The following is a 54870-nucleotide window of genomic DNA, read 5'->3' as shown; positions in this document are numbered from 1 at the left end:
TTTGCAATGCTTTCAAGAAACCAGGATTTCTAATCTGGTAGTCAAAATGGGGTTTGGCCTCAGGACTCTCTTCTCAGCTTGCTTAACCCTTACCTCTTAATCCTTAATCCTATCTTTATTTATTTCATTAATTCAGAAATAAATATTCTGGATAGTGATGCGATTAAATTATGATTGAACTTATTTTCCATGGACATGAGTTGATCAATAGTCTCTTTTATTGACTTTCGGGGATTAGACTTGATTAGTAATTCGTTAAAGGTATGTGCTAAAGAAGTGATACCTCCTTGGAGGCTGATTTCAGAACCTGATAGTTTACGGGGGTAACCGCTACCATCAATAAACTCATGATGTTCAAGGAGGCATTGAAGGGTCGCCGACTGGGTTACATCCAGCTTTCGAAGGATCTTGGCCCCGTTAATCGGATGATTATGGATTTTACTCTGTTCATCAGGGGTCAGGTTCTCCTTTTTGTCTAGAATGAATTTGGGGATGCGCGCCAGTCCTAGATCATATGTGAAAAGACCCAAACCAATTTGAGCTAGATGTTTTTTAGCTAGGTTATTGCCCTGGGTTTCGATAAAAAGTGCCAGACCGGTTATTCCTGTATTATATGCCATATTTGGTAGCGAATAATTATGATGCAAGTTTTTGAGGAAGCTTTTTATCTGGAACTGATCCTTCCAGAGGTATTCTACGAGGATTAAGAGATCAGATTGCAGCTTCTCTAATGTTGGCTTTACCGGTTGGTCATAAAACTCAGCAACTCTATTGGTTAAGGCTTGTTTGAAGACTTCTACAATCTCATTGGGTTTTAGATTTTTATCAACTAAAACCAAGTCCAGCTGTTTGCTGATGTGCTTAGCATAAATGGGATGATCAGTGCGGGATACAAAAATATAGCCTTCATTACTCAGTTCAAACAATTCTTCCTGTTTCCTCTTATCCAATCTTTCCATTGCTCTATAATAAGGTACAAGTTGAGCAATATCTTCTTTAAAGATGTAGAGATTTAGGGGCAGTCTAAATTTGGGAAAACTGGACAATATTTCTGATGATATTTGATAAAATTCTTCGTTTAGTTCTTCAGAAATTAAATTTTTATTTTTCATTTGCAATAAATCTTAAGAAGGTTTGTTGGTGAGTTTTCTTGACCTGGTTTAGGGTGTCCTGCAGTGATAACTATTTTATCGCCTGGGTTGAAACTTGACGATTCTTCAACAAATTTTTGAGTTCGTTGAAGATGATCATGGGGTTCATCACCTATTTTAATAGGATTTACCCCCCAAGAGAAATTCATATACTTTAAAACATTGGAGGAAGGAGTAAGGCCAAAAATAGGTTGGGATGGCCTGCCGGCGCTGATTAGTCTTGCAGTGGCTCCAGAATTTGTGTGGGCCACTAAGGCCTTGGCAGAAATTTTTTCTGCCAGTTGACAGGCAACATAAGCGAGGAAGTTTTCTGCACCTTTTTGTTTAGGCTCTATAGAGCCTGTTCTTTGTTCAAAGAAAAGCTTTTCCGCTTCAAGTGCAATCTCACGCATATACTCGACAGCCTCGACAGGGTACCTTCCAATTGCTGTTTCTTCTGACAGCATGAGACAATCAGCTCCATCCAAAATGGCATTGGCAATATCTGTTGTTTCTGCTCTCGTTGGCATGGGGTTAGTAACCATAGACAAAAGCATTTGCGTGGCCACAATAACAGGCTTAGCCGCTTGATTGCATGCCTTGATAATTTTCTTTTGTAGTGTTGGTAAAGAGGACAAAGGGCATTCTAAGCCAAGATCACCTCTGGCGACCATGATGCCATCTGCAATATTTAATATTTCTGGAAGACGCTCTACTGCAACCTGTCTTTCGAGTTTGGCTATAACCGGAACCCATCTGCCCTGTTTATCTATAACGGCCTTGGCGCTGGCGATGTCTTCAGGACCTTGAACAAAAGAGAGGGCAACTGCATCTATGCCCAGTTTAAGGCCATTAATTAGATCTTGTCGGTCCTTTTCCGTAAGTGCCGTGACGCTGGTTTTTTTACCTGGAAAACTTACACCTTTACGCGATGAAACCAGGCCAGCGTTAAAAGCTTTTAATTTAACAAGCTCTCCTTGTCTATTAATCACTTCAAATTTTAGCCCACCATCGCTTAGGCGGACAATGTCTCCTGGAGATAGGGATTTCAGTATTTCTTTATTTTCAAATGGTAAAAAATTTTCTTGCTCTTTTGTGTTTAGTTCACTTGGCCCCATAAGTATCTCCTGACCGATACTTATGGTTAAGGGCGATTTTTTAAGAATACCGGTACGGATTTTGGGCCCTGAGAGATCCTGTAAGATGGTGATGTGTATTTGTAGCTCCTGTTCCAAGGTCCTTAGTTTACTAACTAAAGGCAAGAAATCAGAAGCACTTCCGTGCGAGAAGTTGAGACGGAAAATTCTTACTCCGTTTGTAATTAAGCCCTTCAGAATCCGGACATCTTCGCTGGCCGGCCCTAAAGTGGCAATGATTTTAGTGCGCATTTTGACCTCTCAAAAATTAAAAGTTTAGGAAAGCGACTATATTTAACGCATAAACTAAGCGAAAACGGAAAAGTTTTAAAGATTTTTTTTTAGTCCTTGACTTTTTCTTGCTTCATAGGGGATAGAGTGGTAACAGGTGGTAAAAAGTGGTGGGCATTAAATAATGTTTCGTGGGCATACGCATAGAAATCTGGATAGTAAAGGCAGGGTAATGCTGCCTCCGGACTTTAGGGAGATGGTAATCAAAATGTCTCCCGAAGGGAAATTAATGCTCACAAATTTTGATGATTGCGTGGTTGGTTACCCCTTGCCTGAGTGGGAGTTGATTGAAAAAAGTTTCAATCAACTTAATATGACCAATAGAACGTTTAGGGATTTTCATCGTTTTTTTATCTCAGGTGCTACTGAGGTTACCCTGGATAAACAAGGACGGATTTTGGTTCCACCTTATCTGCGTGCTTATGCCGGATTGAATAAAGATGTGGTCTTGGCTGGTGTGGGTCGTAAGTTTGAGATTTGGGATATGGAACGCTTTGAGGCAGGGCGCAAGAAGATGGAAGAAAATTTTGATGGAGTTATGGACGCCCTGGCTCAAAATGGATTTGAACTTAGGTTTTAGAGTATAAATATTATGATCGAACATCAGCCGGTGTTACGTGAAGAAGTCATAAAATGGCTTGAACCCGGAAGGAAAAAAAGGCTTCTGGATGGCACTCTTGGTTTGGGGGGACACACTTTAGCTCTTTTGCGCCATGGGGCCAATGTTCAGGTTCTGGGAATTGATCAGGATGAACAGGCCCTTAAGGTTGCAGAACAAAGACTTGCTGGATATGCTGGCCGGTTTTTTTTAGCTCTTTCTTCTTATAAAGATTTTGACCGGGCCTTGAAAGAAATAGGGTGGGATAAGCTAGATGGGGCATTGTTGGATCTGGGAGTGTCGTCTATGCAGCTTGAAACTCCGGAGAGGGGGTTCAGCTTCCTGCACGATGGCCCTTTAGATATGCGTATGTCAAAAGAAGAGGGTTTTATCCCTGCCAAAAATATAGTCAATAATTACTCAGTGCAAATGCTTAAGGAAATAATTGCCAAGTATGGTCAGGATCCCTTGGCTGGCAGGATTGCAAGGGCCATAGTCACGGCACGCGCAAAACAAAAGATAGAAACCACCCTTCAATTGGCTGAAATTGTGAAAAATGCTTACCCGCCGAAAATGCGGCTTAAGGCCAGAAATCATCCAGCTACCAGAACTTTTCAGGCTTTAAGAATTGTAGTCAACCAAGAGCTGGATACGCTTAAGGAATTTCTGGACAAGATAGTTCACTATTTAACCCCGGGGGGAAGGCTGGCTATCATCTCTTTCCACTCTTTGGAAGACAGAATCGTCAAACTTTTTTTTAAAAAAGAGTCTGCTGAATGTATTTGTCCTCCACAAAAGATGATTTGTGATTGTAACCATCAAAAAACACTACATATCTTGACCAAAAAGCCTATTACCCCGGATGAAGAGGAAATTGAGCGAAATCCAAGAAGCAGGAGTGCAAAATTAAGGGTGGCTGAGCGAGTCGGTTGATTATGTTGGGTTTAACAAAAAGAAAAGTATTGGGCTTGTTAGTGTTTTTTTTAATAACCATATTCATGAGCCTCATCAAGGTATGGGTAAGTATTGAAAAGGTAGATTTGGCATATGATTTAAAAAAGTTGCAAAAAGAATATGCGGCCAACTTGGAACTTAAATCCAAGCTTTTGGTGGAAAAAAATAATCTCCTCTCTCCATATAGATTGAAGAGATTAGCTGAAGAGTTGGGATTTTCTCCCCCTGGTGCAGACAGGGTGAGAAGGTTGGATCATGAGTAGAAAGCGGGGGCTGAAGACAAAAGACTGGTCCAGGTTCAAGATTATTTTCATGGGCCTGGTTTTTATCGGCTTATGGATGGGTCTATGGGCCAGGGCCTACTGGGTGCAGATAGTTGAAGGTCCTAAGCTGGCCCGGCTGGCAGAAAACCAATACTGGTGTCGAGAAAAGATTCAGGGCAAAAGGGGAGAGATTTTTGACCGTAATGGCCTGGTTTTGGCCCAGAGTGTATTAAGTAAATCTGTATATGCTAATCCATTGGAAATAAATGACTATAAGCTGGCTTCCAAAAAATTAAGTAAGATTTTAAATATAAAGAGAACAAAACTTGTTCGGATTTTGCGTCAGAAAAAGAGTTTTGTTTGGCTGACTCGGAAAATCAGTGATCGTAAAGCTAAGTTAATTCGCCGGGCTAATTTAAAGGGTATTTACTTAGTCAATGAGTATAAGCGCGTTTATCCTCAGGGCCATTTGTTAGGCCAGGTATTGGGCTTTGTAGGTACTGACGGACATGGCCTGGAAGGGTTGGAAAGATTTTTCGACGGGTATTTAGGAGGAACTGAAAAGAAAATTGTTCTTTTAAAGGATGCTGCGGGCAGGAGAATGGCTCCGGGTAGCGCCAGCGCGACTCTGCAAACTTTAAGTGGTCATGACCTTTACCTGACAATAGATGCCCGCGTTCAACTGGCAGCTGAAGATGCATTAGCTGAGGCGGTACAAAGGTTTTCAGGTCGCAGTGGGGTCTGCGTAGTGGTCCATGTGCCTTCAGGAGAGATTTTAGCACTAGCTTCATATCCTTTTTTTAATCCTAATAATTTTCGAAATTCAAGTCCAAGTATCTGGCGCAATAGAGCTATTTTAGATCTCCTTGAACCCGGATCAACCATCAAGCCATTTTTAGTGGCAGCAGCGCTAACCGAGGGAGTTTGTACGAAGAAATCCATTTATTTTTGTGAAAATGGCCGTTGGCGTATTGGTAATAGTGAAATAAATGACACTCATAAATACGGGTGGCTCTCTGTAAACAGGATTATCAGGTATTCCAGTAATATTGGTGCAGCCAAGATTGGTCTGGATCTGGGGGAGGAGACGTATTTTAACTATTTGCAGAGATTAGGTTTTGGCCGGGCTGTTGAACTTCCTTTTCCCGGGCGTAGCAAAGGACTGATTCGTCCTTACCATAAATGGAATAAAATCGATCTGGCAGCGGCTTCTTTCGGACAGGGGCTGGCCATAACCCCTTTGCACTTGGCCCAGGCTTATCTCTGTCTGGCCAAAGAGGGAGTATTTGAGCCACTTAAATTAGTCAGTAGACCCAAGCAGGAGAAATTATCCGGCTATAGAGTGTTTCCAAAGAAAGTGGCTCGGTTGGTTCTTTCTATGCTTCGGGAAGTGGTGGAAGAAGACGGGACAGGTAAACAGGGTCGTATATCGGGGATCGAAGTCGGTGGGAAAACAGGAACCGCCCAAAAGGCCATGAAAACAGGAGGTTATGGTGATAAATATGTGGCTTCATTTGTAAGCCTGTTCCCGGCTTTAAACCCAAAATATTTGGTTTTGGTAATTGTCGATGAGCCCCATCCCCAACACTATGGAGGAGTGGTGGCTGCACCAGCAGCAAAAAAGGTTGGTATGGAACTTTTGTCTTTATATAATGATTATCCGAAGGTGCAGCCTGTGGAACGTGATAAACAACGCCACGAGTTAGTCAGGGTCAAGGTAAAATCAGAAGGTAATGTCATCAAAACGGCTGGCGCTGTTGATGCAGCTAATGTTCCGGATTTTCAGGGCGTATCCTTGCGCAAGGCCTTACAAACTTTACTGGAACTGGGGATTGTTCCAGAACTGATTGGGCAGGGAATGGTGGTCAAAAAACAGAAGCCCCGGCCCGGGAGTAAATGGCCAGCAGACAAAAGTATTAAATTATGGCTCACAGAGCCAGAGTTAAGTAGTTGAGAAGATGATGACTTGGGAAAATAGAAAAATATCTAATGCTGCCGGAGATACGGGATTATGGGCAAAACTTCTTAACCTGGCCAGAACCGGGACTCCTGTATGCACCCATTCAGGAAAAGTTGAGCACGGTGATATTTTTGTGGCCTTGCCCGGCACCAGAGTGGATGGGGCAGAGTATATTCCCCAGGCATTGGAAAGAGGGGCAGCTTATGTTGTTACCAGACATGTGCCTCAGGGGTTGTTAGATGTTCGGGAAAAAATAGTTATCCATCCTAATCCGGCACAAGCTCTGGGGGTGCTGGCCGGAGCTTATTTTGGCACTGAAGCGCTTCGGGCGAGGGTTATCGGCATCACCGGGACCAACGGCAAGACAACAACTACTTATCTACTAGAACATTTACTGACCGGAAATGGATTCAAAGTTGGGGTGATAGGTACTGTAAACTATAGGTGGGGGGGGAAAGAGTATCCGGCCGATATGACCACTCCTGATTGCCTGCGCCTCCATCACCTTTTGGCCCAAATGGATAAAGATGGTGTGGACTGGATATGTATGGAGGTTTCGTCTCATGCCCTGGACCAGGACAGGGTGGCTGGGATTTGCTTTGATTATGCTGTTTTTACCAATTTAACTCAGGATCATCTGGATTACCATCTAAACCTGGAAAATTATTTTCAGGCCAAAGCAAAATTGTTCACTCCCAAACAAAACAGGAAACCAAAGGCCATTATTAATGGTGATGACAAGTTCGGACAAAGATTAAAAAAAACAGCGTTGGATCCTCTCTGTTATGGTCTGGGAGAAGACAATGATCTCATTGCTGCGTCCGTTATAGAAAGTCGGCAGGGCTTAAGGCTTGAATGCAAGTTTCACAACAAACAGTGGTCCATGTCATCTTCTCTCGTTGGCCGGTTTAACGCCTTCAACCTACTGGCTGCGTTAGGCGTCGGTTTAAAGCTGGGCATGGGGGAGATGGAATTAAAGGTCCTTGAGGACTTTCAAGGTGTTCCGGGCCGTTTGCAGCGGGTAGGTAATAAAAAAGGACTCAATATCTTTGTAGATTATGCCCACACCCCGGATGCCTTGGAAAATGTGTGCAAGACTTTGAAAAACATAGATTTTGATCGGTTTATAGTACTTTTCGGCTGCGGTGGAAACAGGGACAAGGCTAAAAGACCGCTTATGGGTCAGGCAGTAGCCAGGTATGCGGATCTAGCTATAATTACTTCAGACAATCCCAGGAATGAAGAACCAGAGGCAATAATCAAGGATATTTTGCCGGGAATAAAGGGAAGAGTAGAGATAGAAATTGAGCCAGACCGGAAAAAGGCCATAAAATTGGCCATTTCTAGAATGGAAAAGGGCGACGTTTTGCTTATAGCTGGCAAAGGGCATGAAGACTATCAGGAAATAAAGGGTAAAAAAATTCCTTTTCACGATGTGCGTGTGGTGGAGGAGATAATTGATGCATTTGACTATTGAGCAAATTGCCCTGGCGACTTCAAGTTATGGGGACTTTGACGGCCTTGAAAAGGTGCCAATAACAAAGGTGCAGACTGATAGTCGCTTGGTTCAGGAGGGTGATCTCTTTGTATGTATAGCCGGGCAAAGATACGATGGTCATAATTTTGCTCAGGAGGCAGTGAAAAAGGGAGCAAGAGCTATTTTGGCCCATACTCCTTTACTAGATATAGAAGAGGTACCGGTTCTTCTGGTGGAAGATACAGTCAAGGCCCTGGGCCGGCTGGCTCTTTATGTAAGACAGAGAACGAGGGCTAGGGTCATCGGTATCACTGGTTCAGCAGGAAAAACAACAACCAAAGAGTTTCTTTTCTCTGTTTTAAGCCAGAAAGCCAAGGTTGGAAAGAATTATAAAAATTGGAACAATCAGCTCGGCCTGCCTTTGTCGATTTTGAAGTTTGATGGTCAGGAAGACTATTGGGTTTTAGAACTGGGCATTAGTGAACCCGAAGATATGGATGAATTGGGAAGTATTTTGCGTCCAGATATTGTGGTTATAACCAATATCGGCCCCTGTCATCTGGAGGGCTTAGGCAGTGTATCCGATGTGGCCAGGTATAAGACTAAAATTCTTGATTATTTGGAAAACGAATCCTGGGCAGTTTTAAATAAAGACTACCCTCCTTTGGTCAAAGAAGCCCGGAGGCGCACCCAAATCAAACCATACTTTTTTTCCTGCACTGATAAAAGACAGAGATTCTGGGGTGAGTATCGTGGCTGTGAAGGGGGCAGGGGCCACTACGAAATTGGAATCAATGGGGAAAACTACTCTCTTGCTTTGCCCTGGATAGGTGCCCATTTAACAGAGAACATTTCCGCGGTAGCTGTTTTGGCCCATTTGTTGGGTTATTCAGGCTCGGAAATCGAACAGGGGCTTTGTCAGGCCAGACTGCCAGAACAGAGGCTTTGCCTTTGGACTAAAGGGGAGTGGACAATTATTGACGATACATATAATGCCAATCCTCTTTCTATGAGGGCAGCTATTAGCACCGCTGCGGAATTGGCTAAAGATAGAGAGTTGGTTCTTGTCCTTGGAGATATGGCTGAACTGGGTGAGGCATCAGAAGAAGAACATAGGAAGCTGGGCGAGTTTATCCATAGGATAGGTTGCCATTATGTATTTTTTCACGGTCAGAATGCGTCTTTTGTAAAAGAGGGACTTAAAGGATGGTCAGGAGAATTTTATATCTGTCACAGCCCGGAAGATTTTTTTAGTTTTTTTAAAAATCTTAATTTAAGACAGGCAGTTCTTCTGTTTAAAGGTTCAAGAAGCAGTAGAATGGAAGAATATGTGAAAAAGGTTAAAAACTAAAATTTTTAATAGGCTAAGAGGTTAAAAGGTTAAGAAGCGAGATGTTATATCATTTATTATATCCCCTATCTCAAGATTACACTGTTTTTAATGTTTTCAGATATATAACATTTAGAAGCATCTATGCTCTTTTGACCGCCCTGTTGATTAGTATTGTGCTTGGGCCAAAATTTATTGAATGGTTGAGAAAGATAAAATTTGGGCAATATATTCAGGAAGACGGACCAAAGCATCAGAATAAAGCGGGCACGCCTACAATGGGTGGTTTGCTTATCGGTGCTAGTCTGTTGGGCAGTGTTTTTCTCTGGGGAGATTTGACTAATAAATTTTTGTGGCTGACTATTTTTGTCTTTTTGGGCTTTGGTCTGGTTGGTTTTGTGGATGACTACTTAAAAATTGTCAAAAAGCAGAATAAAGGCTTAAGTGCCCAGACCAAATTTTTAGGGCAGACGATCGTAGCATTGGGAGTAGTTTCAATTTTGGTTAATATGCCGGGCTACACCACAGAACTTTTAGTTCCGTTTTTTAAGGACATAAGGCCTGACTTATATTTATTTTATATCCCATTTGCCATTTTTGTCATGGTCGGAGCATCTAATGCAGTGAATTTAACAGATGGTCTGGATGGCCTTGCTATTGGGCCCGTAGTGGTTTGTGCGGCCTGTTTCGCTTTGTTTGTCTATGTCACAGGTCACTCTCAGTTGGCCAGGTATCTCCAGATAGCCTATATTCCCGGTGTTGGTGAAGTCACAGTGTTTTGTGGAGCAATGGTCGGGGCAGGCTTAGGTTTTTTATGGTTTAATGCTTATCCGGCTCAGATTTTTATGGGCGATGTTGGCAGTTTAAGCCTGGGCGGCTGTCTTGGGTTTATTGCTGTGCTCTGTAAGCAGGAATTGATTCTGGTCATTGTTGGTGGTTTGTTTGTTGTAGAAACAATCTCAGTTATTCTTCAGGTGGGTTACTTCAAGCTTAGTGGGGGGAAGCGAATTTTTCGGATGGCCCCGCTGCACCATCATTTTGAATTAAAGGGCGTGCCCGAATCCAAGATAATAGTCAGGTTCTGGATTTTATCCATTCTCCTGGCTCTGGTTGCTTTGAGTACCCTGAAATTGAGGTAGTAATGAATAAAGTGGTTAAAAGGTAAAAAGGTTTATTCTGTCTTCTTCACCTTTTTACCTTTTCATCACCATAACCTCAACTTTCTGAGTTAATTTGCGAGCGCATTTTCTTCAATGCGAACAAAAACTTGGACACATCTAAGGCTTGCTTGCGGGCTGTGCATAATGGGGTTAGTCAATAGAATATTATTTAATGCCTTTTCTGTTGTTATGATGGGTTTCGAAAGTTCGATGGAATAATCTCCCTATACACAGCGCTTCCGCAATCTTCGCCAAGATGTGTTACCCAACCCGTTTGTAATGCATTTCAGAAAATGCACTCTTCAATTGTGAAGTAATTTGAGGATGTTAATCATGTCAGAAAGTTGAGACCATAACCATTAAAATTTATGAAAGAGTTAATTCATCCAGGACAATTACGCGGCCATCAGGCTGTTGTTGTAGGCGCAGGACGATCAGGTCTGGCCGCGGCCAGGCTTTTGACCAGGCTTGGAGCAGAGGTTCGCCTTTTGGAAAAGGACGAAAGCCGGTTTTCTAAGGAGCTCAAGCAGTTAGCTGAGGAAAATGGTTGGGCCCTTAGGTTTGGTGAACATAAACCTGAAGATTTTAAAGGAGCGAACTTAATTATATTGAGTCCAGGAGTCCAGAAAAGAAATATTCAGGCTCATATACCAGCCGGTGCCCAGGTTTACTCTGAGTTGGAGTTGGCTTCCTGGTTTGTGTCCGAGCCCATAATTGCCGTTACCGGAACCAATGGAAAAACAACCACTACCTTACTCATCACTCATGTTCTGGAAAAGACAGGAAAAGTAGTGTTTACCGGTGGTAATATTGGTACTCCGCTCAGCGAGTATCTTTTGGAGGGGAGAAGAGCAGAGATTTTAGTCCTGGAGGCGAGCAGTTTTCAGTTGGAAAACTGTAGTGGATTCCATCCGCGGGTAGCTATTTTCCTTAATTTCTCTCCCAATCACCTGGATTATCATCAGGATATTCAAGAGTATTTTGAAGCCAAGTTAAAACTTTTTGCCAGGCAAAATGAACAGGATCTGGCCATTCTCCCTTTAAGTCTAAAGGGCGAACTTGAAAAGCGCTCATTTACCCGTGCCAGGAGAGTTTATTTTGTGCCCCAAGACAGATTCTCTTGTCCAAGGCTTAGGGGCGAACATAATCAAGAGAATTTGGAGGCCGCTTTTCTGGCATGTAAGTATTTTGGAGTTACTGAAAGTGAGTTTGAAAAGAATATACAGGACTTTGTCCCACCGGCCCACAGACAGGAGATATTTTTTCAGCATAAAGGGATAACTTTTGTTGATGACTCAAAGGCTACCACTGTTGACGCCGTAAAGTCGGCCTTAAAAACTTTTCCCCGCCCTATAAGACTTGTGGCCGGTGGAGTTTTTAAGGGCGGGAATCTAAAAGTAATTCGGCCAGTTGTGCAGGAAAAGGTATGTAAGGTTTATCTTTTTGGAGCTAGTAAAGAAATTTTTATCCAAGCCTTTGGCGACCTGGTGGAAATGGAGTGGTTTCCCACTTTGGAGGAAGCAGTACGTAAAATTGTCGTTGATGCAGAACCAGGAGATACTGTTCTTCTTTCTCCAGGCACGGCCAGCTTTGATCTGTTTCCGGATTACAAGGCCAGGGGAATGCAATTTCAACGTTTGGTGTTGGATTGTGTGCGTGACAAGGGAAATGGTTAGAAGCAAGCATGCCAGCGTGCCTGGCTGGACAATAGGTAACGGAAAAAATGGCCAGAAGACGAGAGGGAGATGAGAGGGGCAAGGATTAAGCGAAGTTCAGGTACGGGCATTGATTTGTGGCTTTTGGGTGCTGTCTTGGCCTTATCTGGTTTGGGATTAGTTGTGCTCTTTAGTGCCAGCAGTATTATGGCTGAAAAATTTTTTGATGATAAATTTTATTTTATCAAGAAACAGGTTGTTTTTACCTTGGCCGGATTGATTGTCTTGGCCTGCACAATCAAGATTCCAAGAATATTTTTTTATAAATTAAAATATCTTTGGCTTATTTTGGTCTTTGGACTTCTTTGTTTAACTGTCTTCAGCCCCTTGGGTTATGGCGCGGGTGGTGCTCGAAGGTGGCTTAAATTCGGGCCGCTGACAATTCAGGCCCTGGAGCTGGCCAAAGTGGCATTGGTCTTTTACCTGGCCTATTTTTTTTCGCACAAGCAGGAATTGGTCAAAACTTTCAGTGTTGGTTTTTTGCCCCCGACTATAATCACGGCCTCCTTGTGTGCATTGCTTATGCTTCAACCGGATTTTGGGGGTGCAGCCTACTTAGCCCTGATACTGTTTTTTATGAGTCTAATCGGAGGAACACGATTAGTATACCTGGTTTCTTCTGCTTTCTTGGCTGTGGCCACAGGATTTGTATTGATAGTACAATCTCCGTATCGCTTTCGGCGCTGGTTTGCCTTTTTGGATCCTTTCAAAGATGCCCAGGACAGTGGATATCAATTGGTCCAATCCCTATATGGTTTCGGTTCTGGCGGAATGTGGGGGCTGGGTTTAGGAGAGGGACGGCAGAAGCTCTTGTTTCTACCGGAAGCGCACAATGATTTTATCCTCGCTGTTTTGGGTGAGGAACTGGGCTTTGTCGGCTTTTCCTTGGTTTTTATTTTGGTTGGGGTCATTATCTGGCGGGTAATCAGGATCTCCTGTGACCAGCAGGAGATGGAGGACAGATTCGCTGCCTTTGGTCTGGGCTTAATTTTGATTTTAGGCGCTCTTTTAAATATTGCCGTGGTTCTGGGAACAGTACCCCCCAAGGGCGTGCCCATGCCTTTTGTTAGTTATGGAGGAAGTAACCTGTTAGTTTCATTTTTTTGCGCAGGCTTTTTACTGAATCTTTCAAAGAGGCAGAAGGCAAGAGGCTAATGGGTTACAGGTTGATTGGTTTATTAGTTTATTGGTTGAAGACTAATCAAGTAACCAATCAACTGTTCAACTACTTAACCATTTAGCTAATCAACCATTTAACTAAGATGCTTAAGCGAGTGGTTATAACTACAGGGGGCACGGGCGGACATATTTTCCCGGCCCTGGCTGTGGCCGAGAAAATACGAGAGCAAAATCCTGACTGTAAAATTTGCTTTTTGGGCGGTGAATCAGGGCCGGAAGCGGCTCTGGCCCGAAAAGCTGGCCTGGAATTTAAGGGATTACCGGCCAGGGGCGTACTTGGCAGGGGGATAAGGTCTTTGGCCACAGTTTTTTGGCTCAGTCAGAGCCTTATTAAGTCATTTTTATTTTTGCGTTCTTTTAAGCCAGAGGTGGTGATTGGTTTTGGCGGTTATGCTGGCTTTGTTCCGGTCCTGGTTGCCAGATGGATGGGTTTGCCTACGGCCGTTCATGAACAAAACAGTCTTCCCGGAGTGACTAATAGAATCTTGGGCAAGCGGGTAGACAGGGTGTTTTTAACTTTTCCGGACGAACATGGTTTTTTCCCGGAGGATAAAGTTATTTTAAGTGGTAACCCGATCCGGGGGGAGATCGTTTCTCTGGCAGCCAAAGAGACTTTATCCCATGCCATGGGGAAAAGGTTACTTGTCCTGGGTGGGAGCCAGGGAGCAAGAGCTATAAATCAGGCGGTTACAGACTGTCTTAGTCAACTCAAGGCCCAGGGGATAGAGATCTGGCATCAGACTGGGAAAAGGGATTTTGAAGAGGTAAACAAGGTCTATGCCCGGAAATATCCACAGGCTAAAGTGGAGCCTTTTATTGAGGATATGGCCAAGGCTTATGCTTATGCCGACCTTGTTCTTTGCCGGTCTGGAGCCACGACTCTGGCCGAACTTTGTGCTGCTGCTAAACCAGCAATTTTGGTTCCTTTCCCCTATGCCACACATAATCACCAGTTGACCAATGCTAAAGTATTGGAAAGGGCGGGAGCAGCAATGGTTCTGGTGCAGAGCTATCTGGAGGAAATTAACCTGGCGCAAGTTATCGAGGACTTGCTCTGTGCGCCTGATAAATTAGAAAAAATGGCCCGGGCAGCCAGAAGTCTGGCCAGACCCAATGCCGCTGAAATTATTGTCGAGGAATTATGCCGGTTAGTTGGTTGATTAGTTGATTGGTTAATAGCTTACAGCGTGAGAGGGATGCTGGGAGTATGAAATAAGACTTTCAAGATAAACCAATAAACTAATCAACCATTTAACCAATAACCTACTAAACTACTAAACTAATAAACAAAAGAATGCAGGGAAAAGTAAAAAAAATACATATGGTCGGGATTGGTGGCTCAGGCATGAGCGGGATTGCCGAGGTATTACTTAACCTGGGCTATGAAGTCAGCGGTTCTGATCTGAGCGAAAGTGTGCAGGTAGCCAGATTACGAGGCCTGGGAGCTAAGATATATATCGGACATGATCAGAATAATCTGCGGCAGGCCCAGGTGGTGGTTAAATCTACGGCCATCAAAGATGACAACCCAGAACTTGTAGCAGCCAGAGAAAAACAGATTCCTATTATTCCCAGGGCAGAGATGCTGGCCGAACTTATGCGTTTAAAGACCGGTATTGCTGTGGCTGGAACGCATGGCAAGACATCTACCACTTCTTTTTTGGGTACGATTTTTAAGGAAGCAGGGTTGGATCCCACTGTAATTATTGGTGGTCGTCTGAATTCTTATGGGAGTAATGCCCTGCCAGGCACTGGGGAGTTTTTTATTGCCGAGGCGGATGAGTCAGATGGTTCTTTTCTCTGTCTGTTCCCCATTATGACGATTGTCACCAATGTGGATGCGGATCATTTGGATTATTATCAGGATCTTGAAGAAATCAAGGGCGCGTTTGTCCAATTTATGAACTCGATACCATTTTATGGAGTCAATGTGGTTTGCGGAGATGATCCGGGGGTTGATTCTCTCTTGCCTCATGTCAAGAGACCGGTCCTTACCTATGGATTTGGGTCGAAAAATAATCTGCGGGCCGAAATCATAAATTGTAGCCGTGGGTCAGAGTTTGATGTGTTTATGTTCGATAACTATTGGGGCCGTGTCCGTCTGAACCAGCCAGGTCGCCACAATATTTTAAATGCCTTGGCTGCTATTGGTATTGCCATAGAAGCAGGCATTGACAAGGAGAAGATCATTAAAGGACTTGAGTTGTTTGGCGGTGTAGGACGAAGGTTTGAGCAAAAAGGAGAGCTAGACGGGGTGTTGGTGGTTGATGATTACGGACACCATCCTACTGAAATTCGTGTCACTTTAGAAACGGCTCGTAAATGTTACCCGGAGAAAAGATTGGTAGTTCTGTTTCAGCCACACAGGTTTACCCGGACCAAGGTCTTGTTTGGTGATTTTTGTCGTGTCTTTTCAGAAGTGGACTTATTACTTTTGACAGAAATTTATCCGGCTTCGGAGGATCCCATCCCTGGAGTAAATGGGCTCAGCCTGGCTCAAGGCATCAAGCAGGTCAGCGGAACTCCTGTTATATTTTTTGAAGACCTGGATGCTGTGGCCAAGGCTCTGCCAGAGATACTCAAACCGAATGATTTGTTTCTGACTCTGGGTGCAGGCAGTGTGTGGAGAGTAGGGGAAGAGTTTTTGAAGGGAAGCGGTGAAACTGAGAAGTAGGGGCCTATTGCATACGTTCATCAGGAAGTTGGGAAGCTCATGCAAATTATAGACAGACCGGAGTTAAAGAGATTTTCCACATTAAAACTCGGAGGCAGAGGGCGAAGGCTTTATCTGGCCCGTTCTTGCTCTGATCTGGATGAACTTGGTCGTGTCTGGCCGGAGATAAAAGATTCGGCTTTTGTTTTGGGGCGGGGGAGCAATGTCTTGTTTCGCGATGCAGACGTGGATTTGGTCCTGATAAAATGGGCAGGGGGAGAAACACCCCAAATTCTGGACGAAAGCGAAAACGAGGTTCTCGTAGAAGTTTCAGCGAGTTTGAGTTTACCCCGCTTCTTGGGCTGGTGCATAAAGAAAGGTCTTAGTGGTCTTGAAGGATTGGCCGGGATACCAGGAACTGTGGGTGGGGCTGTGGCCATGAATGCCGGCTCGCATGGTGTCGAAATAGGTTCGAAAATAGAGAAGGCAAAAGTCTGGGTCCCTGAGCAGGGGATATTCTGGGTGGATAGAGAGGATACGCACATAGCTTATCGACATTTTAGATTAAAAAGAACAAGTGGGTTTTATTTAATTTTAGGTGCTATTTTAAGGCTTGGAAAAGATGATCCAGGTGAGATCAAAAAGAGAATTGCCTCCTGGTATGAGCGCAAAAAAAAAACGCAACCTGTTCTTCAGGCTACAGCAGGGTGTGTGTTTAAAAATCCAATCCTGAACCCACGGGAAAGTAACTTATTGGCGAAGAAAAAAGGTTTTGACGGAGGAGTGAAGGGAGTTTCAGCCGGGTGGTTATTGGAACAAGCGGGTTTTAGAGGAAAGCGGCTGGGAGGAGTAGGTTTTTCCGCTTTACATGCTAATTTTCTGGTTAACTACGGTCACGGGACAACTAGCCAGGCCCTGGAATTAATTGAGTGTGCCAAGAATAAAGTGAGTAAGATGTGGGGAATTGCCTTGGAGATGGAGGTTAAAGTTGTCCCATGTCTCTAGAAGCCATGGCCAGAAAAAGGCCTGTTAGCAGAGTAAAAAGTTACCGACAAAATTCGAGTAACGTCAGGCAAGGCCTAGTAGAGCTTGTAAAGGCAATTTTCATATTGGGCCTGAAAATTGTGGCTGGTTTAGTTTTTATAGCGGGCATAAGCCTGGCTCTTATCTATGGTTATCGTTTGGTAACAGGTAGTAATTATTTTGCCCTGAAACAGATTGAAATAGAAGGCTGTAAGCACCTTACTTACGGAGAAATTACTTCTTCCTTGGGGCTGAACCTGGGTCAGAATATTCTGGACTTAAACATTGCAGAACTACAACATAAATTATCCAAAAAACCTTGGATTAAAGAGGTTTATGTACGTCGGGAACTACCTGACAAGATTAGGATCGCTATTGTTGAACGCCAAGCTTATTTTTGGGTCAAATATGGCCAAAAGCTTTTTTATGCTAATCGGCTGGGTGAGCGTATAGCCGAGGTGCTGCCCAAGAATTTTATTTCTCTACCTGTACTTTATGTAGATGCACAATGTACGCGGGCTAAAGAGCAATTACCAATAATAGTTTCTTTGCTGGATAAGAAGAAGTTCCCTTTTTCCTGGCAAGATTTGGCCGGGATACACTTGACCAGTTTAAACAGGATGGAAGCTTTTTTGGAAAAACCACGGCTCAAGCTCAGCCTGGATATGGATGGAATTTTAGAAAATGTGCATAAATTAAGCTTGGTCTGGAAAGATTTGCGCAATAGGGGAGAGCTAAACAAAGTAAATAAAATCCATGTTCTTAACGGACAGGTATGGGTAGGTTTTAGGTAATGGCTAAAAGATAAAAAGGTAAAATGGTGAAGAGGTGGAGAAGCCAGAATTGACCTCTTGGCCTCTAAACCTTTTAGCCTCCTAGCTTTTTAGCCTTTAAACCTTTTAACCTTTTAAAGGATAGAATCATGGCCAAATCTGATTTGATCGTAGGGCTGGATCTGGGGACTACAAAAATTTGTGCGGTTGTGGGCGAGATATCACCTGATGGGGTAGATGTGGTTGGTATAGGGACAAGTCCTTCCACTGGTCTGCGCAAGGGAGTTGTGGTCAATATCGAGCAAACTGTGCAATCCATCAAAAAGGCCCTGGAAGAGGCGGAACTCATGGCTGGATGTGAAATCAGATCGGTTTATGCAGGCATTGCCGGGAGTCACATCAAAGGGTTTAACAGTCACGGAGTAATAGCTGTTAAGGGCGGAGAAGTCAGCACCAGGGATGTTGAGCGGGTTATTGATGCGGCCAAGGCTGTAGCTATTCCCCTGGATCGCGAAGTTATCCATATTTTACCCCAGGAGTTTATTGTTGATGATCAGCGTGGCATTGCTGATCCGCTGGGGATGGCAGGTGTCAGGCTGGAGGTAAAGGTACATATTGTCACCGGAGCTGTAAGCAGTGCCCAGAATATTGTTCGATCCTGTCATCGTTCGGGGTTGGATGTGGAGGATATTGTTTTGGAATCCCTTGCCTCGGCCAAGGCCGTGCTGACAGAAGAGGAACGGGAGATAGGCGTAGCCTTGGTGGATATTGGTGGAGGAACAACAGATTTGGCCGTTTTTAATAATGATTCTATTAAGCATACTAGTGTCCTGGCCATAGGCGGGACCAATTTGACCAATGATATTGCTTTTGGTTTGAGGACTCCAATGGTGGCCGCGGAACAGATTAAAATCAAATACGGTTGCGCTCTGGCTGATCTCGTTCAACAGGATGAGGTGATCGAGGTGCCAAGTGTGGGCGGCAGGCCTCCCAGGCGTTTGTCGAGGCATGTTCTGGCCGAGATTTGCGAGCCTAGAATGGAGGAGCTTCTGGCTCTGGTTGATCAGGAACTGATTAAGTCCGGATACAAAAAAACCATTGGAGCCGGAGTAGTTTTAACCGGAGGAGCAGCATTAATCGAAGGGGTGCAGGAGCTGGCTGAACAGATTTTTAATCTGCCCACCCGTATAGGATATCCTATCCAAATTGGGGGACTAAAGGATGTTGTCAATAGCCCGATGTATGCCACTGCTGTGGGGCTTTTGAGATATGGAGCAGAAAAGGAAAGCTCTGAGCAGCGGTTTCGAATTCGGGATAAAAATATCTTTAACCGTATCCTATCCAGGATGCGTAAGTGGTTTGTGGATATTAGTTAGTTTATTTTTTGAATGCGCAAGGCAGGAGCAAATGGCTAAAAGCAAGGGGAAGGAGGAAGAGATGGAATACCTGGAAATTGAAATGGAAAGCAATGCCCAGATAAAAGTGGTCGGCGTCGGTGGCGGCGGCGGTAATGCCGTAAACAATATGATCTGTTCGTCCATGAAAGGGGTAACCTTCATCACTGCCAATACAGACGTCCAGGCCTTGAAACACTCTAAAGCCGAATTTAAACTGCAGTTGGGAGAAAAGTTGACAAAAGGTCTGGGAGCAGGAGCCAATCCAGATATTGGCCGGGAAGCCGCCATGGAAAGTACGGAGCAGATTCGTGAGGTCCTGGATGGCTGTGATATGGTCTTTGTCACTGCGGGGATGGGTGGCGGAACAGGAACCGGAGCCGCACCGGTAATTGCCCAGGTGGCCAAGGAACTAGGAGCCCTGACCGTAGCTGTGGTTACCAAGCCTTTTTATTTTGAAGGGAAAAAAAGGCTTATGCAGGCTGAAAAGGGAATCAAGGCCTTAAAAGAGGTTGTGGACAGCATCATCACCATTCCCAATGACCGCCTTTTGTCCTTGGCTTCCAAAAAAGCCACCTTTTTGGAGATGCTCAAAAAAGCCGATGAAGTACTCTATTATGCAGTTAAAGGCATTTCAGATTTGATTATGGTTCCGGGGCTGATCAACTTGGATTTTGCTGACGTAAAAGCAGTCATGTCTGAAATGGGCCTGGCCATGATGGGCACAGGCATTGCCCAGGGAGAAGGTCGCGCCAGAGAGGCAGCCATGAAAGCCATAACCAGTCCTTTATTAGAAGACGTCTCTATTGATGGAGCCAAAGGCGTGCTCATGAACGTAACCTGTGGTCCTGATTTGACCATTGATGAGGTTAGTGAAGCTGCCAATATAATCCATGAGGCAGCTCACGAAGATGCAAAGATCTATTTCGGAACAGTCTTTGATCAGAATGTGGGTGATGAAATGCGCATCACAGTCATTGCCACAGGGATTGAAGATGCAAACGAAAAAAGTATTGAAACTGAAAGTTCCAGAGTTACTTCTATTAGTAAGGCAAGAAAAGAAAAAGGGAGTATAGTCAAGAGGCCTCGCACCGTGCAGATTGATCCTGATTCGGAAGATGATTTGCGTATTCCTACGTATCTACGCCAGGGCCGCAGAGCGGTTGATAAAAATGAAGTGAAAAATAGCGCACCAAATACTCAAGGCGAGGAATTTATTTTTGATGAAGATGAGTTTGAAATACCCTCTTTTATTCGCATGCAAGCAGATTGAAGTTGGTCATTAATTTATTCGGGTGAGAAGTTGAGTGGAAAAATCAATGTATATATTAGCTAGCAGCTTGCAAATTTGCTCAACTTACTCATTTCAGAACACAAAACCAATCATGTTGTGAAAGAACTTGTATATAGAGATCGTGTAAAGCCGCAAATCCCGGAGTGGGGTGGTCGGCTACCGATTGCCCTGGTCTTTCCCGAAGAAGAGAGTTTAGCCCTGTCTACCTTGGGTTGGCAGGTTGTATATAGATTGCTCACTGAAAAGAATGATTTTTTCGTAGCAGAGCGTTTTTTTGGCACCGGAAAAGATGGTGAGGTTGCGCGCTCTATTGACTCGGGAAAACCTTTATCCCTCTTTCCCCTTATTTGTTTTAGTCTCAACTTTGAAGGCGATTATGTAAATGTTTTGAGACTTCTTAAAAATTCACGAATTCCTCTTTTAGCCCAAAAACGAAGCGATTGGCCACTAGTCATGGCTGGGGGGCCGATCGCTTTTTTAAATCCTTTCCCAATTCTTCCCAGTCTGGATTTTTTCTATGCTGGCGAAGCAGAAGAATCTTTTGTACCTCTGGTCCTAAAAATCAAGAAAATGTGGCTTGCTGGAGAAAGCAAAGAAGCCTCTTTGCAAAAAATAGCCGACCTTCCCGGGGTATTTGTGCCTAAAAAGAGTAAAAAAGTTAAAAGGCAAATAGCAGGTTTTCCTTCTTTAATGATCGGGTCCCAAGGCATTGGGCCCCTCCAACCTGCTTATTCTTGTTTTGTCCACGCTAAATCCAGGTTCAGGGATATGCTCCTGATTGAGATCAATAGGGGGTGTCCGTATGGGTGCAGGTTTTGTGCAGCCGGTTTTATCTATCGTCCACCCCGGCAAGCAGGTCTTGAAGATGTGCAGAAAATAGTGCTTGAGGTAAAACCAAGAAAGGTAGGGCTGGTCGGCACGGCTTTGACTGATTGGGAGGGTCTGTATCCGTTCTTGCGCTTCCTAAACAAACAAAAAATTAAATTTTCCTTGTCGTCTCTGAGGGCTGATGGCTTAAACAGGGAATTTTTGGAATTTTTGCGGCGTACAGGTACCAGGACCTTAACCTTGGCCGTAGAAGGCATAAGTAAAAGGCTGCGTAAAGCTATAAATAAGCGTTTTGATGACGAAAAGTTTTTTCAGGCCGTGGAACTTATTAGCGCGTTGCAGTTTAACAAGTTGAAACTCTATTTTATTTTAGGCTTCCCTGGAGAAAATGAAGCTGATTGGCAGGATTTGGCTGGATTTTTAGAGAGGTTGCAGTCAGCCAGAATAAAGGGGCAGGGTAAACGCAAGAAAGGAGTGGAACTAGTTCAAATCAGTGCTAGTTGTCTGGTGCCCAAGGCCTGGACACCTATGCAATGGGCACCTATGGCTTCAGAAAAGGAGTTAAATGATAAACTGCATCGTTTTAAAAAGATGTGTTCAGGTTTTAAAGGTGTTAGATTCTCGGGCGAGAAAGCTTTTCAGGCCAGAATCCAGGGACTTCTGGCTCGAGGCGATGAACAGGTTCACTCTTTGCTGACATTGGTAGCCGATGAGAACGGTAACTGGCGCAAGGCGTTGAAGCTCTGGCCCGGTGATATGTCTTGGTACCTGGACCGGGAGCGGGATGCAGACGAAGTTTTTGCCTGGGACAAGCTGGAAATAGGGGTGAGCAAAGATTATTTACTCAGAGAGTGGCAAAGATATAAAAAAGGTCTGTCCACACCTAAATGTTCGCAAAACGGGTGCCTTAAATGCCAGAGGTGCGGGATGGAGGCTTTTGAGTCTATGCCCAAACCCTACTCAGAGGGCAATTTTTCATAATTTTTTCAATCCTGATTTCTTTCATGCTGGTGCAAATGCCTGGACCCATCTATAGTTTGGTTGCGGGCAGAGCATAATGGGGTCTTTGGGATAAATGAATATTCTTTTTATTGTCGATAGTTATGGCAAATAGCCCCGGATATTTAGTTTTGTCACCCCGATGCTCTGCTTATCCGCAAGCTTCACCAAGATGGTTTACCCAGCCCTTTGCAATGCTTTCAAGAAACCAGGATTTCTAATCTGGTAGTCAAAATGTGGTTTGGCCACAGACTCTTTTGTGGAAGAACCTTAAGAAGAGAGGTCAACCTTTGGCTTTGCGAAGCGGAACAAAGCGGTTGTAGGCGTATTTGAGTGCCAGAACATATAGAGCAGCACAAATACCAAGACCAGCATTATAGTATGGTGGTGCTGTTAGAGATAACCTTAACATTACAGTTGCCAATGCAAATCCTGAATTTCTAAATACTACTGGAAAAGCGTGGCTATAACGTAAGGAAACAAGAACGATCAGGATGTCACTGAAAACCAGAACTGTATAGAATGTCGTAAAAAAGTCGAATGGATAGCGTGATTGAATGTATGTAATAGAAAAAAGGATACCCATAGCCGCAAAGGTTATTAGTAAGATGAGCGAGATTGTTTTTTTGGCTGAGATAAAATGGAATTCTTCCTTTTGATCGTAGGTTATTGGTTGATGGTAAAGGATTCGATAATAACATACAAGGATAAAAAATATAATTAAAGCTCCTCCTGCATTAGAGAGGATATACAAAATGGGGTCGATTGTTTTGGGCCAATGCAGTGGCTCGGGTAAATGGGCAAATTCCTTGAAGGACTGGCGAAGTAAAATCAGCGAAAAAATTTCAAACTGCTTTCCTAGAGCTTCCGAAACAGACCGGGCAAGGCCAAAGACGAGATCTATGACCTCTATGTAAAGCAGGAATGTGAAAGTAAAACTTATGGCATAAAAATGACTTCTAGGTATCAGAGCTGAAATAGATGGAGGCAATAGCTTTCTTCGCCCCAGTTCAATGACGACAAGTGAAGCAAGGTAGATCAATATAAGTAGAATCCCAATAGAACGTCTGTTGACATTACTTTTCCAGGCCCTATTGGCCATATCGAAAGTTTTGTTAGATAAATTGAAAAGACGGTCCATTGTTTACCCAAATTAAGTAGACTTTGACGAAAATAATATAATTATTGAGGTGTTCGTTATTGTCAACAAAATTACTCACCATTACCATTGATTGGAGATTCCCTGTTTTGTGAGCATTTGAGTCTGTGGCCAAACCCTACTCAGGGGACAAATTTTCATAATTTTGTTCAATACCAAGATGGGTTACCCAGCCCTTTGCAATGCTTTCAAGAAACCAGGATTTCTAATCTGGTAGTTAAAATGGGGTTTGGCCACAGACTCTTCTACTCTTTTGCAGGGACAGGAAGTTTGTCCTTCTTTCTGTATACCATCCCTTGAAAGATAGCTATTGTATCTCCGCTTTGATCCGATACGGTCACTGTATAGGAAGCAAGTTTTGGATTCTTGGAAATTTCTTTTGCTTCCGCAAAAATTGTTCCTTCTCTAACCGCTTTCAAATAGGAAATACTCACGTTAATGCCCATAGCAATTGTTCCGTGTGAATTTGAAGCAACAGCAAATACCAAGTCTGCCAGTGCGAATATTGCTCCTCCATGAACAGTCCCGACACTGTTTAGATGTTCATTTCGGATTTCTAACTTTGCCCTTGCGTACCCTTTAGACACTTCTAGTAATTCAATCCCGACATGTTCTGCAAACCTGTCATTTTTGAAGAATTTTTTAATGTTTTCCACAGAGTAGTCTCCTCATTAATTAATTCTTGCTATATATAAGTTTGCCCAACAAGATACTCTTTCATTGTATAACGTCACAGTATATGGCTTAATGGCTTTTTTCACTTGCCATGAAAAACTATAGTTTAGAATTACTTTTTTTCTTTTTCTTTTCCTTTTTGAAGGGCATCTTTTGCCCCCTTCAACATACCTGAGATCGCCCCCTTTGCTACCTCTACGGATTTTTTCCCGAGTTCTATGGCCTCGTCTGTCATTACGCGTGTAATCTTGCTTCCAGCCTCCGCGATGGTTTTGGCAACGTCTTTTCCTGTTTCTTTCAACCTTTCAGCAATTTTTTTCGCTGTACGACCAGTCTCTTTTTTCAAGACAGAAGTCGTTTTTTCAGTTTGTTCAACAAGTTCGGTTAAGACTTCTTTTGCCACTTCTTGCGAGCGTCTTGCCACACTGAGAACAGTTTCCAGAAAAAGCTCTTCGATTGCCTCAAGATCTTTCTTTGTCCGGGCAAGGTCCTCATGGATAAATTCCCTGGTTTTATCTCCAATGGACTCTACTACTGATGCGATTCCTTTTTGAGCCCCTTCAAATGCGCCATGGGCAACATTTTTGATCTCCTTGCCGGTCTCCTCAGCGGCCTCCACAGCGCCAGAGAGGATTTTTTCGGCAATCTCCTTTACCCTTTTTGCCCTGAACCGGCCTTCTTTCAGGGCTTTTTCCGTAGCATCCTTGGTAATTTGGGCCACGGTCTCTTTTATATCCTCACCGGACTCTATGGCCTGTTTGACTGCTTCCTTTACAGTCTGCTTGGTCAAACCCAACAATTCTGTACTTTTTAATTTGATGCTGGTTAAAACAGATTCAATCTGATCTCTGAGCTCTTCGGACAATGTTGCCCCTGCCTCTTTAGCTCCTTCAAGACCTTCTCTAAGAGATTGGGCCAGTTTAGCTTTTTCGGTTTCAAGTTTTGTTTCAAGCGCATTGATTTCTTTTCTGATAAGATCGACGGCCTGATCTCCGCGGCTGCGGACGCCGGCCATGGCCCCTTCTATGACAGCCTCGATGTGTTCTGTAATGTCCGCTTCGGCATCTTTTAATCCTTCAACGGCAGCTGTTACAGCATCCTTGACGATAGAGCGAAATTCCTCAACACCGGCTTTGGTTTCTGCCATGGTCTCGGCCACCGCCTCCTTAACGATGTCATATATCTTTTCCGATGTGATCCTCTCAGCTTCTTTAGCCTTCTTTAACTCTTCGACGATACGATCCTTCATTTGATTTTCCGACATGATTTCACCTCTTTAAATTTAATGTTAATGGTTACCTACCAATTCTGAACCTGATGTTACGCGTTTTTTCCCACAGTTCCAAGCCGGACACCCATGACTTCCATTTTTCAACATCCAGTGACACATAATTGTAAAAAACATTTAGTTCGCGCGGCCATGGCCTGGGAATGCTAAAGCGCCGGGTAGCTTTTGGCCCGACTGGTGTTTTTGCCTCACAATTTATCTGTTCCCGTGCTCTCATAACCATAAAATGGAGTCGATTTAATATATTGACTTCGCTTGCCCCTGCGTCCATATCGAGAGAAAGCAGATTCAGCTGAGGATACATCTCCCTGAGTTTGTTTTCCATTCCCCTTCCGGTAATGTGGTTGGAAATACAGCCGAATGGTTGCAAGCAAACAATGTTACTGATTCCATCTCCAAGCATGGCGATCATTTCGGCTGCCAAAAGCCAGCCCTCGCCGAACTGATTGGCTAGACTGACTACTTCGCTAGTGATTTCAGAGAGTTTTCTTAGGTCATGAGACTTCCGGTAAAAACGAAAACCTTGCATGACCCGCTTTATTTGACCAAGGTAGAAATTTGTATAAATTTCAAGCATCCTGGTTTTGATGTAGTCAATCAAAGAGTGTTTAAACAGGGCCTTATGGGCATATGCTTCGTTGATAAATTTTTGGGCAAAAAAGCTCTGCAAGGGGGGAAGAATTACTTCCACACCCTGGTTGGAAAGCCACTCGATGATATTTCCATTGGAAAAAAAGTTGTATTTGACGAAAATTTCGCCCACGACTCCGATTTTGGGAACGTGTTCCTTTTTGATTTCAACCCTGTTAAAGTCCGCAATGGCCTTTTTAAGAAGATTTAAAAGATAATAGTAATCAGCATTCTCAATCCCTGTTTCCATTTTTGAAAGATATTTGCTGTGAAGGGCTTTAGATGCCCCGGGATTCTTTTCTCTGGGCACGGTGGATAGATACATTTGGGCCAGGGGATCAGCGAAGATAACTCCCAGGGCCAACCGTTTGACCAGCCCCTTTTCATCAATCTCAAAATCCGGCTGAGAATTGACACCCCCATAAGATATGCTGATTACCGGAACCGTATCCAGACCGGCTGTGTTCAGTCCTTTTTTGATAAGAGGTACATAAGAAGATGCACGACATTGACCGCCGGTCTGGGTCAGAATAACAGCGGTCTTTTCAGGATCGTATAACCCTGATTGGAAAGCCTTGATAATGTCGCCCGCAACAAGGATAGAGGGATAGCACATGTCGTTGTTGATAGTTTTAAGGCCTAATTCAACCGAGGCCTTATCCTGGGGCGGGAGCACTTCAACCCGATAACCAAGTGGTCTGAAAGCAGACGGGATCAGAGGTGAATAGAAGGGAGAAAAAAAAGGGGCAATCAGGGTCCATTCTTTGTCTTTGGGTGTTAAGGTTCGAGCAATTTTTCTTTTTTTATCTTTTCTTTGGACCCTCTCAGCATTCTCCTTTACTGTCTCCAGCATTGAGCGCAACCTGATTTTGACAGCACCCAGGTTGGTGATTTCATCCATCTTGAGCAGAGTATATATCTTTCCGCAGCCACGTAAGATTTCTCCGACCTCATCAGTAGCAATGGCATCCGGACCGCAGCCAAAGGATGTTAGCTGAACCAATTGGGCATTGGGAGTTTGAGTTACCCACTTGGCTGCAGCGTACAGCCTGTTCGTATAACTCCACTGGGTGAGGACATTGATATCATCCAGGAAGACCTGCTCTGGGGCTAAAGGAAGGGCATTTTCGCTGATAACATCCACACCTTGTTCGGCCAGCAGTTGGGGGATACCGTGGTTGATCAGCGGGTCTTGGTGATAAGGTCGACCAGCAAGGACCACTATTGTTTTTCCCTGTTCTTCTGCTTTGGCTATCAAAGCTTTTGCCCGGGCTCTAAGTCTCCCCTTGTAATTCTTTTGTGCTGTATGTCCTTTTTCCACAGCCCTGGATATCGTCCAGTAATCTATTCCAAACAGCTTAAAGAAGAGATAGAGCTGGTCCCTTAAAAGCTTTGAGTCCTTAAAGCTGATAGCTGGGCTATCCAGTGGAATCCCAAATTTTTGTTTAGGGTTGACAGCGCTTTTTAAGAGATCAGGATATCCTGTAACCACCGGGCAGTTATAAGTGTTCAAAACATCCTCATATTCCTCTTGTTCACAGACCACTGTGGGGTAAAATATCCTGTCCACTTTTTTTTCAACAAGGTCGAAAATGTGGCCGTGGGCGAGCTTGGCAGGAAAACAGATGTTTTCTGACATGACCGTGCAAGCGCCTTTTTCGTAGAGGTTGAAGTTAGAGGGAGAGGAGAGAACCACCCTGAATCCACACGTGGTCAAAAAAGCACACCAGAAAGGAAAGTTTTCATACATGTTTAAGCAGCGGGGAAGGCCATAGGTGAGAATCGGCTCCTTTTCCGGCTCTTTATTTCTGTCAAATAGGAGTATTGTCTGTTCGTCAACAAGATTATTCCCCTTTTGCTGGACATCAGGATTGTTGCTAAAATACCGCTCACACCGGTTCCCAGTATAAAAACAGTTTCTATTAGCAAAGGTAAGCTTCAAAACTGCGCACTTGTTCTCGCAACCGTTGCAGTGGATCTCCTTTTTGGAAAAATCAGTTTTTAGCTCCTGATTCCAAATAGGGGTAAAGGCAGCAGGTTTACTCTGCTTGTCCTGGTAATTTACTATGGCTGTCAGGGCTGCACCGTAGGCACCCATTAATTCTGAAATGTCAGGCCTGATCACGTCCTTGTTAAGCGATAGCTCCAAGGCGCGTAATACAGCTGCGTTGCGGAAAGTTCCTCCCTGGACAACTATTTTGTTTCCCAGAACATCAATATTTTTTAGTTTGAGTACTTTGTACAGTGCATTCTTGATGACTGAGTAAGCCAGTCCGGTTGAAATATCAGAGACAGTTGCCCCCTCTCTAAGGGCTTGCTTTACTTTGGAGTTCATGAAGACTGTGCAGCGAGTTCCCAGGTCAAAGGGCGAATTCATTTCACATGCGATTTTGGCAAATTCCTGAACATTGTATCCCAGCGAGCGGGCAAAGGTTTCAATAAAGGAACCACATCCTGAGGAGCAGGCTTCGTTGACCTGGATTTCCGCCACAGCGAGATTATGAATATAGATCGCTTTCATATCCTGTCCGCCGATATCCAAAATAAAAGAGACATTTGGTTCAAACTGTCGCGCTGCACGGTAATGGGCCATGGTCTCAATCACGCCGTCATCTAATCCAAAGGCAGCTTTTATAAGGTCTTCGCCATAACCGGTGACAGCTGTTCGAACTATACGGGGAGAAAAGCCGAGCGCTGCAAATCTTTTCTTAAGCTTACCCAACCCTTCTTTTACCGCTTGGATGGGGTCACCATTGTTGGCGTTGTAATAACCAAGGGCCAGTTTCCCTTCCTCATCAATAAGGACAATTTTTGTGGTTGTTGAGCCGGAATCAACACCCAAAAAAAGATTTTTTTCCTCTAGAACTGCTGGATTAACCCTGGGAATCATGGCCTGTGCATGTTTTTCTTGCCATGTCTCAAATTCGGCCTTGCTTTCAAACAGGGGAGGCAGCCTTTTTGTGTCGTTGTTTGTTTGCCGGGCGACTCCATTCTCAGGCACTGATAAAATATTACTAACCTTAGCCAGGAAAGGTTTGCCGTTTCGGATCATGGCCGCCCCCATGGCGGGGAGGAGTTCGCAATGGTCAGAAATAACCAACTCTGAGTCACTTTTGATATCCAGTATGTCGATAAAGGCTCTACGAAGTTTTGAGTAAAAAGTAAGGGGGCCGCCTCCGAAAAGTATCTTCTTTTTTATCTCCCGTCCTCTGGACAGTGCAGTGAGTACCTGCAGGGCAACTGCATGAAATATAGAGGCAGCAATATCTTCCTTGGATACGTGACGGCTTAACATGGACTGGATATCGGTCTTGGCAAAGACGCCGCATCGGGAGGCGATAGGATAAATATTGGTGGATTTTTTAGCCAGGGCATTTAGTTCTCTACCTCCAACATCCAAAAGCACAGCCATTTGATCGATGAAGGCTCCAGTTCCTCCGGCACAACTGCCATTCATCCGGATGTCAGGACGGAAATGATCGTCAAAGAAGATGATTTTGGAGTCTTCCCCACCGATCTCAATAAATGTCCTGACTTCAGGATAGAACTTTTCTATAAAGTATGCAGAGGCCACAACTTCTTGAACAAAAGGCAGACCAAAGACTTCGGCTACTCCCATCCCGGCAGAGCCGGTAACTGCCAAGTCGAGTTCCACGTCGCCCAACTCCAGGATGGCTTCATTGAAAATGTCTCGAACCGTTTCTATGGCTTTGGCCTGATGGCGACGGTAACGCCAAAAAACCAGGTCGTCCTCTTTATCGAAGATGGTCACCTTGGCTGTTGTGGAGCCTATATCTATTCCGGCAAAATATATCTTATTAGGGGTTTTTGTCATTTTTCTTTCCAGCCTTCAAACTAGCGCAAACAGAAGCCAGCTTAGCGTTTTCGTTATTTTTTATCCTTGTATAATCTCTTAGAGAGCAAAATGTATCTATCAAAGAAACAATGAACGATTCCATATAACGCGGAGGCACAATGGTCAGTGGCCACATATGTTTTTTGATGATATCCTCTTCTTTTTTGGAGAGGCTGGCTATTTTACGCGCATTTTTGAGAGCAATATTATGGTGCCTGAAACCGTGTAGTCTTGGACCTTCACGCAGCCAATCGTAGTAGAAGAGATCGTGGAGCAGGGCGCCGCGGACAATTGAATTACAGTCCAGGGAAAGCCGTTTGCCCCAGAGAAAGCTCAAATAAGCCACCTCTTTTACATGTGTAAGCCGTGTTTTGCCCCTATGATGCGGGTATTTTGAAAGTTTGAGTACTCTGGGGTCTTCAAGCAGGGGCCTGGCCAGGTTTGTAAATTCTGTTCTTAAGCTTTCTTCATCTACTTCCATGTCTAATAACTTTTTACTTAAAACCATCAAGAAGTCCACAAACATTATTGAAATCGTCACACCGGAAAAAAGGACTTTGACGCCTGGTGAAAGATAGGCGAGAAAACCTTGATATGGGGGCAAGATGAGATATTCAAAGGCAAAGGCCAATAATATCCAGTAAATTGAAAATTTAAGGCAGATGTGGCCTTTATAATTAAAACGCTGATCTGAATAGTCCCAAAGACGGGTCTGAAAAAGGTGTTGTGCAATGAATCCGGAGGCCAGTTCAAGTCCAGTTGTAATTGTAAAATAGACGAAAGTTTTAAGTATTAAATTGGAGTTCTGTAACAGGTAAACAGCACCCATAAGTGCCAATATGCTTATGCCGTATAGAAGGAGGTAAGGTCCTTTTAAGAGACCAGGGTTGACAAATCGTCTGTCCCGCAAAGAACGATAGGAGACCTCCAATATCCATCCAAGGATGGCAAAGAAGGAAAAGGAGAAAAGTAGGTTTAAGATATCAGTTTTCATTAAATTGCAAAAACATCGTATAAGAGCTTGTAGCCAAACCTTTTTATAAACTTAATTTCCATGGTTTATTCTAGTCTTGATTTCTTTCATGCTGGTACAAAGACTTGGACCCATCTAAAACTTGCTTGCGGACAGAGCATAATGGGATATTTTAGGTAAACAAATATTCTTTTTTATTATCGATAGTTATGGTCAATATCGCAAAATATTTAGCCCATTCATCCCGATGCTCTGTTTTCCCGCAAGCAAAGTTCAAGATTGGGTTACCCAAGCCGTTTGCAATGCATTTCAGAAACCAAGACTTTTTTTCCTGAGTTCCAGTTGATAATAAATGGTAGGTACCAGCACCAGGGTGACCAGGGTAGAAAGTAAAAGTCCTCCAAGCATGGTTATTCCCAGCGGATTCCATACCTCTGCACCCACGCTTTTGGATATGGCCATGGGCAGCATGCCAAAAAAGGTGGTCAGCGTGGTCATAAGCACAGGCCTTAAGCGACTCTGGCCTGCCTGGGTGACGGCTTCAAAAAGATTTTTGCCTTTTTTTTGCAAAAGATGGGTGTAATCAAGAAGCACAATGGCATTATTGACCACGATCCCTAAAAGCATGATGATACCCATAAAAGAGATAATTCCTAAAGTGACGTCAAATAAGTAAAATGCATAAAAAACTCCGCTAAAGGCAAAGGGGACAGAAAACATGATGATCAAGGGGTCTCGCAGGTTTCCAAAAAGAGAGGCCATGACCATATAAACTAATATGATTCCCAGAACCAGAAGTGCAGTCAAATCATGGAATGCTTTGGCCTGTTCCTCAATATCACCCCCGAAACTTAAGGAGATTCCAGAAGGAATTCCCATCTTGTCTATGGCCTTTTTAATGTCAGTTACTGCTTCGCCCAGGGAACGTTTGAAGAGGTCTGCCTCGACTTTTACGATTTTTTGGCGGTTTTTGCGCTCAATTTCAATTGGACCACTTCCTTCTTTGATTCTGACCACATTGCGCAAGCGAACCATGCGTCCATCAGGAGTAAAAATGGGGGCTCTTAGCAAGTGATCCAGGTTGTCTTTATTCTCTTTGTCCAGCCGGGTAAAAATATCAAAATTATCACCGCTATCGCGAAAGCTGGTTGCTTGTTTTCCGTAAAAATAGTTCCTTAAGACAGTGGCAATAGAGGCCACATTCAGCCCCAGCGAGGATGCTTTTGCCCGGTCGATGATTACCCATAGTTCGGGTCGCGGGTCCTTTTGGCTTATGGACACATCCACCAGGCCCGGGATATTTTGCAGACTTGCCTTTAACTTGTCTGCAAAGGCAATGAGCTCGTTTAAGTCAGCCCCTTGAAGTTCCAGTGAAACCGGTTTGCCTCTGCCCATGAGAATGGCTGTAATGGGGTCCTGGGCCGTCACCTTGATCCGCGTAATTCCTGGTATTTTCTGGACTCGCTCCCTGAGAAGGGCCGCAATTTCTTTGGCACTCCTGGTTCTTTGGTCCCGATCTACCAGCTTGAACCCGATTTGGCCCACATTTGGACCTTCATCCATACCTAAGGCCACGCCTTTGCCCTGCTCAGATTGACCATCAAAGGCATAGGAGTGACGAAATTCATCTGGTTTTACCACCTCATCAATGTTTTGCAGGATTTCTTCCACGACCCGGTTGGTCTCTTCAATGCGCGTTCCTTCGGCCAGGCGAAAATCAATACTAATATCTCCTGTATCTGTTTCAGGCATAAAAGAAGTAGAAAGGTAGGGGACCAGGGAAAGACTACTGATAAAAATAGATACGGCTAGCAAAAAGACAGTTTTGCGGTGTTCTAATGCCCAGGCAAGAAGACTCGCATATGCTTTTTCCAGGGTATTGAACCAACTTTCACTTAAATTGTAAAGGCGCCCCAAGATTTTTTTTCGACCTTTTTTCTCCGGGATGCCTTTTTTGACCCATTTTGAACAGAGCATGGGTGTCATGGTCAGGGCAGTAAAAAGCGAGGCCAAGATGGTAATCACGATGACAAAGCCAAGCTGTTTAAAAATGATGCCGGCCAGTCCAGTGAGGAACATTAGCGGAACAAAGACTACTACAGTGGTCATGCTCGAGGCTGTAATAGCCATGCCCATTTCTGACGCTCCGCTAATGGCAGCCTGTACAGGAGATGAACCACGTTCCAGATGACGGATGATATTTTCCAGGACCACAACGCCGTTATCCACGACCATGCCCGAGGCAATGGCCAGGGACATGAGAGAAATCAGGTTTATGGTGTAGCCAAAGAGATAGAGAAATATAAAAGAGGTGATCAGTGAGAAAGGAATGGCCAGGGCAATAATGAAAGCTGGCCTTACCTGACGTAAGAGAAGCAGGGTGACCATGATGACAAAGAAAACACCCCACAAAAGAGTGCTACGCAGGTTTTTGACGCTAAGTAGTATGTTTTCTGAATTGTCCAGGACAATGTTGATTTTTACATCGGAAGGCAAGTTTTTGCGGAGTTGTTTAAGTTTGTCCTTAACCCTTTGAATAACTTCTACTGTATTTTTCCCACTCTGTTTTTGCAGGAGAAGGACAATGGCGTTTTTACCGTCACCCCAACCGTTTAACTCCTGCGGTTTATAACCATCTTCAACTTTGGCCACGTCGCGCAGATAAATAGGTTTTCCATCGTAAAAACCAATAATCGTATTCTTAATTTCTTCCACATCCTTGTATCGCGCTGGAACGCGCACGAAATATTCGCGGAAGCCGGACTTGATATTCCCGGAAGGAACGTTCAGGTTTTCAGCAGCCAGTATCTGATTGATCCTGGGTATGGATAGACGGTATCCTTCGATTTTGTTGAGGTCAAAATAGATATTTATCCTGCGGCGCAAGCCCCCATAGAGCTGAATAGCTCCAACACCGGGAACGCGCTTTAGCTCGTCCGAGATATATTTATCCACTAAATGGTACAATCTGGGCCATGTCTTATTTGCGCTGACAGTCATAAAAAGGATCGGGGCGGTGGCGCTACTGAATTTAAAGAGCATGGGCGGCTCAACATCATCTGGCAGATCCCTTTTGGCCAGTTCCAGTTTGTCTCGTATGTCATTGGTAGCTGTATCCAGGTTTGTTCCCCATTCAAATTTGCAGGAAATTACGGAAAGGTTATCCAGGGATTTGGATGTCAGGCTGTCCAGATTATTGACCGCATTTACCTGATCTTCAATTTTTTGGGTCACCTCTGTCTCTACGTCAGAGGCGCTTGCCCCGGGCCAGGTGGTGAGAATGGAAACAACCGGAGGTTCAATATCGGGGAACATATCGATGCTGAGCTTGGATAGGGAAACAGCACCGATTAGGATAAAGGCCAGAAGAAGCATCAAAGTAGCTATTGGCTGTTTGACGGAAAACTCAGTTAGTTTCATCTCTTTTCTCCTTAACCTCCACAAGCACGCCGTCTTTTAACCTGTTTTGGCCTTTGACCACTATTTGCTCTCCCTCATGCAGTCCTGAAATGACCTGGACGCGGTTGCCCTGCTTGAGCCCTGTTTGAATGTTTCGTAAGTAAGCCTTTTGTCCTTTGATCACATAAACATAATAATTACCTGTGCCAGGCACCTTGTTTAAGGCATCCCGACTTATAATGAGGGCCTTTTTTTTGCCAAAATATAACCTTACATGGGCAAACATGCCTGAGCGTAAGGTAAGATCATTGTTAGGGATATGTATTTCAATGTTTGCGGTGCGGCTCTTTGGATTTAGCGTGGGAGAAACAATGGCTATCTGCCCGGAAAAGGCTTTTTCCGGATAGGCATCAGTATGGAAGGTGACCTCCATGCCTTTGCGCACAAAGGGGAAATCTCTTTCAGGAATGGAGGTCTCCACCTTGAGGATTTTTTCGTTGGAGATACGCAAAACAGGTATTTCTGTATCTGAAAGATTTCCAGGGTCGACATAACGGGCAGTCACTACTCCCTTACACGGGGCATAAATATTATGGTTGCGATAAAGGATTTGAAGCTCTTTCAAAACAGCCCCGGCTTGCTTTAACCTGGCTTTAGCTGCTTTAAGCTCGGCCTGGATATGATCCAGTTTTTGTTTTGGCGCGGCATGTTCCCGGAAGAGATTTTTTATGCGGCGGTAATCTTTTTGCAGCACTTCCAGGTTTGTTTGCGCTACCTCCACCTCTGCCCGGGCCCGGTTTACCCGGGCTTTGACCGTATCTTTTTCCAGAACTGCCAAAAGTTGTCCTTTCTTGACCCAGTCGCCCTTTTCTACAAGTATCTTTTCTATGATCCTGCCTGCGACCTTGGGATGGACATCTACAACCTGAAAGGGTTTTAGGTCGCCTGTGACATCCAAAAACCAGTCCAATTCTCCTTTTTTGACTGTATCAACTTGAACCGGTACTTTTTCTTCCTTTGGCGCTAAAGAATCATCCTTTTTTCTGAGTCCAAGGAAATTAAATACTGTTATCGCTAGAAATATCAGGATTAAACATCCTATAATCCATGCGGTTTTATTGCTGGCCTTTTTTTGCTCTCCCATCTGCCTTTCTCCTTTTTATTTTTCTCCAACTGCCCGTTTAAGTTCAGCCCTAGCCACTCTATAACCATAGAGAGCTGAGTAGTAGTTTACCTCGGCCTGGGTAAGGTAGGTCCGCGCATCAAGTACTTCAGTGGATGTGGTAATCTGCTGCTGATATTGCAGGTTGGTGATGCGTAAATTTTCTTTGGCCTGGGAAAGGGCCTCTTTCGCAGTAAAGATATTTTCTTTAGCTACTTTTACCTTTTGATAGGCGTTTTTCACTTCTAAAAGGATACTCTCCTTGATACCTTCAACTTTTTCCTGCAGGGCCTTTTTCTGGTAAATGGTCTTTTGGACCTCTGAGCGGGTTTTGCCCCATTCAAAAAAAGACCAGGAGAGTTGGACACCAACACTTAAGTTGTGGCTGTTGCTAAAATCATTATTGGTTGCCAATGGGTCATCACCTGTTTGCTCATAGCGTCCGATAAGAGCAACTTGTGGATAATCAGCACTTTTGGCCATCTGTATCCTCAAATCAGCCTCCCTTAATGCTATCTCCAGTTGCCTGAGTTCGGGTCGGTTGCGAAGGGCCTGCTTAAAGAGTTCTGGAAGGCCGTTGATTTCATGGGGCAAGGCCGGTGGGTCCTCAATGCGTGTTTTTTGGTTAATATTTCGCCTGAGCAAGGTATTTAAGGTGGCGATGGCCATTTCCAGATTACTCGCTGCCCTGACTTGTTTTTGCCGGGCATTTGCCAAAGCAACTTGGGATTTTAAGAGGTCATTATAGGGGATCATACCTTGGTCATAGAAGTGTTTTGCATCGTGTACATGGGCCTTCAATTGGTTAACTTCTTCCTGGGCCACCTCTAAAAACTTGCGGGCCAGTAAGATTTGAAAATAGGCCACCTTAACTTGTTTGGCGATATCCTGTATGGCCTGCTCTTTTTCAATTTTGCGTAAGTTAATCCCAAGGGCAGCAATTTTTTGTTTGGTCACCAGTGCAAAGCCGGTGAAAACAGGCTGGGTAAGTGTTAGATCCCAGGAAAAGTTGTCATTTTTTCCAACATACACCTTTGTCGGACCTGTTTTGGAATAAGGAGCATCGTTTAAATGGGTGTAAGCATAGGAAACAGATAATTTTGGAAAGAGATCAGCCCTGGCGCTTTTTTGTGCTTCTAAGCTTGCGTGTTGATTTTCTATGGCTTCCCGGATGAGTGTGTTATTGGAGAGCGCTTCTTGGATGGCCTCTTCAAGGGTAATGGTATCTTCTTTCTGTTCGGCCTTTCCTGTGTTGGTGCTGAACACTGTTACAAAAATAAGCAACATGGTCAGCAAAATTTTCTGTAAACATCTAATCATTGCGCGTATCTCCTCACCCTTCATGTTTTACAGTCAATACAGACTGAAAGAAGATTTTTTCAATTTCAGCGATATTTTCCTCGAAGGGATGTTTTTCGTGGTCTTCAAGCCAGCAAAAAAGAAAATTGTTTACAATTCCTTCCAGAGAGAGGGCAAGATAATAAGGATTAGCAGCACGGAAAATTCCTTTCTCAATTCCCTTGGCAAAAACTTCACTTAACTGATTCAGAAAAGTTTCGTAGCGTTCTTGGAGTTCCGTACTTAGTGTAGCTTTAAGATTAAATTTAACTCCACTGGTTTCAGCGAAATAAAGTCGGATCGCTTTTGCATTGGACATGAATACCTTTCCTTTGACCCGGATATAGTCCATGATTTTGGTATATTCGTCTTTTGTTCCCTGAAACACTTCATCAATAGCCGAATGAAATTGATCGGCAATCTCAAAAATAAGGGCTTTGTAGACATCTTCTTTGTTTTTAAAGAATTTATACAAAGTGCCCACAGCGAATTCAGCAGTTTTGGCAATCTCATGCATAGAGACATTATGATAGCCTTTGCTGGAAAAGAGATCGAGAGCCACTTCTAGTATTTCGCTGCGATGGCGCATCTTTTCCCTTTCACGTCTGGTAAGTTTTTTTTCTTCCATTCCTGATGAACTCCCGTATCACTTTTATAGATTTTGTCCAAAATTGTGAGGTGCGTCCGGTAAACTGTACCAAAGTTGAGTGATTTTCGGTGAGATTGCCACGGGCAGCTTCGCTGCCCTCGCAATGACGATTTCGCACCTGTCATTGCGAGATTAAGCAAAATGGAGCGAAGCAATCTCAAAGTTTGGACTGAAAAAAAATCGCTCAACTTAGGTTGTATTTCATTTACGAATCCCGCCTTTGGCGGGATTCGTAAATGAGGGCCATGAAATTTTTTGAGTTGGAAACCTAGAATGTGTGTTCAAATTATGAACGAAACGTCACATTATGAATCAAATATCATATTGTCAAGTAACGGGCTAACATTTTGAGTCAAGAGTCTAAGAGTCGAGAGTCGGGAGTCAAAAAGAAGAGACCTGGATTATTAAACTCTTGACCCTGCGGCTCACAGCATTGCGATGCAAGTTTGGTCCAAGGATTTATTGGAGGGGTGGCTGTTTTCTAAGATTAAAGAAGAGGGGAGGAAGTGCTAGATGCTAAATGCCAATGGGATAAGGTTTTCAACACTTACTCAACTAACTTAACAGCTCAACTACTTAACATCTTACCCTTATTTGATCCTTACGAATGACGACCAGGAAAAGTTTGTTTGGGCGGAGAAGATGGAATGCGCCTGTATTGCTTTACCTGATATACAAACGCTTCCAGTCTGGTCAGGATGTTTGTCTGCCTTTGACCGTCAAAAGAAAGGGTGAGGGCAGGAAATTTTGCGTAATCTTGCCTGAGCCTCTTTAATACAGCATCCACTATACTTCCCGGCATACAGGAAAAGGGCATGGCATTAATCACTCCAGCTGCCTTTTTGCGTATGTAATCCACGGTCTTACCCACGCTCAAAATAGCTTCTCCTTCAAATTCCGGGTGGATGTAATCTTTAGCCCAATTGATCAGTGTTGAAGTATCCGGTTCAGGCATGGAGCGAAGTCTCTTCACGAGGGAGAAAAACCGCTCTTCATCCCTTTTCTGTATTAAATGTTCTACCAGCAGCTTGAAAAGTCTTTTCCACTGCCTCTCACGCCATGCCCAGCGCCTGGATGTGAAGTTCACGTAGTTGAGCCATTCGCCCATAAATGGCGTCCAGACCTCCAGTCCCAGATTTTCCAGAGTGTTAAACAGGTTACTATTCGCCGCCTGGTTAGAACGAACATAAATCTCTCCGATTACTCCTACCACTGGTCTGGGATTGGCCCGGTAGGGAAGCCGGGAAAACTCTTCCCATGCATCCTTCATCAAGTGGAGGATGTCCCCTTTTTTTTCCACTGCCCGTCCTATTTTTCCCAGGAAAGATCTATAGAGTTGCTCCCCCTTTTCGCGTGAGAGCAGGTAAGGTTTGAATTCACTATAGAGCTTCTGCAACACATCAACAGCCATAATCCCTTGCCACGCCAGGCGTGAAAATTTTCCGCTTATCTGGTCAAAATCACCATATGCTGCGCTTTGATCGGGAGAAAAGATGTCAACATTCTTGAACCCCAGTTCATTTATGATCTGTCTTTGTAGCTTGTTGTAAAGTCCAAACCGGCAGGGGCCTGTGGTGGTGGGCATAAAAAAGGCTATCTGGTTTTCCTTTAAACAGGTCTTTTGCAGGAGCTTCAGCATATCTCCAAGAGTGAGCACGAGTGGCAGACATTCCTTGCCGGATGTCACCTCCCGGCCGAGCCGGAGGGTCTCGTCGTCTGAAGGAGGCAGGGCCTGGGCCTTTATCCCAAAGCTCCGAAAGCTGGCCGCCAGGACCAGAGCGTGATCTGACATATAGGGGATAAAAAGTGTTCTTTCAGAAAGACCTTTTTTTATTTTTGATTGAGCAGGTTTCCTGTCCTTGGTCAGGGAATAGTTTTTTCTTTTCCTCATTTTCAGGCTGTCCCAGAAGGCCTCGATTCTGGTCATAATCCCGGCATCTGCGCTGTGTTCGTCAATCTCTAATTCAAGGCAGGGCCTATCACCGATGGCCTTTTTAAAAAAGGGAAAGATAAAAGAGTCAGGACCACAGGCAAAATTGGTCACGTATATAGGGAACAGCCTCCTGCTGGAGCTTATGAACCTGGCTGCGGCCAGTATCTTCTGGCCATATCCCCAGTAGATATCGGGGTCATTTATTTCAAGGGGAAGAAAGTCCATGGGCAGGGCAAGGGCCCCGATGCGGGACAGCTTTTGCGAGAGGTGGAGGCTGGATCCCGGATCAAAGGCATTATAGGGCCTGCCAACCAGAATAAGGAGGTCTTCTCCTTCTCTCTCATCCAGGATTTTTTTTCCTTTTTTTATAAGAGCCCCCCAAAACTCTCTCTGGGCACTCCAAGCCATGTCCAGGGCTCGATTCATCTCCCTCCAGCTGACATCCAATTCTTTTGCCAGGGATTTAAAACCTTTTTTAAAGTGAGCCGAACGCCCGGGGCGCAGTATAGGCTGAATAAGTCTCGTCCCGCTGGCCTTGAAGTCAATAGAGGAGGGAGCTATCCACGGTAGACTTTGAATCAATGGGCATGTCTGCCCTGATCCTTCTGTTTCTGTCCCCGCAGGGTTTGCCTGGCAGAGGTCAGCGATCTGGGGAAGAAAAATGTTTTTTACTCCTTTTTTGTGGATGAGATTTAAAAGATGTCCATGGGCCAGCTTGATCGGAAAACAGGTTTCAGTGACCACGACTCCTGTTCCCTGCTGTATGAGCTCACCGTTGGAATGATCAGAGATTTCCACGTCAAAACCCAGTTCCTGGAAAAGAACTCCAAAAAAAGGAAGCCACTCCATAAAGACCAGTGCTCTTGGAATACCGATTTTTTCCTTGTCCTGGTTTTTTATCTGCCACCGGGTTAGGTATTCATTCCTGGCCGCTATAAGGTCAGGAAGAGCGGCCTTAGATTGCCTTGCTTGCTCGTATTTTTCGCAGCGGGCTCCGTAGAAAAAGGTATCCTTGTCGGCCGTGACCAACTTCTGGATCTGACAATTGTTGACACAGCCAGAGCACTCAAAAGTAGAAACAGAATAATCCAGCTCGCTTAGCTCAAAGCCTTTAAATTTGGTGCGCGGTATCTTCTCATCAGCAGCTAAAAGGGCAGCTCCAATTGCGCCGGTTACTTCACAATATTTCGGCACGATAACCTTTTTTTGCAAGACCCTGGAGAAAGCAGAAACAATACCTTTATTTTTGGCCGTTCCTCCCTGAAAGAACACTTTTTCCCCGGCCTTTCTCTTTTCCATTACCTTGTTCAAGTAATTATAGACGATGGCGTAACATAATCCTCCGGCCAGATCTTCCCTGGTTACTCCCTGTTGCTGGTAGTGGACCAGATCCGACTGCATAAAGACTGTGCACCTCTCCATCATTTTGACAGGGGCCCGGCTTTTCATGGCCAGATCGCCAAAATCTTCTATATTTATTCCAAGGCGGACAGCTTGTTCTTCAAGGAAAGAACCTGTTCCCGCGGCACAGGCTTTGTTCATCGTAAAGTCCAGAACCACACCATTCTGAAGTGAGATAAACTTGGAATCCTGGCCTCCGATTTCAATTATCGTATCCACATCCTGATCTAAGGTCAGAGCTGCTTTGGCCTGGGCAGTGATCTCGTTGCGTACAACATCTGCCCCCACAAAATCCGCACAAAGATAGCGCCCTGAGCCCGTGCATCCTACACCAGCGACCACGGTTCCTGGTTTCATCTGTTTGGCGATGTCTGCCAAAGCCTTTTTAATAGCCTGGAGAGGACGGCCCGAGGTGGGCAAGTAGGTTTTGGCAATGACCTGAAATCCATCACTATTATCTCCCAGGGTTACAGCCGCTATTTTCGTACTGACAGAACCCACATCTATTCCTAAAAAGGTGTGAATCGAGGATGGGTGGTCGAGAGAAACATTTTTTCTGCTTCTGCTTATACCGACAGAAAGGGATGGCAAGCGCTCGGTCTCTACTGGCCCCTTTTTTAGAAGGGATCTTTTTTGCAGCCACTGATTATCTCTTTTGCCTTCTTCCCGGGAGAAGATGGCCGCGCCAATTGCGCCCATGGTGGCGAAGTGTTCAGGGATAATCAGCTCTCCTTCTTTTAGAGAGAAGATTTCCTTTATTGCCCGCCTCACTCCCAGGTTGGCTGCTACCCCTCCCTGAAAGACTACTGGTGGGAGGATATCCTTACCACGGGCCAGGTTACTCTTTAAGTTGCGGATGATGGCAAAGCATAAGCCGGCGATTATTTCGTAGTCAGGAACTGCCATTTGCTGGAGGTGGATCATGTCTGACTTGGCAAATACCGTGCACCGCCCGGCTAGCGCTGGTATCCTTTCGGCTTTTAGTGCCTGGCTGGAAAAATCCTCTATTAAATAACCAAGCCGTGCTGCCTGCTGGTCCAGAAAGGCCCCGGTCCCGGCTGCACAGAGGGTATTTAAGGCAAAGTCTTCAATATAAAGTCTTTTCCCCTTTCTCTGTCGTCCTAACAAAACCAGCTTGGAATCCTCTCCTCCAATATCAATAATTGTCCTTGCCCGGGGGAAAAAGAACTCAACTGCCCTGGTATGAGCAATGACTTCATTTATAAACTCAACTCCCAGGAGCCTGGCAATTGATTTGCCGGCACTGCCGGTGCAGACAAGGGTGGCGAAATTCTCTTCAGCAAAGGATTTTTCCAGTTCCACAAGGAATTCGGAAGCCATTTTCAGGGGCTGGCCGTGGGTGGGTTTATAGCGTTCGTGGATAATTCTGCCTCTGGCGTTCAGGACAATGATCTTGGCCGTGCCTGAGCCGACATCAAGACCGGGGTAAAGGAGATCTTTCACGTAGTTCCTTAAGTGTATAAGTTGAGAAGCTTCTGTTAAGAAGCTGAGAAGTTAAGGAGATAAGAAGGTTGGTGAATAAGGGGGAAATTGAAAGTCCGTGGTCGTTCAGCTTCCCATCCTCCCATCTTCTCATCTTCCTATCTGCCTTCCAGTCGTCTCTGGTATTCATCCCTGCGCTGATAATCCTTCAGGGCATGGTAGCAGGCAACAATATTGGCCAATGCCTGTGGGTTGTGTTCAAAGGGGAGAAAATGCTTCAGAGCCTGATCATACTGACCCAGATTCATGAAGCTTATTCCCAGACATATATTCAACATATCATTGTTTGGAAAATATGTCACCCCTTGCTTGAGAATATTGACAGAATCCAGGTAGTCACCTCTTTTCTGGGCCAGAATTCCAAGGCCAAGATAAGCTCGGCTGTTGGGAGAATAGGTTAGGGATTTGGCATATAACTCTTGTGCCACCTGGTCTTTATCGGGAATGGTTTCTATTCGGGCATAGTCACCATGACTGAAGGTCATGGCCAGTCGGGAATAAAAATCCGCATACAGGGGATAAAACTCTTTGATTTCCTTCAACTCGATTTCCAGGGCAAACCTGGGAAGGCTTGTGTAGAAGTTTGAGCGCAATGATTTTCCAAATTTGAGTATGTCCTTTTCTTTTATTTTTTGATCGAGCTCAAAATAAAGAAAATCTTCTCTCTTCTCCAGCCAAACCTTGTCGCCCAGTCTAAATTTATGGCTGTATTCATCAAAGAGTGACGTGCCTGGAAACAGATGCAAAACATAAAATACAGCGCTCAGGGGTTTTATCTTTTGCATCAGGTTTATGCTTTCCTGGATGGTCTGCCTGGTTTCTCCTGGTGAGCCATAGATGAAATAGGCGCGGGGCAAAATACCATAAGACCTGGTTAACTCAAAGGCCTTTACGATTTGTTCTGTGGTGAATTTTTTGTTCAGCCTTTGACGTATTTTTTCAGAGCCACTTTCCACCCCAAAACTTATTTGAATGCAGCCGGCCTTGCGCATCCAATAGAGTACTTCTTCGTCGATGCGATCCACCCTGGAAATGGCCACCCAGGTAATGTCCAGGTTCCTGGCTAAAATTTTTTGGCAAACTTCAATGATCAATGATTTTTTCAGGGTAAAGGTGTCATCGGAAATGTAAAAAAAATTAACCCCTTTTCGAGTTAGAAGTTCCAGTTCTTCAACAAAGTAATCAGCCGAGTGAAAACGGACTTTACGTTTCCAGAATCTTGGTGAAGCGCAAAACGAACAATTTCCAGGACAGCCACGGCTTAGCGACAAATGGTTGTAAGTGAAATATTTTGCCGGGATGGGTAATTTATCCAGATCCTGTATGAATTCAGCTTCTCCAGTGTTCGTAATCTGGCCATCTTTACGCAGTCCTAGTCCCTTGACCCTTGAAATGTCTCCTTTTTTACCTTTTTCCAGTTCCTTGAGCAGGTTTAAAAAAGTGTATTCGCCTTCACCCAGGACTATGGCGTCCACAAAATCAAAATGTTTTAAAAAATGCTTCCACATAAAAGTGGCAGCCACCCCGCCAAAAACCACAAATGAATCCGGCAAAATTTCTTTGGCTATCCTGGCAATATCCAAGGCCCCCCATCTGTTGGCATTATACACTGAACAGCCAATCACATCCGGTTTTTTCTGGAGGAACAGAGCCCTCAGGTTTTCAGGGCTTGGGTCGAAATCATAGCAATTGATGATTTCAACCTCATATCCTTTTTCAATAAGCAGGGCTGCAATGGAGTAAAGCCCGATGGGCACAACCAGGTGATCTTGGTCTGTCACCCTTTCATTAAGGCAGCGTGGGTAAAAAAGTAGGATTTTCATTTTGTTGGTAATGAGTTTATTGAGTTATATGGAAGGTTTTATCGATACAGGATAGTGAATCAATAGCTTTGTTATGCAACTCTTTTGATGAATTCAAGCTTTAGCTTTAGGATGTGTGATGCTTCTCCTGGAATTGGAATTATTCTATAGTTGTCTTGTTCAATCCAAAATTGAGCGATTTTTTTTGCAGTTTAAACTTTGAGATTGCTTCGTTACACTCGCAATGACAGGGGGGCGAGATTGTCATTGCGAGGGCAGCGAAGCTGCCCGTGGCAATCTCTCCCATTGGGTTAAAATCGCTGTCTCAATAGCTAAAATACAAAATAAGTATTTATGGTTACAAAGTTTAACAAAAAAATCAAAAATAAGGTTCAACCCCCTTTAGTCAAAATCCACCCTGCAAAACGAGTTCATAAAAAAGGCCGGAAAGGCTTTTACCTTTCCGGCCTTATAATGGCGTCAGGGTTGTTATTATAAGTCTAGACTAGAAGTCGTACTTCAAGCCAACAGCGAGGCTCCAAGCAGCTTCGTCTTTATAGTCGTTGCCACGTGTACCCAGATTTTCATCATAGTTGGCTTTTGCATAACCAAGCTCAACTATAGCGGCCAGTTGTTCGTAGATCATATACTTTGAGTTGAGGGTTACTTCCACGAGGCTGTCTTTTTCTGTCAATGTTGCTTGGTCAGCACCAGTGGTGTTTAAGTAATTCTTGTCGGTAGTACCCTTGGCGTACATGATAGAAAAGTTGTGAGTTACGCCATCTACAAAAGAGAGGCCTTTGAGTTTGAGGCCAAGAGCCCACAAACCGGCAACATCTGTATTGGCAATGCCAGCACCCAATGAAGAGGCATCAAAATACATGGTGGTCAAGTATGCGTCAGAAGCGATATTGGGGATAGTCTCGCTACCATCAGTTGCATCATCGTCATTGCCTGTAGCATAGGCAAAGAATACTTCAGGAGTCATAGTATCCATCTTGTAATCTACTGCAACGGCGAATGCCCAACCAGCCTGATCATTGGCAGCAAGATCATCATTAAAGTCACCATAGATCAAATCTGCAGCAACAACGATTGGATCAAACATGTCTGCTTTTACAGCAACACCCAACCAGTAAGCAGAGGCATCTTTAGTAACGGTCATGGAACCTGTAGTTCCGGTGTCATCTCCCATTATAGCGTACAAAGCCCAAGGAGTTACACTCAGAGCATCGGCATTTACAGGCAAGGCTGCATAAAGCAGATCTACTTCATCCTGTGAGCTGTAGTCTGTGGTTTCGCTAGCATTGAGGTCCTTTGCCCTGAACCATCCAACAGTCAAGCCTACCATATCGTTAACAGGACCGTTTACAACAACGCCACCAACACGGCTATCTAATGGAGCATAGTATCCAACAGCAGAAGGAGTGGCTATACCCTGATATCCAGCCTTGATGTTGATAGCAGTTTCAGGCAGATTGAAGCTCAAGTACAGCTGACGGGTTACTGTAGTAAATGTATCGCCTACTTGAACGCCACTATCACCCCATTTACCATCGATAAACTGGAACTGAGCTACTGCTTTAAGATTTTCGCTAGCAACGAACTCAAAGGTAGTTCTTGCTCTTTGCTTGGCCATGAAGTCGTCTTCACCGTCTTGATTAGTGAAGTCTTTGTTGTCAGACCAAAGACCTACGACCCGCCAAGAACCCTTGGCTTTGATGTCTACAGCAGAAGCAGTGGCAACTGTGCCCAGAATAAAAGCAGCAATCAGTGCCAGCAGTGCAAAACGTTTCATAAAAATCTTCCTCCTTTTACAAAGTTCTTAAATCCTAAAAACCTGACGCCAACAATGAGTGTGACCTATATAGATGACTTCAAAAAAAAGCAAGCATTTTTTGGCAATTTTTTGACAAAAGTTAAAAATTTTTTACCGGCCAAATTTTTGAACCGGAGCCGAAAGTGTTTTATAGATAGTTCCCTTTTGCTGCGCGTTATTATCAGGAGGAAGTTAAGAAGATGGGAAGATAGGAAGTTGAGAAAGTCTGGCAATTAATTCACCAAACTTCTTATCTCCCAAACTTCTCAACTTCTTTCTTAAATCCTTATAAAATATACCTGGACAGATCCCTGTCTTCTTGCACATCCTTGAGCTGTTCGCGCACATAGGCCTCATCAATGACCACCTTTTCTCCCCGCCTCTCTGGCGCTTCAAAAGAAAGATCAGACAAGATTTTCTCCATGATTGTATAAAGCCTTCTGGCGCCTATGTTCTCAGTTTCATCGTTTATCTTTTGGGCAAAGGCAGAGATTTCCTTTAGTGCGCTGTCTGTAAACTCGATCTCTATCCCTTCTGTGGCAAGAAGTGCCTTGTACTGTTTGGTCAGGGCATTTTGTGGCTCAGTTAAAATACGGTAAAAATCATCTTTGGTCAGGGCTTTTAATTCCACGCGCAAAGGGAATCTTCCCTGCAGTTCAGGTACCAGATCCGAAGGCTTGGAATAATGGAATGCACCAGCAGCAATAAACAGGATATGGTCTGTGCGGATCATGCCGTATTTGGTGTTGACCACGCATCCTTCTACCACAGGTAATAGGTCTCTCTGTACTCCTTCCCTGGAGACATCTGCCTTGGTCTGGCCGCTGCCGCCGCAAATCTTGTCGATCTCGTCAATAAAGATAATTCCGCTCTGCTCAACCCTTTCTTTGGCAATCTCTATGACCTTGTCCATGTCCACTAAACGTTCGCTCTCCTCCTGTACCAAAAGTTCATAGGCCTGCTTGACCCTGACCTTTTTGGTTTTCTTGCGTTTGGGGAAAATGCGGCTAAACATATCCCGAAACTGCATTTCCATATCTTCCAAGCCTGGCATAGCCATGATCTCGACATGTGGGCCCTGTGCCTTGACACTGACCTCAACAAAACGGTCATCAAGTTTGCCTTCACGCCACAATTTGCGCAGCTTCTCCCTGGTGGAATCATGTGTGGATTCTACTTCACCAGTACCAAACTCAGAGGGAGTTTTTTTTATTGGCAAAAGAAGATCCAGTAGCCTTTCTTCAGCATTGGCTTCGGCCTTGACCTTGACGCGCTTGATTTCCTCCTCCCGAACCATGCTCACGCCAATCTCCATTAAATCGCGAACCATGGACTCTACGTCACGGCCTACATAGCCAACTTCTGTGAATTTTGTCGCCTCTACCTTAAAAAAAGGCGACCCGGCCAGTTTGGCCAGGCGACGGGCAATTTCTGTTTTGCCCACCCCGGTCGGGCCGATCATAATTATATTTTTAGGTGCTATTTCATCCCTCAGCTCCGGATCGAGCTTTTGTCTGCGCCATCTGTTGCGCAAGGCAATGGCCACCATTTTTTTGGCCTCTCGTTGACCAATAACATATCTATCGAGTTCGGAAACGATTTCTCTTGGGGTCAAAGTTGTACTCATAGAATATCCTGATTTATGCAAGTTTTAGTTTTAATTGTTGTTGAACAATAACTCCTCATACCTTAATTTCTTAGCTTCCCGTCTCCCCTAAGGTTTCTACTACAAAATTGTCATTCGTGTACACACAAATGGTAGCGGCTATATGCATGGCTTTTAAAACAATTTCTCTGGTGGAAAGGTTGGTATTTTGTTTCAAGGCCCTGGCTGCTGCGAGGGCATAGGGGCCGCCTGAGCCTATGGCCACAATGCCGTCATCCGGTTCTATGACGTCACCGGCGCCGCTGATAATCAAGAGATTCTCGATGTTGCCCACAACAAGCATGGCTTCCAGGCGACGCAGGAACTTGTCTGTCCGCCAGTCTTTGGCCATCTCCACACTGGCTCGGACAAGATTGCCCCTAAATTCTTCCAGCTTGGCTTCAAAACGTTCAAAAAGAGTAAAGGCATCAGCCGTGGCCCCGGCAAATCCAGCCACAACCCGGTCTTTATATAATCGCCTGACTTTTCTCGCAGTGTGTTTCATGATCACGCCCTGACCAAGAGTAACCTGTCCATCACCGGCCATGGCCAGGCCATGATCATCCTTAACCGCTAGAATTGTTGTTCCTTTAATAGTCATATCCAATTTTTAGCTCCTTGAATTGAGTAAATGAGTAAATGGGTTGATGGGTTAATGGGGTAATAAACTAAATATTGCTTTTAATCTTTGCCTCATTAACCCATCAACTCATCCACCATTTCATCCCAAAGCTCATAACTCTCCTTTGAGTATAAATAAAAATAAATTTCTTGAACCAGTCCTTGTTCAAGCCCTTTTATGCACCTGTTTATGGCAATGGGGATGGCAAGTTGCATGGGGAAGCCATAGGTTCCACAACTAATGGCCGGGAAGGCAATAGTTTTTACCCCATGTGCGCTGGCCAGTTCAAGGCAGGAAGCATAAGCCTGGTCCAGGACCTTTTCCTCTCTACCTTGCCCTCCGTGCCAGATAGGGCCAACAGTGTGAATAACATATTTGGCCGGGAGATTAAAGCCCGGAGTAATTACCGCCTGGCCCGGGGGAAGGTATCCCTTTTCAGCCACGATTTTTTGGCAGGCCCGAAGAAGCTCTGGCCCGGCTGCCCGGTGGATGGCCCCGTCCACGCCTCCACCTCCAGCCAGGCGCGAATTGGCTGCATTAACAATGGCCTCCACGTTTGCCTCGGTAAGATTTCCATAAACAATATGAATTTTGTTGTTCATAGCTAAATATTCTTGAAATTTATACTTAAAAAAAAGACAGGTAAACTCAACAAACTAGAAATCACTTGTCAAGAAAAGAATAAGAATAGCTTTTTCAACGTCAAGTCGGGAGACAGAAAATTTATTTTTTTCTTGACTAATGATACGTTTTTCAAATAAGTTTTACATTATAAGTAGTTATATTTTAATTATCAAAACGGAGGTTTTTTTATGCGCATTTTTAAATTTTTTATGCCTGTTCTTTTGGTTTTAATTCCTTCTGTGTGTCTTGCCCATTTTGGCATGGTCATTCCTTCCCAGTCCATGGTTGCACCGGAGAATAAAGTGGTTGATTTGAAATTATCCTTTTCTCATCCTTTTGAGATGATAGGCATGGAACTGGTTAAACCTGCGAAATTTGGTGTTAAGGTTGGTTCCCAAAACAAAGATTTACTTTCTAAGCTCAAAAAGACCAAGGTCATGGGTCATACTGCCTGGGAAACCAAGTTTAAGGTGAAAAGGCCCGGAGTCTATAAATTTTATATGGAGCCCAAACCTTATTGGGAGCCAGCAGAAGACTGTTTCATTATCCATTACACCAAAACCATTGTTGCTGCGTTTGGCGATGAAGAAGGCTGGGATGAACCCGTTGGTTTGAAAACAGAGATTATTCCCTTGACCCGTCCTTTTGGTCTGTATGCTGGAAATACTTTTCAAGGCCAGGTGCTGGTAGATGGAAAACCCGTTCCTTATTGTGATGTTGAAATCGAGTTCTACAACCAGGGGCATAAGGTAAAGGCTCCTTCGGAATACATGATCACTCAAGTGGTCAAGGCTGATGCCAATGGTGTATTTACTTACACTCCTCCTCGAGCTGGTTGGTGGGGGTTTGCCGGCTTGAATACTGCTGATTTTAAAATAAAAAAAGATGGCCAGGATAAGGATGTTGAGATTGGGGCTGTACTCTGGGTCCAATTCCTGGATTGGCAAGAAAAGTAAAAACAAGTACAGGCCAGATCATTGTATAGATCTGGCCTGATAAGGATAGACACATGCATATATCTGAAGGTGTTTTAAGTCTTCCGGTACTGCTTACCGGGGCCGGACTAACTGTTATCGGCACGGCCTGGGCCCTAAAAAAATTGGATTATAATCAGATCCCCAAGACCGCTATCCTGTCAGCGGTCTTTTTTGTGGCGTCTTTAATCCATGTGCCCATTGGACCCTCTAATATGCACCTGGTCCTGAATGGTTTGACCGGAATTATTTTGGGTCCAGCCTGCATTCTGGCTATTTTGGTAGCTTTGTTCTTGCAGGCAGTATTGTTTCAATTTGGAGGGCTCACTGCCCTTGGAGTAAATACTGTGATTATGGCAGGACCAGCGCTTGTCTGCGGTTTGCTCTATTATAGTTTGCCTGTAAAGCTCAAAAAAAATATATTTGTAAATTTCTGCCTGGGTGCTCTGGGTATTTTGGGTAGCGGATTCTTGGTGGCCATAAGTCTAGCTTTTTCAGGGGAGGCTTTTTTGCCGGCAGCTAAACTCATTATTCTTGCCCATATTCCGGTCATGGTCGTGGAGGGCATAATTGCCAGCTTGACGGTTTCTTTTCTGCACAAGGTCCGGCCTGAAATGATAGAAAAAAGGTGAAGCGGAGAAGGTGTATTGAGTTTTGATTATTTAATAAAAACCAGAAACCCAAAAACAAAAACTAGGAACTAACATGGCTAAATTATTATTGACCATCATTCTTACATTAGGCTTTATTAGCTCCTCTCTGGCCCATCGGGTAAATGTTTTCTGTTGGGTAGAAGGGGGAAAAATCAATTGTACGGGAAAATTTGCCTCTGGCAACAAGGCGCAAGACTGCCTGGTCAAGATCCTGGATAAAAAGAGCGGCCAAGTTCTGGTCCAGGGTAAGACTAATGACCAGGGAGAGGTTTCTATACCTATTCCTCAAAAGGCCATTAAAGAAAAATTGGATCTTGAAGTTGAGTTGATTGCTGGTATGGGCCACAAGAACACATGGCCTATCCCGGCTGATGAACTTGTTGGGGATGAAATTTCCGAAGATACGGCACAGACTGCTGATATTGATACGCCTGTAGAATCCCAAAAATCTGAAACTGAGGTTCAGTCAAAGGTTGTAGCAGCCAGTAACATAGATACCGCCAGCCTGGAAAAGGTCTTGAACAAAGTGCTGGATCGAAAACTTAAGCCGGTTATGGAAAAGCTTACTCTTCTACAGGAAAGGCCGATAAGTTTTGCTGACATTTTTGGGGGCATTGGCTATATTCTAGGTCTTATGGGCATTGCCATGTATTTCAAGAGCAAAAAGTAGAGAGCGGACATTAAATTTAATTAGTGAACTACGTAGATTCGGGTTAAAATGCTTGAGCAGGAGTTTATAGCTTATAAATCTTTTATTCATAGCCTGGACCCGCGAATAAGACTGGTCCAGGCTTTTATTTTGTCAGTTGTCCTGGCTCTTAGTTCTTCGTTGCCTGTCCTCTCTGCTGGTATTGCCAGTGCAGTAATTCTCTATTTTCTTTCATGTCTTCCCCTGCAAAAGCTTCTATCCAGGCTCTTGGTCATAAATACATTTATACTTTTTCTTTGGGCAGTGCTCCCGTTTTCCTATCCGGGGCAGACCTTGTTCTCTCTTGGCCCTTTATCTGCCAGCAAAGAGGGTTTGATTTTGGCCTTGCAAATTACTTTAAAAGCCAATGCAATTATGACCATCTTTATTGCTCTTATTTCCACCATCCCTGTGCCTACCATTGGCTATGCCTTGCAACAGCTAGGCCTGCCAGAAAAGCTTACCTATTTACTGATTTTTTCATTCAGGTATATTTTTGTCCTCGAAGAAGAAAAAAAAAGGCTGTTACGTTCTCTGAAAGTCAGGGGATTTAACCCTAAAACCAACCTGCACACCTATAAAACTTATGCTTGCCTTTTGGGCCTTATCCTCGTCAGATCGTGGGACAGGGCAGAGCAGGTGCACAAGGCCATGCTCTGCCGGGGCTTCCAGGGAAAATTTTATTCTCTGCACAAATTCTCCTTGACCAAAAAAGACTTTTCCTTTTTCCTGACATCATCTATATTTGCCTCCGTGTTGTTGATGCTGGAATATATAAACCCTATTTTTTTTAAATAATTCAACGCTTCGCTATTCAGCATTCAACATTATTATTATTATGAAGTTAGTTTCTTTAAAAAATATCTCTTTTGCCTATCCAAATGGGTCGGCTTTGCTCGATCAATTAAACTTTGAGCTTTACTCCGGAGAACGGGTAGGTATAATTGGGCCCAATGGTAGCGGCAAAACAACTCTGGCTCACATCATCATGGGCCTGATTAAGCCCAGGAGCGGACAGATTGAAATTTTCGGTCAAATAATAAGGAGCGAAAAGGACTTTCAAAAGATTAGGCCACGTATTGGGTTTGTTTTTCAAAATGCTGATGACCAGCTTATCTACCCAACTGTTTTGGAAGATGTGGCATTTGGCCCGTTAAACCTGGGTCACTCTCCGGAAAAAGCCAAGGAACTTGCCCGTGCTATACTGGCCAAGCTTGGCCTTAGCGAGTTTGAACAACGGTTTACACATAACCTTTCTGGCGGAGAAAAAAAACTGGTCTCCATTGCCACTGTCCTTGTCATGGAGCCGGAAGCACTTATTTTTGATGAACCTACTACAGGACTGGACGAACAAACCAGGCGAAAACTTATCAAGATTATTCAAGATTTAGACATTGCACAGATTATCATTTCCCATGACTATGATTTTCTTGCCCAGACCACAAAAAAACAATATTTAATGAAACAGGGCAAGCTCGTGTACGACCAGTCAGTGGTGATGCATAAACACATCCATGTCCATCCTTTAGGTCAAATTCCGCATAAACATGAAGAAGCTTAAATGTTCAACGTTCAATGTTGATTGTCAGAGGTAAGCGCCTGAATCCGTTAATTTTCGTCGATTACTTGTTTTATGAGTGAGCAGTGGACAGAGAAGAAAAGCAAAGGGGTCTGACCCCAGATGCCATGTTTGCTAGTACAACTTCACAGATTCAGGTAAGCGTAAGAATTTCAACCTCAACTTTCTTAGTTAATTTGCGAGCGCATTTTCTTCAATGCGAACAAAGACTTGGACACATCTAAGGCTTGCTTGCGGGCTGTGCATAATGGGGTTAGCCAATAGAATATTATTTAATGTCTTTTCTGTTGTTATGATGGGTTTCGAAAGTTCGATGGAATAACCTCCCTATGCACAGCACTTCCGCAATCTTCGCCAAGATGTGTTACCCAACCCGTTTGTAATGCATTTCAGAAAATGCACTCTTCAATTGTGTAGTAATTTGAGGATGTTAATCGTGTCAGAAAGTTGAGATTTCAACATTGAACATTGAACATTGAACGTTGAATACGGAGGAAATAATGAATTGGAAGAAGATGCTTATAATTTTGATTCCTGTTTTGATTTTTAGTTTTTTTCTGGACTTTGACCACCAAGCCTTCGGTAAAAGATTTGGCGGAGGGCGTTCTTTTGGCAGCAGGCCAAGTTATAATCGCAGCTATACCAAAAAAATTCCTTCCAAACCTTATACTAGTAAATCATACGCCAACTCCCGTGGACAGAGATCAACCTTTTCACGTCCTGGATTGTGGGGCTTTCTAGGTGGTCTTGCTATGGGCGGCCTGCTAGGCTCTCTTTTTTTTGGTGGACCATTTCATGGTCCCAACCTCCTGGATTTGTTGATCATTGGTGGAGTGATCTTTCTTATCTTTAAGTTTATGCGATCGAAAAGACCTGCTGAAGAACCATCTATATCGTCATATTCCGGAACAAGATATGAGTCTTCAACCCGTCCGGAAGCATCATGGGACAATTTGCGTACGGGCTCAGGAGGGCAGTTATCGTCCGAACCGGAAATAAAACTCCCGGACGGCTTTGATGAGCAGGAGTTTTTAAAAGGGGCCAAGGCTGCCTTTTTAAGGATGCAGGAATCCTGGGACAAAAGGGATCTGGAGGATATAAAGCAGTTCACAAGCCCGGAAGTATTTGCTTTCATCAAGGCTCAGGCTCAGGAGGATCCGCATCCTGGCAAAACAGAAATTTTGCTTGTAAACGCCAGGCTGTTGGATGTCCGTGAGGAAGGGGGCAGAACCATTGCCTCGGTTTACTTTGATGCTCTGATGCGTGAAGAGCCAGAGCAAAGTAATCCTCAGCAGGTGCGCGAAGTATGGCATTTTAGTCGGCAAACCGATGAGCCTAACTCTTCCTGGGTTCTGGAAGGGATTCAGCAGCTTGCTTAAGAGTCTGTAGCCAGCACATTTAAGATGGTAAGTTTGCATGACTATTTTGATGGTTGTTTTTTTATGCAGGTGCAAACTCCTGGAACCAGCTATAGTTTGCTTGCGGGCAGAGCTGACGGAGTATTCAGGATAAACGAATATTCTTTTATTATTGATAGTTAGCCAACAAATAAAGATAGGAGGCATTTATGAAATATCGAGTTATTATTGAACAAGATGAAGATGGGATCTTTGTTGCAGAGGTTCCTTCTCTACCTGGCTGTATTTCTCAAGGAGAAACACGTGTTGAGGCGTTAACGAATATTCAAGAAGCAATTGAAGCATATATTGAAAGTTTGAAAGCTCACAATGAACCTATTCCCCCATCCATTGATGAAGAAATTGTAGAGGTAGCAGTGTGAGTATACTTCCAAGAGTATCGGGACGAGAAGTAGTGTCAGCATTGTCAAAGGTAGGTTATGAAAGAGACAGGCAGAAAGGCAGTCATATAATCCTACGACAAGTCGTGTATCCTCATAGACGTATTGTTGTTCCGGATCATCGAGAAATAGCAAAAGGCACATTACGGAAAATCATAAAACAAGTTGGATTAACTGTGGAAGAGTTTAAACAACTCTTAAGAAATTGATATATGTTTTGCGCAAATTTCGCTCTGGGAGCAGTTTTCAGTTGGCCACAAACTTAGATAATCAAAATAGATAGTTACAACAAGATTCACAGATTGATGACACTTAAGTAGTAGCATTTAGGAGAGAAGAGGAGGGATAAAGTGAATGATGCTAACGGCCCTGAATTAAAGTGCAAATTTTGTAACTCGCCGGTTCAGATCGTTGGCCGGTGAGCAGGAGCCAGGGTAGTTTGCAGGTCGTGTAAAATGGAAATGCCCCTCACATTTTATAAAGATGAGGTTGATAAGTGGAAAGAAGAGATGTGTTTCGAGTTTTACAGGAAGGACAAATAGC

The 54870-nt window shown here is 44.1% G+C and carries 42 protein-coding genes; 25 read left to right on the top strand and 17 right to left on the bottom strand.

Going from position 1 to position 54870, the window contains the following annotated elements:
* Window positions 1-119: 119 nt before the first annotated feature.
* Complete coding sequence (locus KFV02_RS02205) at window positions 120-1112, bottom strand: HD-GYP domain-containing protein (protein WP_252379900.1); 993 nt, start codon at window positions 1110-1112, stop codon at window positions 120-122.
* A complete protein-coding gene (pyk, locus tag KFV02_RS02200) occupies window positions 1109-2518 on the bottom strand; it encodes a pyruvate kinase (protein ID WP_252379899.1) in 1410 nt (469 codons plus the stop codon). The genes KFV02_RS02205 and pyk overlap by 4 nt, the downstream gene beginning before the upstream one ends.
* 163 nt (window positions 2519-2681) lie before the next feature.
* On the opposite strand from pyk, the gene mraZ reads away from it, so the two are divergent.
* The 16 genes from mraZ to KFV02_RS02120 all read left to right on the top strand — a co-directional run bounded on the left by mraZ (window position 2682) and on the right by KFV02_RS02120 (window position 22139).
* Window positions 2682-3137 (top strand): division/cell wall cluster transcriptional repressor MraZ, encoded by a 456-nt coding sequence (mraZ, locus tag KFV02_RS02195; protein WP_289510044.1) that lies wholly within the window; start codon window positions 2682-2684, stop codon window positions 3135-3137.
* Between the two features lie 12 nt (window positions 3138-3149).
* Window positions 3150-4088, top strand: coding sequence for a 16S rRNA (cytosine(1402)-N(4))-methyltransferase RsmH (gene rsmH, locus KFV02_RS02190; protein WP_252379898.1), 939 nt, complete (start codon window positions 3150-3152; stop codon window positions 4086-4088).
* A 2-nt stretch (window positions 4089-4090) separates the two neighbouring features.
* Entirely contained in the window at window positions 4091-4372 is a 282-nt protein-coding gene (locus KFV02_RS02185) for a hypothetical protein (RefSeq protein WP_252379897.1), read from the top strand.
* On the top strand, window positions 4365-6326 hold the full coding sequence (locus tag KFV02_RS02180; protein WP_252379896.1) for a penicillin-binding transpeptidase domain-containing protein: 1962 nt from the start codon (window positions 4365-4367) through the stop codon (window positions 6324-6326). The genes KFV02_RS02185 and KFV02_RS02180 overlap by 8 nt, the downstream gene beginning before the upstream one ends.
* A 4-nt stretch (window positions 6327-6330) precedes the next feature.
* A complete protein-coding gene (locus tag KFV02_RS02175; RefSeq protein ID WP_252379895.1) occupies window positions 6331-7809 on the top strand; it encodes a UDP-N-acetylmuramoyl-L-alanyl-D-glutamate--2,6-diaminopimelate ligase in 1479 nt (492 codons plus the stop codon).
* Window positions 7793-9160 carry a UDP-N-acetylmuramoyl-tripeptide--D-alanyl-D-alanine ligase gene (locus tag KFV02_RS02170; RefSeq protein ID WP_252379894.1) on the top strand — a complete coding sequence of 456 codons (1368 nt, stop codon included), beginning with the start codon at window positions 7793-7795 and terminating at the stop codon, window positions 9158-9160. The genes KFV02_RS02175 and KFV02_RS02170 overlap by 17 nt, the downstream gene beginning before the upstream one ends.
* Before the next feature lie 41 nt (window positions 9161-9201).
* Window positions 9202-10278: a phospho-N-acetylmuramoyl-pentapeptide-transferase gene (gene mraY, locus KFV02_RS02165; protein ID WP_252379893.1), complete on the top strand. Its 1077-nt coding sequence runs from the start codon at window positions 9202-9204 to the stop codon at window positions 10276-10278.
* A gap of 389 nt (window positions 10279-10667) precedes the next feature.
* Window positions 10668-11975, top strand: coding sequence for a UDP-N-acetylmuramoyl-L-alanine--D-glutamate ligase (murD, locus tag KFV02_RS02160; protein WP_252379892.1), 1308 nt, complete (start codon window positions 10668-10670; stop codon window positions 11973-11975).
* A 69-nt stretch (window positions 11976-12044) separates the two neighbouring features.
* Complete coding sequence (gene ftsW, locus KFV02_RS02155; RefSeq protein WP_252379891.1) at window positions 12045-13169, top strand: putative lipid II flippase FtsW; 1125 nt, start codon at window positions 12045-12047, stop codon at window positions 13167-13169.
* Between the two features lie 107 nt (window positions 13170-13276).
* Complete coding sequence (murG, locus tag KFV02_RS02150; RefSeq protein WP_252379890.1) at window positions 13277-14353, top strand: undecaprenyldiphospho-muramoylpentapeptide beta-N-acetylglucosaminyltransferase; 1077 nt, start codon at window positions 13277-13279, stop codon at window positions 14351-14353.
* Between the two features lie 134 nt (window positions 14354-14487).
* On the top strand, window positions 14488-15867 hold the full coding sequence (murC, locus tag KFV02_RS02145; RefSeq protein ID WP_252379889.1) for a UDP-N-acetylmuramate--L-alanine ligase: 1380 nt from the start codon (window positions 14488-14490) through the stop codon (window positions 15865-15867).
* Between the two features lie 39 nt (window positions 15868-15906).
* Window positions 15907-16851: a UDP-N-acetylmuramate dehydrogenase gene (gene murB / locus KFV02_RS02140; protein WP_252379888.1), complete on the top strand. Its 945-nt coding sequence runs from the start codon at window positions 15907-15909 to the stop codon at window positions 16849-16851.
* Window positions 16842-17663 (top strand): cell division protein FtsQ/DivIB, encoded by an 822-nt coding sequence (locus KFV02_RS02135; RefSeq protein ID WP_252379887.1) that lies wholly within the window; start codon window positions 16842-16844, stop codon window positions 17661-17663. The genes murB and KFV02_RS02135 overlap by 10 nt, the downstream gene beginning before the upstream one ends.
* A gap of 128 nt (window positions 17664-17791) precedes the next feature.
* Window positions 17792-19018: a cell division protein FtsA gene (gene ftsA, locus KFV02_RS02130; RefSeq protein WP_252379886.1), complete on the top strand. Its 1227-nt coding sequence runs from the start codon at window positions 17792-17794 to the stop codon at window positions 19016-19018.
* Between the two features lie 61 nt (window positions 19019-19079).
* Window positions 19080-20309, top strand: coding sequence for a cell division protein FtsZ (gene ftsZ / locus KFV02_RS02125; protein ID WP_252379903.1), 1230 nt, complete (start codon window positions 19080-19082; stop codon window positions 20307-20309).
* Between the two features lie 75 nt (window positions 20310-20384).
* Window positions 20385-22139, top strand: coding sequence for a radical SAM protein (locus KFV02_RS02120; RefSeq protein ID WP_252379885.1), 1755 nt, complete (start codon window positions 20385-20387; stop codon window positions 22137-22139).
* A 301-nt stretch (window positions 22140-22440) separates the two neighbouring features.
* Here KFV02_RS02120 and KFV02_RS02115 read toward each other — a convergent pair whose 3' ends face one another.
* The 15 genes from KFV02_RS02115 to KFV02_RS02045 all read right to left on the bottom strand — a co-directional run bounded on the left by KFV02_RS02115 (window position 22441) and on the right by KFV02_RS02045 (window position 48613).
* Window positions 22441-23199: a hypothetical protein gene (locus KFV02_RS02115; RefSeq protein ID WP_252379884.1), complete on the bottom strand. Its 759-nt coding sequence runs from the start codon at window positions 23197-23199 to the stop codon at window positions 22441-22443.
* A 362-nt stretch (window positions 23200-23561) separates the two neighbouring features.
* Window positions 23562-23972 (bottom strand): PaaI family thioesterase, encoded by a 411-nt coding sequence (locus tag KFV02_RS02110; RefSeq protein WP_252379883.1) that lies wholly within the window; start codon window positions 23970-23972, stop codon window positions 23562-23564.
* 131 nt (window positions 23973-24103) lie between these two features.
* Window positions 24104-25255 (bottom strand): DUF6781 family protein, encoded by a 1152-nt coding sequence (locus tag KFV02_RS02105; protein WP_252379882.1) that lies wholly within the window; start codon window positions 25253-25255, stop codon window positions 24104-24106.
* A 31-nt stretch (window positions 25256-25286) separates the two neighbouring features.
* On the bottom strand, window positions 25287-29744 hold the full coding sequence (locus tag KFV02_RS02100) for an acyl-CoA dehydratase activase (RefSeq protein ID WP_252379881.1): 4458 nt from the start codon (window positions 29742-29744) through the stop codon (window positions 25287-25289).
* Window positions 29728-30759, bottom strand: a complete 1032-nt coding sequence (locus tag KFV02_RS02095) for a putative ABC transporter permease (RefSeq protein WP_252379880.1) — start codon at window positions 30757-30759, stop codon at window positions 29728-29730. Before KFV02_RS02095 ends, KFV02_RS02100 begins: the two co-directional genes overlap by 17 nt.
* 288 nt (window positions 30760-31047) lie before the next feature.
* Window positions 31048-34158 (bottom strand): efflux RND transporter permease subunit, encoded by a 3111-nt coding sequence (locus tag KFV02_RS02090; RefSeq protein ID WP_252379879.1) that lies wholly within the window; start codon window positions 34156-34158, stop codon window positions 31048-31050.
* Window positions 34145-35281 (bottom strand): efflux RND transporter periplasmic adaptor subunit, encoded by a 1137-nt coding sequence (locus KFV02_RS02085; protein WP_252379878.1) that lies wholly within the window; start codon window positions 35279-35281, stop codon window positions 34145-34147. Before KFV02_RS02085 ends, KFV02_RS02090 begins: the two co-directional genes overlap by 14 nt.
* A 15-nt stretch (window positions 35282-35296) precedes the next feature.
* Window positions 35297-36619, bottom strand: a complete 1323-nt coding sequence (locus tag KFV02_RS02080) for a TolC family protein (protein WP_252379877.1) — start codon at window positions 36617-36619, stop codon at window positions 35297-35299.
* A gap of 13 nt (window positions 36620-36632) precedes the next feature.
* Window positions 36633-37265, bottom strand: a complete 633-nt coding sequence (locus KFV02_RS02075) for a TetR/AcrR family transcriptional regulator (RefSeq protein WP_252379876.1) — start codon at window positions 37263-37265, stop codon at window positions 36633-36635.
* 622 nt (window positions 37266-37887) lie between these two features.
* Window positions 37888-42084, bottom strand: a complete 4197-nt coding sequence (locus tag KFV02_RS02070) for an acyl-CoA dehydratase activase (protein WP_252379875.1) — start codon at window positions 42082-42084, stop codon at window positions 37888-37890.
* Between the two features lie 137 nt (window positions 42085-42221).
* Window positions 42222-43946, bottom strand: coding sequence for a B12-binding domain-containing radical SAM protein (locus KFV02_RS02065; RefSeq protein ID WP_252379874.1), 1725 nt, complete (start codon window positions 43944-43946; stop codon window positions 42222-42224).
* A 484-nt stretch (window positions 43947-44430) separates the two neighbouring features.
* Window positions 44431-45723 carry an outer membrane homotrimeric porin gene (locus KFV02_RS02060; RefSeq protein WP_252379873.1) on the bottom strand — a complete coding sequence of 431 codons (1293 nt, stop codon included), beginning with the start codon at window positions 45721-45723 and terminating at the stop codon, window positions 44431-44433.
* Window positions 45724-46030: 307 nt separating this feature from the next.
* The gene (gene hslU, locus KFV02_RS02055) at window positions 46031-47371 is read right to left on the bottom strand and encodes an ATP-dependent protease ATPase subunit HslU (RefSeq protein ID WP_252379872.1); all 1341 of its coding nucleotides are present in this window, start codon (window positions 47369-47371) and stop codon (window positions 46031-46033) included.
* A 70-nt stretch (window positions 47372-47441) separates the two neighbouring features.
* Complete coding sequence (gene hslV / locus KFV02_RS02050) at window positions 47442-47990, bottom strand: ATP-dependent protease subunit HslV (protein WP_252379871.1); 549 nt, start codon at window positions 47988-47990, stop codon at window positions 47442-47444.
* Between the two features lie 95 nt (window positions 47991-48085).
* The gene (locus KFV02_RS02045) at window positions 48086-48613 is read right to left on the bottom strand and encodes an O-acetyl-ADP-ribose deacetylase (RefSeq protein ID WP_252379870.1); all 528 of its coding nucleotides are present in this window, start codon (window positions 48611-48613) and stop codon (window positions 48086-48088) included.
* Window positions 48614-48823: 210 nt separating this feature from the next.
* Here KFV02_RS02045 and KFV02_RS02040 point away from each other — a divergent pair, with 210 nt between their 5' ends.
* The 9 genes from KFV02_RS02040 to KFV02_RS02000 all read left to right on the top strand — a co-directional run bounded on the left by KFV02_RS02040 (window position 48824) and on the right by KFV02_RS02000 (window position 54536).
* Window positions 48824-49591: a DUF4198 domain-containing protein gene (locus KFV02_RS02040; RefSeq protein ID WP_252379869.1), complete on the top strand. Its 768-nt coding sequence runs from the start codon at window positions 48824-48826 to the stop codon at window positions 49589-49591.
* A 53-nt stretch (window positions 49592-49644) separates the two neighbouring features.
* Window positions 49645-50241: a cobalt transporter CbiM gene (cbiM, locus tag KFV02_RS02035; protein WP_252379868.1), complete on the top strand. Its 597-nt coding sequence runs from the start codon at window positions 49645-49647 to the stop codon at window positions 50239-50241.
* Window positions 50242-50314: 73 nt separating this feature from the next.
* Window positions 50315-50932 (top strand): NikL family nickel/cobalt ECF transporter subunit, encoded by a 618-nt coding sequence (locus tag KFV02_RS02030; protein ID WP_252379867.1) that lies wholly within the window; start codon window positions 50315-50317, stop codon window positions 50930-50932.
* 48 nt (window positions 50933-50980) lie between these two features.
* Window positions 50981-51748 (top strand): cobalt ECF transporter T component CbiQ, encoded by a 768-nt coding sequence (gene cbiQ / locus KFV02_RS02025; RefSeq protein ID WP_252379866.1) that lies wholly within the window; start codon window positions 50981-50983, stop codon window positions 51746-51748.
* 40 nt (window positions 51749-51788) lie between these two features.
* Window positions 51789-52511, top strand: a complete 723-nt coding sequence (locus tag KFV02_RS02020) for an energy-coupling factor ABC transporter ATP-binding protein (RefSeq protein WP_289510043.1) — start codon at window positions 51789-51791, stop codon at window positions 52509-52511.
* A gap of 518 nt (window positions 52512-53029) precedes the next feature.
* Window positions 53030-53908, top strand: a complete 879-nt coding sequence (locus KFV02_RS02015) for a Tim44 domain-containing protein (protein WP_252379865.1) — start codon at window positions 53030-53032, stop codon at window positions 53906-53908.
* A 24-nt stretch (window positions 53909-53932) separates the two neighbouring features.
* On the top strand, window positions 53933-54070 hold the full coding sequence (locus KFV02_RS02010) for a hypothetical protein (RefSeq protein WP_252379864.1): 138 nt from the start codon (window positions 53933-53935) through the stop codon (window positions 54068-54070).
* 26 nt (window positions 54071-54096) lie between these two features.
* The gene (locus KFV02_RS02005) at window positions 54097-54309 is read left to right on the top strand and encodes a type II toxin-antitoxin system HicB family antitoxin (protein ID WP_252379863.1); all 213 of its coding nucleotides are present in this window, start codon (window positions 54097-54099) and stop codon (window positions 54307-54309) included.
* Window positions 54306-54536 carry a type II toxin-antitoxin system HicA family toxin gene (locus KFV02_RS02000; RefSeq protein ID WP_252379862.1) on the top strand — a complete coding sequence of 77 codons (231 nt, stop codon included), beginning with the start codon at window positions 54306-54308 and terminating at the stop codon, window positions 54534-54536. The genes KFV02_RS02005 and KFV02_RS02000 overlap by 4 nt, the downstream gene beginning before the upstream one ends.
* Window positions 54537-54870: the final 334 nt, after the last annotated feature.

Origin of the sequence: Desulfovulcanus ferrireducens, from assembly GCF_018704065.1 — a bacterium.
Classification (GTDB): Bacteria; Desulfobacterota; Desulfovibrionia; order Desulfovibrionales; family Desulfonatronovibrionaceae; genus Desulfovulcanus; species Desulfovulcanus ferrireducens.
The sequence above is the reverse complement of the archived record's forward strand: the minus strand, read 5'-3'. Positions and strand labels throughout refer to the sequence as shown.

Bases quoted from the DNA above. Each gene is read 5' to 3' on its own strand.
- KFV02_RS02005 (WP_252379863.1), top strand. From the start codon at position 54,097: ATGAAATATCGAGTTATTATTGAACAAGATGAAGATGGGATCTTTGTT.
- ftsA (WP_252379886.1), top strand. From the start codon at position 17,792: ATGGCCAAATCTGATTTGATCGTAGGGCTGGATCTGGGGACTACAAAA.
- rsmH (WP_252379898.1), top strand. From the start codon at position 3,150: ATGATCGAACATCAGCCGGTGTTACGTGAAGAAGTCATAAAATGGCTT.
- mraY (WP_252379893.1), top strand. From the start codon at position 9,202: ATGTTATATCATTTATTATATCCCCTATCTCAAGATTACACTGTTTTT.
- KFV02_RS02135 (WP_252379887.1), top strand. From the start codon at position 16,842: ATGTCTCTAGAAGCCATGGCCAGAAAAAGGCCTGTTAGCAGAGTAAAA.
- KFV02_RS02175 (WP_252379895.1), top strand. From the start codon at position 6,331: ATGATGACTTGGGAAAATAGAAAAATATCTAATGCTGCCGGAGATACG.
- hslU (WP_252379872.1), bottom strand. From the start codon at position 47,371: ATGAGTACAACTTTGACCCCAAGAGAAATCGTTTCCGAACTCGATAGA.
- murB (WP_252379888.1), top strand. From the start codon at position 15,907: ATGCAAATTATAGACAGACCGGAGTTAAAGAGATTTTCCACATTAAAA.
- KFV02_RS02015 (WP_252379865.1), top strand. From the start codon at position 53,030: ATGAATTGGAAGAAGATGCTTATAATTTTGATTCCTGTTTTGATTTTT.
- KFV02_RS02085 (WP_252379878.1), bottom strand. From the start codon at position 35,281: ATGGGAGAGCAAAAAAAGGCCAGCAATAAAACCGCATGGATTATAGGA.
- KFV02_RS02045 (WP_252379870.1), bottom strand. From the start codon at position 48,613: ATGAACAACAAAATTCATATTGTTTATGGAAATCTTACCGAGGCAAAC.
- KFV02_RS02065 (WP_252379874.1), bottom strand. From the start codon at position 43,946: ATGAAAATCCTACTTTTTTACCCACGCTGCCTTAATGAAAGGGTGACA.
- KFV02_RS02060 (WP_252379873.1), bottom strand. From the start codon at position 45,723: ATGAAACGTTTTGCACTGCTGGCACTGATTGCTGCTTTTATTCTGGGC.
- KFV02_RS02020 (WP_289510043.1), top strand. From the start codon at position 51,789: ATGAAGTTAGTTTCTTTAAAAAATATCTCTTTTGCCTATCCAAATGGG.
- KFV02_RS02205 (WP_252379900.1), bottom strand. From the start codon at position 1,112: ATGAAAAATAAAAATTTAATTTCTGAAGAACTAAACGAAGAATTTTAT.
- KFV02_RS02080 (WP_252379877.1), bottom strand. From the start codon at position 36,619: ATGATTAGATGTTTACAGAAAATTTTGCTGACCATGTTGCTTATTTTT.
- KFV02_RS02030 (WP_252379867.1), top strand. From the start codon at position 50,315: ATGGCTAAATTATTATTGACCATCATTCTTACATTAGGCTTTATTAGC.
- murG (WP_252379890.1), top strand. From the start codon at position 13,277: ATGCTTAAGCGAGTGGTTATAACTACAGGGGGCACGGGCGGACATATT.
- KFV02_RS02090 (WP_252379879.1), bottom strand. From the start codon at position 34,158: ATGAAACTAACTGAGTTTTCCGTCAAACAGCCAATAGCTACTTTGATG.
- KFV02_RS02040 (WP_252379869.1), top strand. From the start codon at position 48,824: ATGCGCATTTTTAAATTTTTTATGCCTGTTCTTTTGGTTTTAATTCCT.
- mraZ (WP_289510044.1), top strand. From the start codon at position 2,682: ATGTTTCGTGGGCATACGCATAGAAATCTGGATAGTAAAGGCAGGGTA.
- KFV02_RS02100 (WP_252379881.1), bottom strand. From the start codon at position 29,744: ATGACAAAAACCCCTAATAAGATATATTTTGCCGGAATAGATATAGGC.
- KFV02_RS02170 (WP_252379894.1), top strand. From the start codon at position 7,793: ATGCATTTGACTATTGAGCAAATTGCCCTGGCGACTTCAAGTTATGGG.
- hslV (WP_252379871.1), bottom strand. From the start codon at position 47,990: ATGACTATTAAAGGAACAACAATTCTAGCGGTTAAGGATGATCATGGC.
- KFV02_RS02105 (WP_252379882.1), bottom strand. From the start codon at position 25,255: ATGTCGGAAAATCAAATGAAGGATCGTATCGTCGAAGAGTTAAAGAAG.
- KFV02_RS02075 (WP_252379876.1), bottom strand. From the start codon at position 37,265: ATGGAAGAAAAAAAACTTACCAGACGTGAAAGGGAAAAGATGCGCCAT.
- pyk (WP_252379899.1), bottom strand. From the start codon at position 2,518: ATGCGCACTAAAATCATTGCCACTTTAGGGCCGGCCAGCGAAGATGTC.
- cbiQ (WP_252379866.1), top strand. From the start codon at position 50,981: ATGCTTGAGCAGGAGTTTATAGCTTATAAATCTTTTATTCATAGCCTG.
- KFV02_RS02185 (WP_252379897.1), top strand. From the start codon at position 4,091: ATGTTGGGTTTAACAAAAAGAAAAGTATTGGGCTTGTTAGTGTTTTTT.
- cbiM (WP_252379868.1), top strand. From the start codon at position 49,645: ATGCATATATCTGAAGGTGTTTTAAGTCTTCCGGTACTGCTTACCGGG.
- ftsZ (WP_252379903.1), top strand. From the start codon at position 19,080: ATGGAATACCTGGAAATTGAAATGGAAAGCAATGCCCAGATAAAAGTG.
- murC (WP_252379889.1), top strand. From the start codon at position 14,488: ATGCAGGGAAAAGTAAAAAAAATACATATGGTCGGGATTGGTGGCTCA.
- KFV02_RS02095 (WP_252379880.1), bottom strand. From the start codon at position 30,759: ATGAAAACTGATATCTTAAACCTACTTTTCTCCTTTTCCTTCTTTGCC.
- murD (WP_252379892.1), top strand. From the start codon at position 10,668: ATGAAAGAGTTAATTCATCCAGGACAATTACGCGGCCATCAGGCTGTT.
- KFV02_RS02180 (WP_252379896.1), top strand. From the start codon at position 4,365: ATGAGTAGAAAGCGGGGGCTGAAGACAAAAGACTGGTCCAGGTTCAAG.
- KFV02_RS02010 (WP_252379864.1), top strand. From the start codon at position 53,933: ATGGTAAGTTTGCATGACTATTTTGATGGTTGTTTTTTTATGCAGGTG.
- ftsW (WP_252379891.1), top strand. From the start codon at position 12,045: ATGAGAGGGGCAAGGATTAAGCGAAGTTCAGGTACGGGCATTGATTTG.